Here is a 57,671-nt window from a genome sequence, read left to right as displayed (position 1 = left end):
TTCCTAAACCGCAGGCCGGAGGTTCGAATCCTCTTGGGTACACCAAAAAGTACTACTCATTTTCGAGTGGTACTTTTTTTATTTTGTATAAAAAGGATTCGAACCTGGGAAGGCACGCGCCGTCCAGAAAATGTGCTGAATGCACTACCGGGACACCTTTTTTATTCTGTTACTCCGAAAATCTGATGTGATTTGATTTATGATAAATCAGCAAACTCGTTATCAATGTATATTCCGATAATGTGAAATACGTGTTATGTTTAGTCATTAACATATACTTCTTTTATTGATGTATTATTCTACATTTATTCTTGTAGTTTCTTCACTAACTTGATTTTTTAAATTATCTACATCTATATAGATATATTTTTTTTCGTTTAAGTTATTTTCAAATATTAGATCATTCTCACTTTTATTTTTAAAATATACACCTCTGATAAACTCTATATCACATGAGGAAATATCATACATATTTGTGGAGTAAAAGACTAAACATCCTTTCATAGTTTTTCCTTCTCCAATAACTTCTAATAACATACTTTGAAAACCAATTCTTTTTGTATTATTATGTTTAAGGGTTAATAATACAAACCTATCTTGAATTATCCCTGTTACAGAAAATGTTTTTAGTTTCTCAACAAATAAATCTTTATCCCTATCTTTAAGAATTAATGTAGCAACACCAACAACTCTATTCGCTTTTTGCTGTAATTCTAGCTTAATATCTTGACAAAATCTGAAACTATTATTTAAATCGCAATGCTCTTTAGAAATCCATTCATCATTAATATCTATTCCAGTATAAATAATACTTTGAATCCAAGGAATAAATACATTTTTGAATAAACTTGTTATTAAATACAATATAACTGCTGTAATAATACCAGAAATAACTCCAATAATAATACTAGATTGAGTATCCATATCTCATGCCCCTATATTTTATTAATATAATAATTAATTTTTATTACTTGACTATTATCGAGATTTTTTTTAATGCACTCAATAACACAATTTTACCAAACATTGCTTACAAATACAAATTTATGTTGTTTTTCATTATACATAATAAAACAAACAATCTATTATTAAATTGTTGCCAGTAACTTTCACTTTGTTTTTATTTTGTTTAGTTAGTTGGCACATGCCTCTCAAACCTTAAGTTCATAAGAACATTTTACACCAACGTATACACCAACCCATTAAAGAAAGGTTACATTCAGTTAACACTACTTAAAACTCCCATGTCGCATAAGGCTTATAAATAAAGGCTTTCAAGGCTTTGTAAAACATTCAAAGAAGCACTTCAAGCAATTCCTAAAACGCAGTCCATCAGGACGAGGCGGTAGTATGCGCAGCAGACGGTTGAATCCTCTTGGGGACACCAAGAAAGCCTCTAATCAATGGTATTAGCGGCTTTCTTATTTTTATTTATTAGTTACATAATTAATCCATGGTGACTATTTAGGGACTGAAAATAAAAAATATTATGCATAGTAATTTAGAAATAACATAAGTTTTGAGAAAATAGTTCTATATGAAATTCATGTTTTGACTAAATAACATGATTCCTAGGGATCGTACAATTTTTCATACCTTCAAATTTTCCTAACGTAGTATACTAAGTCCAGACTTTAAAGTGTGTCTTCCATATTTATCTAGAATAAACCTATTAAATACTTACCCATAACCATCATCTGTTTTAAAAAGCATCTTTTCCTGAAATCCTTTCTTTAGTGTTAATTCTTTGGTTATTATAAAACGTATTCATGCAAAAACCTCCATTACCCGACTCTTGATGTAAGAAATATGGATTTTGTATAAAATGTGTAAATATTTCATTTCTCTTTATACATTCAAAAGTTTACTATTATACAACTTATTTCATATTAAACACAACAGCATATATTTGAAACATAATCAATGGACATTTGGTTTCAAGGTGTACTTTTCAATTAAAATAAATGTTGCTATGCAAATTTGCTCAATTAATAAATAATATATAAATTTCCATCCATTATCAATTACCAGAATGCCCATATTTGTATATGTGGTTAGAGTAATAATTGAAATTATAAAAGGTACTGTTCTCCAATACCATTTTCTAAGTTTACATACAAAGATTATAAGTATGAATGACATAATAAGATGATTTACAAAAGCAACTATAATACTTGAGATATAAAAATTAATAAAAAATTTATTTATCAAATCTAATTGATAATGTTGTTTGCCTAAAAGCAATAGTATTGGAGTGGGAGTATGTATAACTAACATAGCCACAAAGAAGAATGTTAATGTTCTTATTATCCCGATAGGTTTCTGGATTATTTTAGCAAACCAGTACTTTGCAGTAGATAAATAGACAATAACTACAATTGCTGTCATATAGTACTTCCACCAGTGATGCTCATATATTCCCAGTTGTATAAACACATATTCTATAAGGACGTATAAAGCTGTAAACAGGATAATCCAACCGTAGCCCAGAGAATAAGCAACTAACAAAATCGCAGTTGTAGGATAAAGGGTCGTATTGAGTATCAAATGTCCCAATAAGTTTTGAGCCCAAGGGTCTGCAAATACACCAATTTTATATACATAGGAATTAAAAAGACCCAATACTATAAATTCACCAATCCATGTTGCACCTGTAATAAAAAAATAAAATACTATAAGTGTAGAAACTTTATAAATGTTTCTTTTCTTATATATAACATAGCTGCTAACCACTACACTTATAACACCTAAAAGTATATACCATAGTAAATTAGTCATAATATTCCTCAATCTGTTTTAAAAGCATATATTGTTAATCCCAAATAAATTTAATTAATCATATTATTACTATTTTTAATACTAGGTATTCGTAAACGGCTTTGAAATAGTAGCCTAGATTGATTATAGAAGAAAATAAGTAGTCGATAAGTAACAACTTATGTCTCCTGAAGCTAATAGGCATTCTTCACCCCCTTGTAATAACGTATCCTTATGGTTTTCAGTCTTAATAATGTTTGAATCTTTCATACGAAGATTGGGAAAAATAAAGAAAAAATATTGGGAGTATCTCATGTTTTGGATAATGCTTGTTGCAGCAGCACTCTTTTCTTGTTGGAAATGGGGCGACTGGAGAAGATGGAGGGAGTACTATTCCACCATCTTGTACTTTATAATATGGGATTTAATGTATAATTTCGTTTTTTATAATTTTACCCTATGGAAGTATAAAGGGCTCGTTAATCATACCTTTAGTACAGTTTTAGTTGAGATTACTATTTTTACATCAACAACTCTAATATATATTCCTCACTTTCCAAAAAAAATATTGAAGATAATTTTATATATCTTTTCTTGGATATTCCTATACATATCTGCGGAGTATATCTCATATAAATTAGGCTATTTTGGCTATGAACACAGCTGGAACATTTTATGGTCTGCAAGTTTTTGTGTTTTACTATTCATCATGGTTAGATTTCATTATAAAAAGCCTTTATTGGCTTGGCCTATTTCATTTGTATTATTTGGTATTTATATGTACCTTTTCAAAATACCACTAAACTCCATCAAATAAAGTTGATAATGAATATACCTCAAATTAATAAAATACCCATTTGCCTCGTATTCTGATAATATCGTTTTTGTCTGTAAATATTTCTGGGCTTCGGGCACTTGCTTCTGTCAAAATATCTTCACGGTTTCTTTTATTTACCCGGTAGGTTATTTGTTTGGGAACTAAGAAAGAGGAGAGTTTTCACCCTTAAAAGTGAACTCTCCTTCAGTTACAGCATCTCTGTGATTCGCTTTCAAATCTCATATCATTATAGAAAGCTTGCTCAATTACATTGAAAATTAGCTCTATGCTACAATCCTTACAGGCTAAATTTTACTTACCGAATCTATAATCCCTGATTAGTTTGGATTATAACTACTTACTTGCTCTCCCTTATTTTCCTCTTTCTGCATTAGTATAAGCTACACAGCTATGATAATCTTACATTTGTCGCCTGCGGACCACGCTGCCCTTTTTCCAAGTCAAACTCAACTCTCTGGCCTTCCTCAAGTGACTTATAACCTTGTGCATTAATTGCTGAGAAATGCACAAACACATCGTCTCCGCCTTCTCTTTCAATAAATCCAAAACCTTTCTCCGAATTAAACCACTTAACTGTACCAATCATTTAGAAGCACACCTCCTAAAATATTCTTTAATATAAGCATGCAATAAGTTATGATGCTTCTTAATATATTATGTTAATATCTAATACATGTTATTCGCCCTATCTCAGGCCAATTTTACATATTTGCCCATTTTAATCCTCATTACATAACTATTACTATATTTCCCATTAATGCTTTTTAGGATTCAGTATCATAATCATGCTTTTACCCTCAAGCTTTGGTTGTTTCTCAACTATTCCAAAATCTGCTACTGCCTCACCAAACCTTGCAAGTACCTCTTTCCCTGCAACTGTATATTTCATTTCTCTACCTCGGAATCTTATGCTGACTTTGACTTTATCTCCATCCAATAAAAATTTACAAGCATTTTTAGCCTTGAAGTCAAAATCATGCTCTTCAATTGTGGCAGATAATCTTACTTCCTTAACTGAAGCAACCTTCTGATTTCTTTTAGTTTCTTTCTCTTTCTTTACCTGTTCAAACATACACTTACCATAATCCATAATCTTGCATACCGGTGGCGCTGCGCCAGGTACAATCTTAACAAGATCAAGATTTTTACTAATTGCCAGCTTTTGCGCATCATCTGATGGCATAATACCCAACATTGTTCCATCCGTATCAATAAGCCGAACCTCCCGGTCCCTTATCTCATCATTCATTGGCAATTCATTTTTCCTAATATAAAACACCTCCATTGATATTTTTAGTAAAAAATACGAATTTATTTGTAAATGTGACTAAAAATAAAGAGTGGATACACAAAGCAATCCACTCTCCGCCACAGTCAAGTTGATCCAAATATAGTAAAACTATAAGCAAATCCACTATTCAAAACGAGAAATATGTATTCCCTATTTTTGTAATTATACCACTAATTAATTGAGTTATGTTGCTATTTGGAAAATAACGCATAAAATAAAAAAATTAAACTGCTATACCCTCTAAATCTAATATTTTTCTAATTTATTATGGAAGACACAGAAGAGACCCGACTCTTCTTTTTTTATTTTGTTTACTTTGGTGCAACCAAATGGGAGTAGGTAATCTTATATGTAATTTTCAATCACTGATATGTTATAATTGTAATTCAGTAATGCTTAATCTTCACGGAGGTATGGTAGTAAATGGCTACACTTTTTTTAGTCGTAATTTATTTAGCATTTATCAGCTTAGGTCTACCTGATTCGTTGCTGGGGGTAGCATGGCCGATAATGCATCTGGAATATGATGCACCATTTGAGGCTGCCGGCCTTGTTTCAATGATCATAACAGGAGGTACGATAATATCCAGCTTTGCAAGCGGAGTTGTAATAAGACGGTTGGGTACCGGAAAAGTCACATTTATCAGCTGCCTAATGACAGCTGGCTCCTTGTTGGGTTTTTCCTTTGCTCCGTCCTTTATTTGGCTCCTTTTTCTTGCGGTACCACTTGGTTTGGGGGCAGGGTCTATCGATGCAGGACTAAACAACTATGTTGCTATACATTATAAGGCACACCACATGAGCTGGTTACATTGTTTCTGGGGAGTTGGAGCTACCCTCGGCCCAATTATTATGTCAAAGTTTATTGCAAAACAGGATTCCTGGAGAGATGGATATTTCTCAATAGCTGTCATTCAGTTTGTTCTGGTTGCATTGCTTTTCTTTACTCTTCCATTATGGGACCGGATAGCAGGAAAAACCGGCAGTAGTCATACAGGTATTGGAGAAGTTGAAAAGAAATCAAAGATTGCATCGTCTCAGGCAGCTCCAAAAAAGGTAAATCCTCTATCAATCAAAGGTGTTAAGCTTGCACTCATTTCTTTTCTATTTTATTGCGGAGCAGAAGCAACAATGGGTTTGTGGGGCAGCAGCTTCCTGATAAACGTTAAGGGATTGCCTGCAGCTGTTGCAGCACAATGGGTGTCCATGTATTATGCCGGAATTACAGTAGGCAGATTTATTACCGGATTTATCACTATGAAGGTTAGCAATCATATCCTTATACGTATGGGGCAAATCACTGCACTGGCGGGAGCTTTTCTCTTATTGCTGCCTCTACCGTCTGTCTTCTCACTTATTGGTTTCATTCTTGTAGGGCTAGGATGTGCACCTGTTTTTCCATGCATGCTGCACGAAACGCCCTCCCGTTTTGGAAATGAAAACTCTCAAACGATTATAGGATATCAGATGGCTCTTGCTTATACAGGCAGTACTTTTTTACCTCCTCTGCTTGGATTGATTGTTTCCTACACTTCAATAGGGATTCTTCCGTTTTTCGTATTAGCGTACATAATTGCTATGCTTGTCAGTTCAGAAAAAATAAATATTCTTATGAAAGTAAAAAATATATTACCGGAGCATGAAAAAAAGTCTGATAATACCTTTAATAAATAGTTGCTAGTCGGCAGAATCCTTATCCTTCCATAGCATACATAATATTAATCGGTATCCTTATATATTTCTGACTTAACTCGGTACGCCAATCAGTCAGGTTAATTTGTGCCATATACGGAGTGCCCTTCTGCTGCTGCACCCTGCCAGCACTACAAAAACAAACATTTTTTATGAAGAAGCATATGTTTTTTATTTAAAATCAATTGCTATTGTGTTATCATATAGTATATATTTCTACAAATAGTATTATAGTTCTACATTTTTCTACATCAAAAGATAGTCATTATATTGTGCTTATTACGTTGTATAGTTTATTTAGAATAGTTTAAGGAGAAGTGCTGATGAAGCTGAAGTCAAAACTTTTATTTCTTTTGATTGGTCTGATTATTATTCCCCTTATAGTGGGTATAGCGTTTACATATCTCAATATAAAAAGCAGTATTAGCGATATAGAGCTTGCTAAAGCAAAATCTAACGTATCCAGCGCACGTCAATATATTAATTTACTGGTTGAAAATCATGGAAGTACATATCTGGCCTGGACCCCGTGGGATGAATTTTATGATGCTGTTGGGCTTAGAGATACTGCTTGGATCGAGGAAAACGTGTTCACATCTGCAAACAAGGATACTGCAAACGAGTTTTTCGTAGTATTGGACAAAGATGCTAACATACTGACCCAAGCAGAAGCGCCCAGTGAATTCAAGGAAATAGATTATAAGAATTTTGGCTTGCTAAAGGATATGAAAAAAGGATACAACAGCGGTATAGTAAAAACCTCCGCCGGGCTATATATAGTAACAGTTGCAAAATTAGTCAAGAGTGATGATGAAGCCTTCGCAAACCATAATGGATATACGCTTTTTGCAAGAGAGATAAAAAACTTAAGGGAAGAAAACGGCAGATCCGTAAGCGGTTCCCTTGATTTCGGTAAAAATATTATGGGTACGGAAATTATTATAAAACTGGATGACGGTAAAGTTTTATCGACAAGCAAGATTGATAAAGCTAATCTGAGTAATACAATTTCAAAAGACTTAAAAAAGGATGAAATAAAAACGTATACCCAAATACTTAAAGACAGTATGAAGATTACTGCCGAACAGGCTTTTACAGATTATAGCGGAACTCCGGTAGGCGTGCTATATGTAGAAACAGTCAGCAAATCTGGAGTTGCCGCCTTAGGCCAGCTTTCCAGACATTCTGTCATTCTTGTTGTGATACTTATGATCTCTGTAGTTCTTGTCAGCTTTATAATAATAAACAACATAATAAAACCTTTAAAGCTGATAGTTTCGGAAGCTCAGAAAATTGCAGCCGGCGACTTGACAACAAGTAGTGAAGCTGCACTGGTATACAGCAAATTAACAAAATCAAAGGATGAAATCGGTGAGTTCGCCAGGGCTTTTGAAGTAATGAAGAGTAGTCTGAGATTAATGATATCAAGTGTACTCGACAGTGTATCAAAAGTTGCAAGAACTTCGGAAATGCTGTCCGTTGTTGCCCAACAAACCGGAGAGGCATCAGACCAAGTTGCAAAAGCCGTAGACGAGATGGCTGAAGGCGCAAATAAACAATCCGACTACTCAAATACTATTTTGCATATGATGGAAGACACGTTAGTACAGGTACAAAAAGGCAGTGAAGAAATTGAAAAAACGGTAACCAATGCGCTGCTTTCAACAAAGGTTGCTTACGATGGAAAAGAAGCAATAACTAAAGCAGTTGAACATGTGAAGCTTACTGCCGAAACCGTATCCTCCTCCTCCGAATCTATTCAAAAACTGGGAGTCCGTTCTGAAGAAATCGGGGGTATTGTCAAAGCCATAACCGACATTGCCAGTCATACAAATCTCCTTGCTCTAAATGCAGCTATTGAAGCGGCACGTGCAGGTGAGGAAGGTAAAGGCTTTTCGGTTGTTGCCGAACAAATACGTAAATTAGCTGAGGAATCAAGCCAGGAAGCCAAACAGATAAAATCCCTCGTACAGCAGATTCAGGCAGAAACCTCTGCTACAGTTGATAATATGGAGGGAAGCCTAAAGGCCGTAGAAGAGCAGGTAGAGATGATGCAAAAAGGCGGAGACTCCTTAATGGTGATTGTCGATAACGTAGAGCAGACAGAAAACGATTCAAAGAAAATCAAAGTCGTTTTTGATACTCTCAGAGAATATACGCAAAATGTGCTCCTTAATATTAAGGAAATATCAAATATTATATCTGAATCTGCAGCTGCTACCGAACAGGTTTCAGCATCTGTTGAAGAGCAGGCATCTACAGTCAATGAAATAGCAGACAGCTCGGTAAAACTGGCTCAACTGGCTTCCAACCTCCAGTCTGAAGTCAGCAGGTTCAAATTATAGTTGGAAATAATTACAGTGAATCCAAAATAAAATTTATTTGAATAATAAACGATATTATAGTATAATGTTATGTGCGCAAAAGGACTTATTACTAGTTACTTGCGCACATACTGTTTTGGAGGTTTCTTGTGGTATTGTGAAAGGGCATAAGCTTCAAAGTTCAGATGATATTCATACAGCATTTATGAAAGAGGCGTTGAAGGAAGCTCGAAAAGCCTATGAGAAGGACGAGACCCCGGTAGGTGCGGTAATAGTGTATGAGGGAAAAGTAATTTCAAGAGGTCACAATATTAAGGAACTTAAAAAAGATGCTACACTCCATGCGGAAATGGTTGCCCTGCGGAAAGCTTTCAGGAAACTTGATACGTGGCGTCTAAACAAATGCGACATGTATGTAACCCTGGAACCGTGTGCCATGTGCGCAGGAGCTTTAGTACAGGCAAGAATGGGTCGTCTCTTTATCGGAACATCGGACCCGAAGGCCGGAGCTGCAGGGTCGGTAATCAATATCCTGGATATTGATAAATTTAACCATAAGGTTCAGGTAATTTATGGTACACTTGAAGAAGAGTGTTCTTCAATCTTGAAGGATTTCTTCAGGAAGTTAAGAGCAAAAAAGGCTTGTAAAAGCTAATTTTATATGGAGAGATGGTTGAGCTGGTCTAAGGCGCATGACTCGAAATCATGAGACGGTTTACCCCGTCCGAGGGTTCGAATCCCTCTCTCTCCGCCAAAATGAAGGACTTTGGGTTTTAGCCCGAAGTCCTTTTTATGTGTTTTGATGAGATTTGCAAACATTTTGCAAACACTCGTAAATATTTAGTTTATTGATATATGAATTTCTTTTCCCAATGCTTGGGCTACCTTACTAAGAAAATCTAAACTCGGATTGTATTCCCCTGACTCAAGTCTTGAGTATCCTAGTCCTGCTGCCAGCTCGACAACTGCATGTGTTCCTTGGTACTGTATGAACCAGGTGAATGTCATTATGAACAGACACCAAAATTACAATGCTACTCGCTTCGTTATCCCATTACATTGGTAGTCCAGTTGCTTTGTCTAAATAAAATATACCTTTACTATTTTCCTCTAAATCCACGGCTACAGATTTCTTAACGTTCTTCCCGTTAAGTGTACTGACATTATTATCAACTTTCCAAGGGGCTTTAGTTTATTCTTCTTTATCAGTTTCAAATATGGACAAAGATAAAAGTCTGGAGTTTTCTATAGATATTTTATTAGGCATTATCCAAGTGCGTCCCCCTGTTGCTTTACCGTCTATATAGCCTATTTCAATCCATATTTCCCCATTGTTGACCACAAAGTAGCATTTATTCAATGAAAATCACTTCAAAAGAGTACCTTTTGTATGATTACTAGAGACTATTAGGTGAGCTTCATTTATATGTAGATTGTTGTAAATACCTGCTATATTCTATATAATTTCTATAAATGATGAAGTAGAATGAATACACTTGTAAGTAAAGGACTAATAGCATTTTTATCCGAACTTGATGCGGAGATTGCTATTAATCCTATGTATTAGCTAATTAGGAACAAGTCCTACGACAGATTGCATCCAAATAATATGTTCCCTATCAAAGCTCATTAAGCAATGCTATGAAGTCACTCAATCTGTAGTAAGGAGAATGATATTTACAAAAATATTAAGGTGGAAAGTATGTATAAATATATTCTAGCAGTATTGTCTTTTATATTATCTGTAGAGTCTGTTATCCTCTTAAACTTAATAGGTATTAAGGATTATATAGCTGAAACCTTACTATTAATAGCATTACCAGGATTTCTAGTTTCTGTAGCTATAATTTTTATACATAGTCTGGTAATAAAAAAATTATCAAAGAAGAGAACTGATTTTGATTTTGAAAGAATCATTATTTTTTCTACATGGGGATTATTATTTTCTAATGTCATAATTTTTTCACTGAATACCTTTTTAAACCTAAACATAACCCAGGACGAAATAAAAAAAACTTTTAAAAACAATATCAGTGACTTTAAGATAGTTGCTGAGTATTTTACTAATCAGCCAGGCGATATTGTCTGTTACGTTGAAAATGAGCAAATAAAAACTGTGCTATCTGATGAGAACCATGTTGAGAAAGTTCTTCTAATTGAGAATAAGTTGGTTAAAGGGAAGCTAGAAAGAATTTTCAACAAATTAAACTATCAAAAGATAAGTAAAATGGAAAACCAAGTTGATTTTTTATTGCACCCTGTAGATAAAGCATATGGATATGATGAGGGTGTTGCATACATAAAAAATGATAAAGGAGAGAACTTTCAAAATAGAAATCATGGATACTACCATATTATTGACTCTTGGTACTATTTTTTCTTTGGATATGAATAGCAAATTTACAAATAGAATATTTGTTTATAAGCCCCAACGGGTCACTCCCATAATATATACTTCATATTTAGCACCACCTGAATTAAAGCTTGGTACTATAATTATATCATAGCAGCTGTTGATGGTGCTGGTGTAAGTACTTTTTTTATGCCAATCAGACCAGGGACTCGAACCCGGAAGGGCACGAGCGTATTGTAAAATGACCTGAACGGCCGTTTAGTAGCAAGTGTAGGAGCCCGGCACCGGAGCATTCTACCTGAAGCCCTTTTTATATGTATCTGTTCTATTTACAAAAAAACATATTGCTTGATATCTTTTTTGTCATTATCTAATCACAGCCTGGGTTATAATTTTTTTGATAATTCTTCCCCCATTCACACATTGAACGTAGGATAGGCTTCATACTTTCACCTAGTTCGGTAAGTCCATATTCAACTTTGGGCGGAACCTCAGGATAAACTTTTCTATAAATCATACCGTCCTTTTCTAATTCTCTCAATTGAAGCGTTAGTGTCTTTTGCGTAATGTTGTGTAATTGTCGTTGTAATTTATTAAATCTGGCTGTTCCTTGTGTTAAGTGCCAAAGTATAGATATTTTCCATTTTCCGCTAAGTATATTGACAGCAATATCCATAGGACATCCTGTTGTTGAATTTACCGCTTTTGCCATCACCGAACTCTCCTAATCTTAATAATTCTTTTTTTATAGTATCATTTATTATACTCTATTTCAAATTTGTGCGTTCTTTAAGCTCAGCATAATTAGTGCTATCCTTTTCAATATAAAAAACATTAGATTACTGGATAGGATGTGTTAAAAATGATAATTGACAGCCATGCTCATGTGGTGCTCCCGATAGAAAATCAGTTATTTATGATGGAGAAAGCCGGAGTAGATAGAACCATACTGTTTTCAACTACTCCACATCCCGAAAAAGCTAATGATTTAGCCAGTTTTGAGGATGAAATAAGAGTGTTATTCAATATTTTGTCTGGCAAATGCACATTAGAGGAAAGAATAAGGAATATCTATAGTTCAACATATGAACTACGTAATACTATAAAAAAATATCCGGATAAGTTTCTTGGGTTTGGGCTAGTACCCCTACTATTGACATTTGAAGAAACCTGCGCCTGGATTGAAAAAAATATTATTTCCAATGGGTTTTTAGGTATTGGTGAGTTTTCGTTAGGGACCGGTACAGTAAAATTACTTGAAACAGTCTTTAAAGCATTAATGGAGCTAAGCAAAATTCCAGTTTGGATACACACCTTTCATCCGTTAACCTTGGCAGATATAAAAGATATTGCTGACCTCACAGCTAAATTCCCGGATATCCCGGTAATATTAGGGCATATGGGAGGAGTAAACTGGCTTGACACAATTAAGTTTGCCAAGGAACAAAAAAATATATATCTTGATTTATCTGCTTCCTTTACTACTATAGCCCCTAAATTGGCGATAAGAGAGCTTCCTGAACGAACTCTTTTCAGTTCGGATGCTCCTTACGGTAATCCATTGCTTACGAGACAAATGGTTGAAATGGTAAGTCCAAATGATGAGGTTGCTAGTATGGTGTTAGGCGGAAATATTATGAGGTTGCTCAATATAGGCAACTGAATTTTATGAAAATTCTTTGATGAAAAGTGCAAAATGAGATTTCAGAATCATTAAGTCAAGTCGGAATTGGCAGTAATCTCTAATATTTTGATTATAAGTGGTTCAGAGGAAACAATTACATTAGGAAACCGGTTCGGTGATTACAGTATTTTGTTGATGGGAGATTAATTATGACATGTCAATTACTCTTAGATAATTGGCTTCTTCAGGATGTTTCGCATGCTATGAGACATGGACTTTCCAGAGATTCCGGCAGTCATTCATATGAATCAATTCCAGCTGCCGCTATTCAAATTGAATGCTTACTGAATTTTTTGGCGGATATCGTGACAAGAGACATTCTAGTAGTAGATGAACAATTTGCTTATGCGTGGGAAAATACATATCTCCCTCTGTTAAGGTTAGAAGATAAAAATATATTATCTATACAAAAATTCAATACAAAAGATGATAGATTCCTTGATATAAGAAAATTTGTGGCTAACGATCTATGCTCTACAAAAAGTCTTGAACAAGCTCATAAAGAAAACGAGGAGTCCTGGGACAGGGAAAAAAGAACAGCGCACCATTTTCTTTCACAAATACTCTGGGGAACAGCAGGTAATATAGCAAGGAGCAGTATGATTAATGCTCCTTATTCTCCACACCCGTCCAGAAGGCATCTGCTTGAACAGACCACATTTATGCCTTCGCGGCCAGATGCAGTAGAAAGTACCATGGAGTTCATAAGGCAGACAAGAGTTAACTTATTCGAGGAAGTAAGACAAAGGCTCAAGATTAGAACAACACAGATAGTTTTACCCCCACTAGCAGTTGAAATAATTGAAAGTTCTTCAAGTACTGATGACCTATTCAAAGTTGCGCTGCAAGTAAGAAATGACTATAAGGGTTTTAGAAAATACATGAACAAGTATCAGGAAGCTTTAGATAGTGAGAACCCCCGTGAAATGCTGGTATTTAAAGAAGTTTTTGATTATATATGTGCAAAGGCAAGAACAAATAGCAAAGGTCAGGAAAAATACGGAGATTTGACCATTTCCATGGGTGTAGGCTTTATCAATTTTAAAAAATCAGTTCCGAAGTTTGATTGAATTAGCTCCAAACCCGGTATGAGAGCCATAATGCACAAAATGGTCTTCCAAAGTCAGGGAAATGCATCATTGAAAAAGTTGTTGAAAATGTTTGGTGAAGACAATCCTGCTATTATTGAGGGAATAGCACAATATTTCCATATCAAAACAGACAAATTATAATGCCCCTCTAGCAATACTAAGTCATAAGACAGGTAATCTGTCGAAAGGTTTTGAAACTAAAGGGACTTTGAGTTGATTCCCAAAGCCCCCATTCCATCGTCATCAATTCACAGGTACAAACTTAAACTTCTGATTGTCCCCTCCAGTACTGTGATACTGTATGATTTTGGCCTCATCATCCATGCTGCCGCCATATACATCCAGTACCTTGCCGCTGTGCTTGGCTTGTATCTGATAATATCCACCCCCGCTTGGCACAAGCTTGAACTTCTGATTGTCTCCCCCTGTGTTATGATACTGTATGATCTGAGCTTCGTCATCCATACTTCCGCCGTATACATCCAGCACCCTGCCGCTGTGTTTGGCTTGTATCTGATAATATCCATCCACGCTTGGCACAAGCTTAAACTTCTGATTGTCCCCTCCAGTACCATGATACTGTATGATTTTGGCCTCATCATCCATGCTGCCGTCGTATACATCCAGCACTTTACCGCTATACTTGGCAACGATATTGTAGTACTGTTCAGAACCAAACTCTAGATGCCACAATGCATTGCTTTCCTGACTATTTCCTGTAGTTGTCAGATAATCACCATACCCAAGCCATCTGTATGGGATCATATAAGGCATGTTCAGGTAGAACCGGTTTGTTATCTTTACAAGGTCCCCTGACTTTATCTCCTGTCCTACAGAGCCCCCCACCTTTTCAAGTCTCCATCTCTGCTTATTCATTGTATAGTCCTTCGAGTAATAGTAAAGTGCTTTTGTCGCCCATGCTCCAAGATAATTATATCCTCTTGCTTTTTCTTCGTTGGTCCTTATTTTTACAATATCTCCAGATTCCAGAGGCTTGCTGTTAGGCTTTACTATATTCAGTTCTATGCCGTTACTGCCCATTTTGGGGGAATACTGTCCCCAATTCTCCACAGGCCCTATATAAGAACCATTTACATTTCTTATTTTTACTTTTACTATATTTTCTGCCGGAATCTCATCTATGAAAATATGACTCCCTCTAAGATTGCTATTTATAAAGTTCATATGAAATAAAGCAGAGAAATTAAAACGGTAATAATCTGTATTCCTCCGGTCCCCAGCGCCTTTCATTGTATTCAGCCAATTATTTGCATCATATTCCTCCGGCACCTCAAGGGATATATTGTTTGTTTTGATCTTCCCGATGTTATTTTTCCACACAGCACGTTGATCATTAGTTTTAGTATTTATTATTCCATTTATTATTGCTTCATTTTGCTGCCCTATATTTTCATATACATTAATATCGAAGCTCCTTCTCTCCCTGATACAGCGCAGTGCCGCAACCATCTGCTTAAATGCCAGCATGAAAGAGGTGGGGTTATCTTTTATTATACTGCCGCCTGCCCACTGGGGAGAATACTCATACTTTATCCAGGGGTAATCCGGCAAATGCCCCATACGCCCGTGTCCGAGATATACATAGGAGTTATATGCAAGTGCATCCGGTGTTGCTTCCTCACCGCTGAAAATATCTGTTAAAGGCCAGATACGTCGCCATTTCACTTCTATCCTGCCATTAGAAATATCATATACCTTATCTCCTGCATTATTTATAAACCATGCAGGTATCCCGGCATAGTACATGTGTGCCCATGTGTCTGCCAACACATGCATCCTCAACCCTGCCAAATGCATTTCATAGTCTTTGCCTTTGTGATTATCTATAATATCATTGATCATTTTCTTGACCAATTGACTGTTAGGAAGACAGAGCAGCTTGAACTGCTCAGAGGATTCGCCGTCATATTCCCAATAATCAGAGTTGCCTTTGTGCTGCTTTGATCCTGTATAAGCTATTTTTGCGTTTGATTCATAGTTTCCGGGTAAAAAGTGAAAACAAGACCATACTCTTGCAGTCTCGTTTAAATTCTCCTCCGACCAGCTGAAATTGGATTCAAATAGTTCCTTATTAGTCTGAACTGTCGGCGTCGGCTTGAAATCAGGTATATAGTATTTGCCGTAGTCATCCTTTAACACTTCCATGCTTGAATCATCTACATACTGTGCTGCATAAGCAATAGACTGGGCAGTACGGAAATCATAACCAGCAAGCCTTGCAGCCGTATATGTACCATAATAGTGGAAATCAATGTTCATAATATCTTGCCCCTTTACATGCAATACTAATCTGCAGCAGTACCCTGACAGATCAGCATTCTATTCTACTATATTTATATTGTGCAGCAGCAGTATCCGTGCCTTTATCTTATGTATATTTTCAAAAATACGAAACAGGCAGGTATATATCTCTCTGCCTGCTATTTGAGTATAACTTTTTCATTTCAACTCCCCCATATTTATGTTATCATTATAGTACGTCAGATTATGTCGAGGGGTTTTATGCCGGATAATAAGATTACTATTGGAATAGGTAAAAAAAATAAAGATGACAAAACCCAACGGACTCATAAAGATGACTTTAATAACACTCCCATTGCACCAGTCGAATCTGACCAAAAACCCGAACAAAATTATTACGATGAGCAAGTATGGGGAAACGACTCCTTACTGGCCAAAAAGCTTGATGAACAATATCTCGCTGAAAAAAGGATGTTTGTCAGGGTTAGATATATCCAGCACATAGAATGTAAAAAAATAAGTAATAATGTATATGACGAGCCGATCACTCTTAACAAGCCTATGCTTATTACATTATCCGATATCTCAATGGCAGGCATGGGGGCTGTATGCAGCCACGAATTGGGCGTCGGATCTGTTCTTGAATTTGATATGCAGCTCGATCATCTGCAATATACTATTAAGTGTCAGGTAATTTATAGTATTTTCATGGAAGACAGCTACAGGATTGGATTAAAGATAGCAACTAAAGACAAGGATTTCATTAAGCATCTGAAAATAGTTGTAGCGCGTATATCCCTAAATGCAAAATACAATAATGACCCCGGCAAATGAATCTAAGGGCTTTGAGATATGCATGGGGATCCTCAGCAGTTTTATATTGTAAATGCCTGCAGCTTTGATAAAATATCTTTATAAGTTTAGATTTAAAGGAGTATTTCTAATGTCTAACAATAACAGTTTTGAAATAGATGCATTGAATTCTGAAAGAGATGTAGAAGCAAAACTTATACAACCCCTTTTTAAAGATATACTGGGTTATCCTAATAAAAACCTTTACTGGGATGTCGCTGTAGAGTTTAATAACGGCAGGGAAAGATTTGTAAAAAAAGCTGATCTAGCCGCGTATCATGGAAACAAACCCGTTATAGTGGTTGAAGCAAAGCGTCCGACAGAAACCCTTCAATCAGGCATAGACCAGGTTGATTCCTATGCCTTTGCCTTACAGACTCCCTTTAGCGTCATTACTAACGGCAAGGCTTTTATTCTAAGAGGCTATTATTCATCAAACAAAAGAATAAATATTATAGAAAGTACTGTAGAAGAGCTTCAAAGGGATAACTGGGACAAGCTTAAAAGACTTATCTCATATTCCGATATACTGACTTCCATTTCGGATAATCCAAATATTGTTATGCTTCCCGACCAGGAAAAAATCAGGGATTTCAGAAGATTTTTCAGAAGTATACACTCAATAATAAGAGACCGCGAAAAGCTTGATCCAGCCACTTGCTTTGATGAACTGAGCAAGCTTCTGTTTTTGAAAGCGGCCGAAGAAGAGCGGATGAGCAAGGGCGACAGTAATTCGGTCCTCACTATCGAAGTGCTAAATGAGCTGGAAAAGTTGGGTGTTGGAATAAAGTATATAAATGATAAGATAAATGAATCAATTAAGCAAGTTTTCCCCGATGTCTTTGAGGGTGAAATCAAGATAAATCTGTCTGTTGATACACTTAAAGAAGTGTTGAAAAACATGCAGAACTTTAAAATGAAGCAGGACGATGCCGACATAAAAGGCCGTGCTTTTGAAGAGTTCCTCCCTACCCAGTTAAGAGGAAAAGGACTTGGTCAGTACTTTACACCACGCCCTGTTGTAAACTTTATGGTAAACATGGCGGAAATATCAATATATGATGTAGTCGCTGATTTCAGCTGCGGTTCAGGTGGCTTTCTTATAAAGGCCTTTGAACACATTCAGAAGCTGATCGACGAATTGCCTGACGGTACACTGCAAAGGCTGGGTACTAAAAAGGGCCAGCTCCTGGATGACGTTAGAAAATATCAGATTCATGGAATAGATGCCGAACCCCGGGCAGCCAGAACTGCCAAAATGAATATGCTTATGTGGGGAGACGGCAATAATATATCCAGAGGCAACGCTCTGGATATAAAAGACAAGACCGGTAAGGAGTATTCAATAAAAGAATATGACAAGGATATACCAAACTCAGGGTGTACAATAATACTGGCAAATCCTCCGTTTGGAAGCAAGGAAAAGGAACCCGACATTTTGAAAAGGTATTTTCTCGGAAGCAAAATATCTAAAAGAGCTACACAAAAGACCGAGATACTATTTCTGGAGAAAGGTCTCAAGCTTCTCCGTCCCGGTGGAAAAATGCTTATTGTACTGCCTCTGGGTCTATTAAGTAATGATAGTTATCAGTATATAAGGGATTATATTCACAGTGAAGCAGAGATAAGGGCCATTGTTTCACTGCCAACTCATACTTTTGTTCAGTCAGGCGTAGATACGATAAAAACCTGTGTATTATACCTGCAGAAATTTACTGAAGAGAAAAAGGAACTATACGAAAATAAGACAAATGGATTGCCACAGGAAAAAATCAGAGAGATCTTAATGACTGATAAAGATTTTGATTATCCGGTTTTTATGGCTACAGCTGAATTTGTAGGGTTTGAACCAAGCGGCAGGTCTATCGTAACAGATGGAGAAAAGACAGATCTTGATCTGATACTGGAGGATTTTCAAAACCAATCAACAATATCCATACCTGAGCTGGATTTAATGGAGTTCGCAGAAAGCTATTATTCTGAAAAAACCTTTTATAGGATTGACCAGACAGTAAGAGGAACACAAAGAAATCTAAAGAATTCTTTTGTCGTAAATCTGAGTGATACACACTCACGATTGGATCCTGCATTTTATGTGTTTAAATATAAAGTCGAACCTATGATGCAAAGCTTTGAACCTCTAGGCAATAAAATTGAGGAAGGCCGCGAAAGATTCAGGCCTCAGAATGATGACGAAATGGATAGGGAATACCCTATTTTATCTGTTACAAATAATGAGGGTGTAATTTTCAATGAATACAGAAAAGGTGAAGAGTTTACGCAATCATATAAAAAGGTAAAGGAAGGCGATATAGTCTACAACCCATATAGAGTTAATGTCGGAAGCATAGGAGTAGTACCTGAGGAATTGGATGGAGGGTTTGTCAGTCCTGCATACGTTGTATTCCGCTCAAAAGCATATAAGCCGGAATTCATAGTTGAACTGCTTAAATCCCCTTTTTACAAGCTGTATATAGACGTTCTTTCAACAGGTTCTATCAGAGATTCACTTAGCTACGACCTTCTTGAAACCATAAAGGTTCCTGAAGTGCATGATGAAAAGCAGGAATCGATTTACAAACTGATAAATGAAACAAAACAACGGATACTGGACCTTCAGGGAGGTATCCTTGGAAAGAAAGATGAAATTGTTAAGGAACTGCATTCACTGATAAAATGAAATAAAAGTCACCTTGATATATGAAGGTGACTTTTTCGTTTGTAGCTTTAAAAAGAAGCATAGCTAAATAAACTTTTACTTTTACAGGTAAAAATTGCGGATATTGTTTCAACATAATCAGGAAATATGAAAACAGAGGTATATTAGGTCGAGATTTTATACCCTTAAAATATAGAAAACTGGGTACAAACTTTTAGAAATACTAATAGTTACTCCTCTAAATCCTCTTCATAAGCGAGACAAGTACAATCGTTGCCCTGACAGCTGCATTTTTTGCCGCTTATTGTGCAGACATACCCTTTTAAATCAACACTATCCCAGTAAAGCAGATTCTTACACAAATAAAAATCAATATTGCAATTCATTTTAAACCCTCCATTGGGTAAAATTTTTTGACACCAACATCATTGCCGGTGCTTGCTGATTTACTATTCAGTTATGTTAAGGATTTATTGGTTATTATCAATATTCTACCACCTAAATAGAAAGATTTCAATCCAGTGGAAATAATATTCTCCGGTAAAACACCCTTAATCCTACTATGTTATTATATTAGCCAATACTTTGCTCCATAACCTCTTCCTATGGAAATATCTTCAGTTTTAGGAAGGCATACATTATTGACAATACGCTATATCTAATGTAAAATAGTAAAGCGGTGTTGAACCGGCATAAATAAAAATGGAAAGATGGCTGAGCTGGTCTAAGGCGCACGACTGGAAATCGTGTGTGGGCTAATACCCCACCGAGGGTTCGAATCCCTCTCTTTCCGCCAAACATAAGGGTTACAGACTTTGGTCTATGACCCTTTTTGGATATTCTGAACTTTTTTACCCCTACCTTACCCCTACCGGCAAAATCATATTCAAAATCAACCCTGAATACTCTTCACCTGATAAAAAGATGACAAAGTTAATGAGTTATAGATTTGGAATGAAGTGGTATTGCCGACAAATATCAGGATTTAGTTCGTATTCGTTTGATATTGCAAACTCTAATGGCTATATATATAATCTTACCGATGAAAAGGAATTTAATGAAAAAATGAAAGGGTGGTAAAATGGCTATAATAACACCAAATTTTAATTTTGCAGGACGTTGTGAAGAAGCAATTGTACTGTATCAAAAGGCTTTTGATGCAAAGGTTGGTTGTTTATTACGATATTCTGATGCCAATAAGTCTGATTGGAATAAAAAATTAACACCAGAACAAGAAAACTACATATATCATGCAGAACTTTTTATTGGCACCCAAAGGATTATGATGTGCGACAATATGGATGTTAATTTGACAAAAAGTACGGCTCTTTCACTGACTGTCACATTCGATACAAAGGACGAAGTAAAACAGGCATATGAAGTTTTAAAAGAAGACAGCGAGACAATTTATCAGATGCAGAGCACGACATATAGTTCTTGCATGGTTGTATTTATAGACAAATTTGGTTTCCGATGGGGATTGATGACAGAACAAACAGACCGATAAATTCCAATTTGTCTGAAAGTTTTTCGCATTATTGTAAAAAAACTGTCCCAAATACATATTAGGTGGTGTTATATTTGATTTGCTCAAACTGCAATTCAAATTTATTATTAATCATCAGCTTGAAGATGATAGCATACCTCCAATGACAAATAAATCAAGAATTACTTATCCTACTTGACCTTGCCTCGATAAAATAGACAGCCTTCTTTCGTAGATATATAGGTTATGTCTGACACCCACTTTCCATTGGTCTTGCCAGCTTTGAGGTTTTGGTTGGAGCTAGTCATAAACCACGGGCTTGTAGCGTTAATTCCCTTTTTATTTGTATTTCGGACTCTTCAGAACAAATTCGTCATCTTTTAGCTGCAAGGGCATTACAGCAACAACTATATGCTTATGCTTCAATAATTCTCTTTCAATGAACACTCTTGTTTGATTGTGCAAAATTTTATGCCACCAACGTTTTACGGAAAATTGAGGTAATATGACAGTTATCATATCACCCCTTTTATATTCATATTCTGCTGATTCAACAAATTTCAGCAGCGGATCTACCACTTTTCTGAACGGTGAGTATTTTACTATAAGAGGTATGCTGGTCTTTAACCTCTTATATTTATCCTGTACTTCTCTCCCGCTTTCCTCATCAGTAGCTACACAAAAAGCAACTACATTGTCAGAAATAGTTTTCGCAAGCCGCAATGCCCTTATGCTGGATTTGTTCACACTTTCCATAAGAACAATAACACGGTTTATATACTTATCATTTTCAATTTCTATTTTGTCTAATTCTTCGAGAGAAATCCTTAGCTGTTTTTTTACTGCAATATAATGCCTTTTTACTTTAAGCATCATGATAATGAGGATGGGGATAACTATTACCACAATCCATGTTCCCTGGGCAAACTTTGTGATAGCAATAACTATTACTACAGCAAGCGTTACAGCTGCCCCAAAACCATTTATCATAGCTTTGACACCCCAATTGCTACCCTTTTGTTTAATCCATCTAAAAAACATTCCGGTCTGTGAAAGTGTAAAAGAGATAAACACACCAATAGCATATAAACCAATCAGTGATGTTACATTTGCCCTGAACGCTACTATCAGAATAATTGAGATTCCAGAAAGAAGAATTATTCCGTTTGAATAGCTCAACCTGTCGCCTCTCATGCTCAGCTGTCTTGGAACATAACCCTCTTTTGCCATAACGGAAATCAAATTTGGAAAACCAAAATAAGCTGTATTTGCTGCAAGAACCAGAATGGTAAATGATAATCCCATAATAATATAGTAGAATAAGTTACTCGTCCCAAAAATCATACCTGCAATCTGTACAAGCATCGCACCCTGCTCCGGGTGTATAGGATAGTAATTTGCAATAACCGATGTTCCTCCAAATACTATCAAAACAAGTAAGGAAAGTAACACCAGTACGGTTTTGGCATTTTTCGTAGACGGCTCTCTGAAATTTGGTACTGCATTGCTGACGGCTTCAACTCCTGTAAGAGCGGCACAGCCATTTGTAAAAGCTTTAAGCACCAGAAAAAGCGTAAGAGGTTGGAGCGTATCCTGTGCTACATGGATAGGTTCAGGCTTATAGCCGTTTAATACTTTTATAAGGCCGACAACCAACATTAATAAAATAGATAAAATAAAAAAATAGGTTGGGAGACTGAATATTTTTGCAGACTCTTTTATTCCCCTTAGATTTCCAATTGTCATCAGAAAAATAATAACCACGCAAAGGAGCACCCTATATGGCTCAAGTACCCGGAATACAGACACAATTTGATCTACACCGGACGCTATACTAACTGCAACAGTAAGAATATAGCCGATACTTAGCGCAGAACCTGCGGTAACACCGGCAATTACGCCGATATTTTCTTTAGCGACTATAAAGGCTCCGCCTCCATTTGGGTAAGTGTCTATTGTCTGGCGGTACGAAAGCATTAATATTGTCAAAAGTGCAATAATCGCTATTGAGATATATGTCAGCTGTGTAAATGCAAGCATACCGATCGCAGGAAACAGAACAATTAGGATTTCTTGACCTGCATATGCTACTGAAGAAATTGCATCACTTGAAAGTATAGGAAGCCCCCATAACACTCCAAATTTTTCACCCTTTAGTGCTTCATTTTTTAAAGGCCTGCCTATTAACAATCTTTTAAAGTTACCCATCAATAAATCCACCTTCTGCTGTTTTTCACCTGTTATTAAAATGCCACAGAAAACAAACACTTTTATTCTCAAGCATAGTTTATCTCCTGTAGCATAGTTTTCTAAAAAAGCCTATTTTGTCATTATAATACTTTCTGTAAAAATTTAAAACAAATATTTTTGACTGTTTTACTCAGATACTGGTAATATTTAGACTTTTGCCGAATTTAGTGATATTTTAAGCTATATATTTTCAATTATCTGCAGCAATCAAGGATTATTACTCCGGACTCCCTGCTTATGACATCGCTAAACTGAAATTGAAGAATGATACAGTAATTGCTGTATTAGACAAACCGGAAACTCAGGCATGCGAAAAGGACTTTGAGATCTTACCTCGAAGTCCTTTCCGTGTGCTCTATAAAATACATGTATTAATGGGTTATACAAAGCAAATAAGTAATATGTATCTGATTCGTTTACACATTTTGTTTGGATACATTTGATGTCTCACCAATATATTACACATTTTTTACATATTTAAACAAAATGTAATTTGACTCTGTTAAACTTTCGATATATATTTATAGTTGTTTATATATATTGATACTTATGACAAAAGGTGATAGTATGCGTAAAGCTCAGTTTTTTAAAGGGTTGTTCTCAACTCTTTTAAAGCCCTTTTTGTTGAGAAGGAAATCAAATGGGGAAAAGTTTCAGAAACATGATATAAACTTGATTGAACCAAAATACAACCGGCATGAGTCCAAATCAGGGAAAATCAGTGCCTGATACTAGATCGCAAAAATTTGTATAGAGCTATATCTCCGCAAGAAGAGTATTTCCATGCCCTGATTCACCCAAACTCAGCATATAAAACAGTAATTATTCGGACAGTCCTATTAATGGCTTATTCAAGATAAACCTTCCTTCCATAATCCACGTTCCCATTTTCCTTTGCAAGCTTCTTGATTTTAGTATTTAAGTAGACTATTAAAGGCCAATATAGAGTCCTGGGTATTTTTAGTGTTATGGTTTCCTGGGATTTGGGGGATATTCTTTCACCTCTGAGAATATTCTGTACTGCCATCTCAAAACCTGATGTGATCCTCTTACCCCTTTCTCCTAAGTCTTCCAGAAGAGTACCATTTATCATGGCACCTCCCCCATATGCAAGACCTCCAAGCCATTTCATTCCCATATCTTCTGCAAAAAAACGGCCGGCATCAAGGAGCGGTTCTATACGGGTTATGTCGGGAAATCCACATTGCCCGACTGCAAAGAAATTTTTTCCCTTTAAGTCATCTTTACATTCACTTACGAGCTTTTCAAGCATCCAAATGTTGAAGTACGGGAGCGTATCCGAATACAAAGGTGATACCAGGGCTATAACGTCGCTTTTCAAAAGAGAATCTTTTAAAGTGTCAAATTTCGCCTTGCCATCAAAATAATCTATCAGATGTATGATTTCCGCTATACTGCCTGCATCCTCAACCAGCTTTTTGATTGTTCTTGAAAAACTGTATGAAGTCCCCTTTTTTCTTGGACTTCCGTTTAATAGAAGAAGTTTTGCAGTGCTCATCCTCAACACACCTCCCTAAGGGTACAGGCTACTTTTTCTTTTACTTCAGCTATATCTTCAGACTGCTTAAGTACTATTGCCTTATGCTTATATTGAACATTTAGCGCATTGTTTTCCACCAATCTTTTATAACTTGATTCCTCATCCTTAGAATTCCCTGCGTATACACCTATGCCAAGCATAAACTTAGTTCCATAACGTGCAGGATGGAGAAGATGACCGTATTTTACCGTGTATGTGGGAAGGCATAAATGCATCAGCTTATCTGCAGCTTTCTTCAAGTTGGACGAATATCCTCCGAACCTGATAGGTGTGAGCATTATAAGTACACTACATTTTGCTATTTCCCTCAGTATGTCATGCATGTCGTCCTTTACTATACATTTACCGGGCGATTTAAAGCTACAGGCACCGCAAGACCTGCATTGTAAAATTTCCATATTCTCAAGTTTGAAGTGCAACGGCTCTATCCCTCTATCTCTGATTGTTTCAACAAGTGCCTCTGATATATAATTTTCGCTTTCCATAGCATCAAGTATTACTATTGACATTATAGCCCTCCTGATTTTACTTGCTCAATGCATTTTCAATTGCCTTCAAATAAGCCTTGCTGGTAACTGTAGCACCTGAGACTACATCTATATCCGTATTTTGCTTTTCTAAAACTCTTTCCATTATCAGCTTTGTCCATTCTGGCTTATTGAAAGTAACATCCTTCTCTATATCAATTTTAGTTATCTTATGATCTTTTACCGTTACATTCACCTTGTTGGTAAACCTTCCGGCTTTGTATTCTCCGATGTATGTGCCATCTTCAACGGCTGACATATCTACAACCCTCACATCAATCCTGCTTCCCGAATCAAGACCCCGTGTCAGGTAAAATACACCTCCTGCAATAATAAGGATAAAAGCAATAATAGCCGATAGAACAATTTTTATGAATATTTTCATTTTTAACACCCCTTCATTTTCTTTCTTCTCCTATTTTTTGCAAACTCTTATACAGCTTTCTCAGGTACTCATCCATTGCGTTTATGTCTTCACTACTGAAGTCCTTAAAAAGTTCAGTAAGAAAATGCCTGATTTCAATCTGTCGCTTTTCCCAGAATAGACAACTTTTTTCCGTTAACACCAAACAGGTTGCTCTTTGATCAACTTTATCCTTTTCTATCTTTAAAAAACCCTGTTTATGAAGCCTTAACGCAAGCTGCTTTACATTCTGATGAGAAGTCCCCATAATTTCCGCCACTTCACTGAGAGTCGGGGGAATATCTCCATACTGTGCAACTGCTAAAGTCAGGAGCCATTGTCTTATGGTCATCTCACCATCAAGAGCCCGGTCCCCTATTATCCGGAGCTTGTTTGTCATTAATAGCAATCTGGCCAAAGTGTCCTTTCCATTCTCTAAAGCTTCAGTATTTCTCATAGAATCTTCCTTTAACTTATGCTCACCTATGTAACATATTACGTATTTAAATAGATTTTTTATGCCTCGCTCATTAGTTTTGCAAATTTGTTGATACTGCTTTCATCGAGCATTGATACATCTTTTTTAGTATCTATTCCTGTAAGGCTTGCATCATCCTTGGCTATAGTCTTTGAAACCATTTTTGTTATGATTCTTTCTGCAAAATTCATATTGCTGAACCGCATCTCTCCTCCAAAGCATTCTTTTGCTGAAGCAATATCTAAAAGCTCCTTGGGAAACGCGCTATTTAACTGAGCATCAGCATTGTTTTTGAACATACAGCATATATACAGCCCAAGCTTTTTATCCCTCAGCTCATTTATATTCTGCGTACAGAATGTACTTATTTCCTTTTGTATCCTTCCCATATAAATTGAGCCTCCGATAACCACTCTGCCGTATTTAGTTAAGTCCAAAACACTTCCAGCTTTGATATCATGGATATCGACTTTCCCCTCCAGTTTTTTTGAAAGCAGAGCAGCACACTTTTCTGCTGTACCATGCTTTGTAGCGTAAATTATTAATGTATCCATACCATTTTCCTCCTTAAACTGATCTATAGTGCTAGATTGATAATTCTCCGGACAGAACATAAACTTGCAGTATCCAATCCTATGAACAGGACTTACTTAGTTACAAAGCATCAAGTTAATGATTTTTCTAAATGCTGAATTTTATCAAACAGCTTTTTAAAACTATTGCACATAACATTAATCTCATCTTCATTTAAATCCTTAAAAAGGTTTGATACAAACATATAATCCTGGTGCTTACGCTCTTCCCAGAATACTCTGCTTTTCTCTGTCATTACAAGCCTGAGTGCCCGTGCATCCTGCTCGTCCTTTTCAATTTTCAGGAATCCTTTTTCCTCTAGTTTTAAAGCTAACTGCTTCACATTTTGCCGGGAGCTTCCCATAAGTGCGGATACTTCGCTGAGAGTCGGGGGATTTTCCCCGAACTGTGAAATCATTATCGTCAAAAACCACTGCTTTGTAGAAATGTCGTCCTTCCCCAGATAGTGGTCTCCTATAACCTGAAGTTTATTTGCTATGAGAAACAAACTTCCAAATATGTATTTTTGTTTTTCTAAAATATCCATATCTATGCCCCTATAACTTCCTGCCTAATAATACGTAATATATTACTTATATAAGTAATATATTACGTATTATGTTTTATGTCAAGTGTTTCCTCAAATAAAATTGAGGAAATATACCAAAGCTCATATTGCCTTCACTATATGAGCTTTGTAAAGAATTATTGTTTTTTATCAGATTGTAAAGAAATTAATGCATTCCACCGCTTAGATTAAGGATGACCACCCCTGTAATTATTAAGGAGATGGCAGTTATTTTTGCAAGACTTACCTGATCTTTAAAAGCAATAAAACCAATAATAGAAATTGCTGCCGTGCCAAGGCCGGACCAAATCGCATAAGCAGTACCCACATTAAATTTCTTTAAAGCCATAGTCAACGAAGAGAGACTTAGTATGTAGAAGAGTCCCATTAAGACTGAAGGTAAAGGTTTTGTAAATCCATGTGAGTACTTCATAGATGTAGTTCCCAATACCTCAAACCCGATAGCCAGTACTAAAAATAACCAGTGCAACAAATCATCTCCTATTATATATTAATGATTGCAACTATCTAAACCAGAAATTTATCTATAATATTTTAGCATATATAGATGATAAATAAAATAATTCCGTTATTAATCCATTCTTTAATATATACATTTCAGCTAATGAAGTATGGCTGCAGCACTTGATAAAGCAGAGTAATCAGCGTTTTAGCTATAAAATGTTTTGTCAGCTTCTCTGATAGGCTGATAAATATCCAATTCACAATAATTATCACTCGATAAACTCGTATCAACATATTCAAATCCAAATTGGTCAGCTGACTTAAACCCAGAGTTTTTTATCCACCTGCGATATAAATGAACCAGTAATCTACCTACTTGCCTTCCTTTTATTTTATCCGGGTGAAAAAATCCCACAAACCGAAACACAACATACTTATGAGCGGGTATTGCGATACCTGTCATACCTTCAGGTATTACATTCAAGTCAGATACCTGTACTGAAGGCACATAATATACATAGCCGTCGTTATATCCCTTCCAGTTCGTATATCCTATGTATACCTCTGTATTTATTGCATTATTAACTCTTATTTTGTCATTATAAAAAAAATTATGTCCAAGGGTGCTGGCAATATTATCACCGGATCTACTTAAAATTTTATGCTTTACACCAACTATATTAAATTTTTGTTTGAAAACATAAAAGGGCTTGTATGTGACCGAGTTATTAATAGTTATTATATCATTGACATTAATTTTCTCCTTTATTCCCATAGAAATCTGGTCACACCTTACTCTTTGAGGCGTATATCCGAACTTCTTTCTGAAAGCTCTGATATATGATTGTTCATGATCAAATCCATATTCCATAGCTATATCGATAATTCGCATTCTAGTCCCAATAAGCTCATTAATACTGGAAGACAACTTGCGGGACTGCACATAATCCATTAATGACTCGCCCGTAAGAGATTTAAACATCCTATGCAAGTAATACTTTGAAACTCCTGAATATTCAGAGATATCGTCCAAGGATATCTTATTGTTTATACTACTCTCTATATAGTTTATACACCTCTCTAAAGCCTCTTTTGTATTTATCACACGCCATCACCTTCCAGTCCAAAAAGCAATATCTGTTCATTCTCATAAAATTATAGATGGTATTCTTACAAATGTAAATATTTTCAACCTGATTTGCATTGATAGGAGGTTTTATGCATGAAAAGACGTGTTGTTATTACAGGATTAGGAGCAGTAACATCACTCGGTATGGGCGCAGATATGTTTTGGGGATCGGTAAAAGCCGGAGAATGTGGAATAAAAACAATAGAGCGAATTGATGTATCCGACTTGCCAACAAAAGTTGGAGCAGAAATAAAAGACTTTACTCCCAATGATTTTATTGAAAAAAAAGAAATCAAGAGAATGGACAGATATACACAGTATGCCATGGCTGCAGCCCAAATGGCTGTTGAGTATTCAAAACTGAATATTGAGAAAGTAAACAGGGATCGCCTGGGAGTTATTATCGGTTCTGGTATAGGTGGTATTGAAACTATGGAAAATCAATACAGGGTTTTGATTGAAAAAGGACCTGACAGGATCAGTGCTCTCCTTGTTCCGATGATGATTGCCAATATGGCATCCGGTGTTGTTGCCATAAAGTATGGTGCCAGAGGGTATAACGAATGTATTGTAACTGCTTGTGCTTCATCCTCAAATTCAATTGGAGAATCTTTCAGAATAATTCAGAGAAATGATGCAGACATAATGATTACAGGCGGTGCAGAAGCTGCCATAACAAAATTAACTTTCGCAGGCTTTTGTGCAAATAAGACAATGTCAAAAAAAGAAGATCCACATGATGCCAGTAAGCCCTTTGACCTTGAAAGAGATGGTTTTGTCATGGGAGAGGGGGCAGGTATTCTTGTGCTTGAAGAGCTTGAATATGCTCTAAAAAGAGGTGCTGATATTATTGCTGAAATTGTAGGATATGGATGCACAAATGATGCTTACCACATAACCGCACCCGCTGAAGGTGGCGAAGGTGGTGCCAGATGTATGAAGCTTGCTATAGAAGATGCGGGAATCAGTCCTGTCGATATTGGATATATCAACGCCCACGGTACATCTACGGAACTAAATGATAAAAATGAAACAACAGCAATAAAAACCGTGTTTAAGGAACATGCATTTAAGCTGCCAGTTAGTTCTACAAAATCGATGACAGGCCATTTATTGGGTGCTGCCGGAGCGATAGAAGCTCTGATTACAGCTTTAGCACTGAAGGAGGGCTTTATTCCTCCTACGATAAATTACAAAACACCTGACCCGGAGTGTAACCTTAATTATGTACCTAACAATGGCATATCTGCAAATATCAATTATGCATTAACAAATTCATTCGGTTTCGGTGGTCATAACGCAACACTTGTTCTAAAAGCTTATGATAAGTAGGTCCATATTTGTTAATCCGGCAAGCTTTACATTTAGTATTCTGCTAAGCAAAAAAGACACCTTTTGGTGTCTTTTTACAAGCAATAATAAATAGGAAATGAGCGTATCCTAAATAGTTAAATATCCTTGATGAAAAGAATTCAGGCAGAAGCTTAACAAAATTTCCTGAAAAGCCTTCATACATTGCCTTAAAATAAGCTTGCACGGGGCAAAGAATAACATAGTCATAATTAGCAAATCTACATAGAATGATCCCTCTTTTTCCATTCAGACTCCTTTTAATAAAAGATTTCGATATGCTGATTCTATCATGTGCATTGTTACAGTAGCAATTACTAAATCGTCAATTACTTCAAAATGAGCTGCGGCTTTTTCAGTTTCTGACAAAGTTTGTACACTCTCTTGACAACCATAAAATAAGGATGCTACTATAGTACTATCGACAGGCAGTCGGTCTATTGCAAGGAGATGTAAACATGAGAATAGTAAAAGAAGCTGAAGAACGCAGAAACGAAATACTTGACGCAGCGGATGCACTTTTCGGTCAGAAGGGCTTTGACGGCACAAGTACAAACGATATTCTGGAGAAAGTCGGAATAGCGCGGGGAACGCTATACTATCACTTCAAGTCTAAGGAGGATATTATGGACGCACTAATTGAACGCTATAATGTCCGTCTTTTAGGCGCGGCGCAGGAAGCCGCCGCAGATAAGAGCATACCCGTAAAGGAGCGTATTATACGTACTGTAATGGCACTGAACATGAGAGGCGGAAGCAGCGATGAAATTCTGGAGCATATTCACAAGCCTCAGAACGCACTTATGCATCAGAAAATACAAAAGGTCATAATCAACGGCGTTACGCCGATACTGACAGGAATAATCCGTGAAGGCATAGAGCAGGGGCTGTTCAGCACACCATTCCCATATGAATGCATGGAAATAGTTGTGACATATGCGAATACAATTTTTGATGGTGACATGGTTGAGTTGACAGATGAAGAGCGCGCTTCACGCATACAAGCATTTATTTTCAACTTAGAAAGGATGCTAGGGGCAGAATGCGGTAGTTTTATGTATGTTATGCAGATGTTTGGTAGTAAAGACGGAGGCAGCAATGAATAATTCAGAAAAATCTTTCAGAAAATTTCTTCTTCTGTGGTCAGGAGAGATTATTTCGGCCATAGGAAGGGGACTTACTTCCTTCGGACTTGGGGTCTATGTATTTCAGCAGACGGGAAAAGCATCAGCATCGGTACGGGCAGTGGCAGAGGAACGGGATTTCTCATTATTATCTCTGGTACGATGTTATGTGCTACCTCAGTAATTCTATAAAGCCTGAAATCCGTTAAGAAGCTTGAAAACAGAGGTGATTTATGTATTATAGAATAATCCGCAATGACATTTCAAAAAGCAAACTTATAACACTGACAACAATGATATTTGTCTCTGCCGCGGCTATGCTTGTTTCGCTTGCCGCTATACTCGTCGTAAATCTTTCAGGTGCGATAGATACACTTATGACGAGGGCGGAAACCCCTCATTTCATGCAGATGCATTCAGGTGAGATCAATACTGCGCGACTTACAGCTTTTGCAGAGCAGAATCATAATGTCGATGAATTTCAGGTCCTTGAATTTCTCAATGTTGACGGCGCACAGATTGTAATAGACGGAAACTCGCTTGAAGACAATATTCAGGACAACGGCTTCTGCACACAGAGCGAAAAATTTGATTATCTTCTTGACCTTAACGGAAACGTCATAAATGTGTCCGCTGGTGAGATTTATGTTCCGATATACTATATGAAAGACGGCATCGCAAAAATCGGTGACAAGGCTGTGATATACGGAAAAAAATTTACCGTTGCTGGGTTTCTCCGCGATTCACAGATGAATTCCTTACTCGCTTCATCAAAGAGGTTTCTTGTAAGCAAAAGTGATTATGCCGAACTAAAGGATTTCGGAATCATGGAATATCTGATTGAGTTCAGATTAAAGGATTTGTCGGCACTGGGCGCATTTGAAGCAGCTTACACCTCCGCGGGACTTGAAGCAAACGGCCCAGCACTTACCTATCCGCTTTTCAAAGCGATTAACGCAATTTCCGATGGGCTGATGATAGCAGTTTTAATTCTCGTAAGCGTGCTTGTAGTCGCAATCGCATTTATGTGCATTCGCTTTACACTGCTTGCCAAAGTCGAAGACGACTACCGCGAAATAGGCGTTATGAAAGCAATTGGGCTACGCGTTTCCTACATAAAGAAAATATATCTTGCGAAATACGCGGCGGTTGCTGCATCAGGGTGTATTCTCGGATTTGTGCTTTCCTTTGTGTTCAGAGGTGCGCTTCTTGAGAACATACGGCTCTACATGGGGGAAAGTGGAAGCCCTTCTTCTGCCTTGCTTTTCGGAATAATCGGCGTACTGCTTGTTTTCCTTGCAATTATTGCCTATATAAGCAGAGTGCTGGAACGCTTCCGGAAAATATACGCTTCCGAAGCGATACGCTTTGGAACATCTCAGGAAAAGTCTGCAGTCGCAAAGCATTTTTGCCTGAGCAGAAACAGGCTTCTCAATATAAATATTTTTCTCGGCGTCAAAGATGTTCTCGCAAGAAAAAGACTTTACACCACAATGTTTGTAGTGCTTGTAATCTCGGTGTTTATCATTATCGTTCCGCAGAACATGTACAATACTATTTCCTCAAAAAGCTTTATCAACTATATGGGTATAGGAAGCACAGATATTCGCATTGACATTCAGCAGACCGGAAACATCTCTGAAAAAGCAGCAGAAATTGTGTTGGCGATGAAGAGTGACAGGTCCATATCCAAATATTCCGTCCTTAGGACCAAAACATTCAAAGCAAAAACGGAAGACGGCTCAGAGGAACATATAAAAATTGAGCTGGGCGACCATTCGATATTTCCTGTAAAATATTCTAAAGGAAGAGCGCCTAATACGGAAGGCGAGATTGCACTTTCAGCGATAAACGCCGATAATCTGGGCAAAAAGGTCGGCGATGGCATTACGCTTGTGTATGAGGGAAAGGATATAAATCTCACTGTATGCGGAATTTATTCCGACATTACCAACGGCGGTAAAACAGCAAAGGCAGTTTTCACCGACAATTCGGCGGACATTATGTGGTGCATTATCTACATGGAGCTTTCGGATAAATCTCTTGTAGACAGAAAAGTTTCAGAATATGCGGACAAGTTTGGTTTTGCAAAAATTTCTGACATTGATGGATATATTGCACAGACTTTCGGCCCGACGATAACCTCTGTTGGAAAGGCCTCACATGCTGCAATTTCCATCGCGTTTATTATAACGGTACTGGTTACAATGTTGTTTATGAAAATGCTTGTGGCAAAGGACAGATACTCAATTGCCGTAATGAAAGCATCCGGTTATACAAGCTCGGATATTAAGGTTCAGTACGTTTCGCGTCCGTTATTCGTACTGGTCGCTGGTATTGTTCTCGGCACACTTCTGGCAAACACTCTTGGAGAGGTACTAGCAGGCAAGGTTATCTCCTCATTTGGAGCGTTGTCATTTAAGTTTGCTGTCAACCCGCTTTCTGCGTACCTGCTTAGTCCGCTGCTGATGATATGTTCGGTATTAATCGCAACAATTATAGGCACCTCGGGCGTAGGACAAATAAAAATATCCGAAAATATAAAGGAGTAACTTATGAATAAGATCATTATCGGTGAAAACATAGTAAAGTCTTTCGGAGATGGCAATGAAAAGCACAATGTTCTCGATAAAGTGTCCGTTGAAATAGACGAGGGTGAGTTTGTTTCAGTTATGGGGCCTTCGGGTTCGGGAAAATCGACACTGATGTTTGCACTGAGCGGAATGGATGGCATTGACGGCGGAAAGATTACTTTTAACGGCAGAAGTTTATCGTCACTCAGGGAAAATGAACTTGCCGACATACGCAGAACAAAAATGGGGTTTGTTTTTCAGCACCCAACATTACTAAAAAATCTAAATATCCTCGATAACATCATTCTTCCATCAATGCGCGGCAACAGAAAAGACGTCGCGAAAATTACTGAAAAAGCAAGAATTCTTATGAAAAGGGTGGGCATTGCTGAGCTGGAAAAGCGTAATATTACACAGGTTTCGGGGGGACAGCTTCAGCGTGCGGGAATATGCCGCGCACTTATGAGCAATCCAAAAATTGTTTTTGGTGACGAACCGACTGGCGCGCTTAACTCAAAATCCGCTCAGGAGATTATGGACATATTTTCTGAAATCAACGCAGATGGTACTGCAGTTGTGCTTGTAACTCACGACACTAAAGTTGCGGCACAGACGGAGCGTATTATGTTTATGCGTGACGGAAAAATCGTGAGCGAACTGAAGCTTCCGAAGTTTGACGGAACGGATATCGATGGCAGAGTGGAAGAGGTAACGATGAAAATGCGGGAAATAGGAGTATAACTTTCAAAGTGCCTACTTGAATGAATCAGCCCAGAAGCATTGTTGCAGCTTGCTTATGGGCTGTTTTCGCATTTACTTGTGATACGGTTCTCCGTTGTTTACCAAATACATTACTAATTTTATTCATTAATTATACATAGATTAATTAATTAGTTAATTCTTTGATATCGACATTTGGATTTCTATACCTTTTCCTGTTAACAGTCTTATTACCCCACTGAATAGCTTCTTTCGGGCAAAATTGAATACATGCCGTGCATCTTTCACAGTTATGCCTCCATATAGGTTCTGTTTTGAACTCAATATTTTTAACAGAACAAATTTTTTCACACAATCTGCATCCATTACAATTTTCATTAACCCAAAATTTCGTATCTCTTATATTGATGGTATCCATTATTTTATCCGTAATGGCAGTAAAAGCCTTATCAACGATTGTATCAATTATTAATCTGCTTATTTCACATTTACTATTTCTTTTTTCTCTGACCATATCTGAGATTTTCTTAATCTTTTCCTTTTCCCTTTTAAATATCCAGTTTTCCGCTTTCACAGGTTTGGTATTATACTCAAAAACATGATTTTTAGGCATATGAACTAAAAATCCTGCATTAAGCGATATTCCATTAATCCCCAATATTCTCTCCAACTTTTTTAAAACTGTTGCAGGTGCTCCACCATAAGTTGCCACAGCAAAAACATATACACCCTTGCTGAGCTCCAATTTCTTTATTGTTTTTTCTACAACCAGCGGTAGACGGGCATAATATACTGGAAATACTATTCCAAGAACCCCCGTTTTAACTACAATCTTTTCTTCATTCTCTAATACTGTTATTTTAAGTAAGTCAAAACCCCCAATGCTATTACCTATATCTTTTGCTACTTGCAGACTATTACCTGTTCCCGAAAAGTATAGTATTGTGTTATTTTCTATTACCATAAGAACCTCCCTTTTCATACCTCAAATCTCTATTGTTAAAGCAGAGGCAAAATATTGGTTGCTAATGGTATAATAAACCATGTACTATACTACACAGTCAAGTATTGTCTTCAAAACGTCCTTCAAAAAAACTTTCCAAATCCCCGAAACATTCTTTTTTTTGTGATATTATGCTATAGTTTACTTTTTGAAGTAGTTTCTTGGTTTTTTCCAACTCAGATACTTTGTTTTCGATTTCATTTATCTTGTTATTCACAATTGATATTATGTGTCTAGCATCTCCACCTATTATTTCGTTGTATATCGTTGTTATTAGAGTCTTTATTTCCTTTAAAGTGAACCCAAATTTTTTAGTAATTTGAATAAACCAGATTATATTAATATCTTCTTCTGAATAAACTCTATATCCGTTACTTGCTTTTTGAGGTTGGGAAAGTAAGCCAATCTTTTCATAATATCTTATAGTTTCTTTGTTTATATTTAACTTTTTTATTACTTCTCCTATACTATAAACTTTTTCCATTTAATGCTCTTCCTTTATCTTAATACCAAATTGAATAGTTATATTGACTTGTTTGAATCTGCCATACAAAGCTCTGTTATGGTAAAGTTATGATGAAGAGTATACTTTCACTCATTTATGATAAGTCTCACCATAACAGCGACAAGTGCGAATGGTTTTATTTTTATTGCATTACAGCTTTGGCCATCTACTATAGGAAATTAGTGACTTTACTGCAATTATCATTTTATATCAAGTACTTCGATGGAATTAAAGGGTTCTGCTAATAAATCTGTACCCCCAATTACATAGAGTTTTCCATTTAAAGCCACAGCCTTATGAAATCCTCTGCATTCATCCATACTTTTAAGGGTTTCCCATTGCTTGGAAACCATATCGTATTGTTCTACGAGACTTGTTTGTCCACTAATTTGATAACCTCCGGTTATGTAGATTTTTCTGTTTATAACTGAAATGGCAATATCACTTCTTGGTATTTCCATATCAGCAAGATGGGTCCATATATCCTTTTCAGGGTTATACTCCTCTATATCAGATATTTCTTTATTACCCTCTGGATTGCTTCCGCCTACTGTATAAATAAGGTTGCCTGTCGATACTATCCCATAGCAGCGCTTTGATGACTTCATTTTAGCTTTTTCCGTCCAAATGTCCGATTCAGGATTATACTCAAGCACTTTAAATGCATTACCATCATTCCCGCCAATGACATAAATTTTACCGTTAGCTGCGGCAACTCCACAATTATTTGTAATTGATACGTTATGTTTCCTTTCAATCCATTTATCCGTTTTTGGGTCATATATTTGAACTGTCTTACCAATGATATAAATTAGATCCCCAATTGGAGCTGCACCATAACAGCTGGCAGAAAGCATATTTGCTTTTAGAGTCCATTTATCAGAACCCGGATCATATACTTCTACTGTATTTGTTTCCTCCTGACGATTAATACTACCTCCAAATATATATATTTTATTATCATATACTGCTACACCAGGGTTTACTCTGCCTGTTGACATTGGTGCAACCAAAGACCATGATTTATCCTCATCTTTATTCAATACATCAGAACTTCCATTAGTTTCACTTTCTACATCGTTAGAAGATATTTCTTTTTTCCCAAAACTACATGAGGTCAGATAACATAATAGTGTAAAAATGACAAGAACAAATATTAGTCTTTTTTTCATAAGAAAGCCTCCCATAAATTAATTTAGCACAAGATTTAGCAATAAAAAAATAATGCCCATATTAGTTTTATTTATGAAGACTAATGAACATTTCATGAGCCTATGTATAATGCTTTTTTAAATATTGAACCCATCTTTTCATGAATTCATTTTCATCAAATCCAAAAACCTTTTCGAAATCATAAGGGGCTTTGATCAAATCATTTATGCTTTCATACCCGCATTCCTTAATTATGAATTCTACTATAGTATAAGAAAATTCATAATAATACAATGTGTCACCGCTCAGATCGGTAATATTCGGAATCCTATTATTTCTAACTACCTCACCTATATAATTTTTTAGCCACTCGCTGTCAATCTCTCTTGCCACATATGATTCTATGCCTTCATGTACCCATATTACATTATTGATGGGATTTATATCTTGAATAAAAATATGTGTCAGGTCATGTACTCCTACATTTTGAATATCAACCCTATCCTTGTAAGATGGGGACAGGATATTCATTGTGTGTCCATCACAACTGCTTACAACCTTATAAGATATTTCCGGCATTCCGGTTGCTTCCCTGAAACTGCCCTGATCAGGCCATACTTTTATTAAAAGTTTAAAATCAAGTTTATGTCCGAGGCATTCCGATATTGTTATGTAGTTGCTTTCCAATGATTTAACCAGTTTGTCAATATTATTTTCATCACTTTTGTTATAATAAAATTTGAAATGCTCTGAAGTTTTTAGCAGACTCAGTACTGCGTCGTTAGTATCATGTTCCTTAGTTAGAGTATTTCCCGATGCTAAGTGCCTCTTATCACCACCGGGACTCATATCTCCAACTGCTTCTATCTTAATTGCACCAGTTAGTAAAATAACACTTAATAAAGCAAACAGAGCAGTTGCTATAAATGAAAGATTGTATTTCTTAACCTCAAATGATACAATTGCCACAATCCTTTTTCTCATATGAGCTTTACTTCCTAATATCCCTGTGATAAAGTGATTACTGACATATCCATTAAAAATTTTAACGGCTTTTAGGATAGTTTGTGCATATTTGTCCTGTTCAATATAGTCTGACCGCCAAAGAACATACGCATCACAAGATATTTCTCGGTCCAACCGCATCCTTGCAAAGGCAAACCAAATAATAGGATTAAACCAGTGCAACACTGTGAGAACTCCTGCTATCCAGTTAATAACCAAATCCTTTTGTTTTATATGTCCCAATTCGTGAAGGATAACATGGCGTAATTCTTCTACATCCATTTTTCCTTCCAATTCATCAGGTATAAGCAGTACAGGCCTGAATAAGCCGAACAATGCAGGGCCCTTTAGTCCTTTAACAACTAAAGCCTTTATTTCATAACCGATTTTTAGTGCCATTCTGCTTTCATATAGCAAATTTGCTATATCGCTGCTGACAGAAATTTCATTGGATGCAATGAATTTCCTGAATTTTACATTGGATAAAAGCAAGTACACAGCAAGAACTACTATCCCTACAATCCAAACAAGTGCAACATAATCAAATGGACTGTTTAGTCTATTGAAAAATCCGTCTACAAACTGAAGATTTTCATCTTCCGTCAAGGTACCGACTGGCACTACACCTTTTGAAATCGCTGTTTCTCCTGTAAAAAAAGCCATATTTGAAGGTGAGTTTAGCACAATATATTCTCCAGCAAATCCACGGTTTAAGCCAATTTTATTTTGAAATAATGTAAATAAATTAAATACACTTACTACAGTTTTAGGCGTATACGGCAATAAAAGCTTTAGTGCAGGAAGAATCCAAATCACATAATGCCATCTGGCACCCATTCTGTTCCTCAGCAGTAGCTTGATTAACAATACAATACATATTAGAAAGCTAGCTTCTATAGATAAACGCAAGAAACATTTGAAAATATCTGAAACCAACATTAAATATTACCTTCTTTGAGTTTTCTTTTTTTGAAGTAGTTGCTCAAGTTCCTTTATGTCCTTCTCAGTAAGATTATTTTCTTCAATAAAGTTCGTCAACATGATATTAAGTGCACCATTATACACCTTTTGAAGGAAGGATTTACCTTCAGCCCTGATACTTTGCTCTTCCGTGACTAAAGGAAAGTAGAAATACGTCTTAGCATCTTCCTTATAGCTTATAATCCCTTTTGCTACCAGCCTGCTGAGAAGGGTTCTCACCGTATTCGGCTTCCACGCCGTGCTTTCTTTTAAAGCCTCGTAGACTTGCATCGCCGTATAATAGGGATGTTCCCATAATATCTTCATTACATTCCATTCCGTATCGGAAATCCTGGGTATTTGTTTCAACACAATCACACCTTTTTCTAATAATTCCGGGCATTTTATCTAAAACAAATGTCAACTACACTTGTAGTTAATGTTTATACTACACTTGTAGTTGATGTTTGTCAATATGCTTATATAATTTTTTGATATTGTAAGATTTCATTAAGATTTTGAATATCCTTCTTTAATTTCTTCAAGGTATTATAGAGATAAGATAAAGTGAGAAACCGCGTTTCTGATTCTGTATTAATGAAAGGATGTTTTAAATGTGGCTTAAAAAAATAAGAAAGAAAAAACTTCAATGTTTTCTTATAGGAACCTTATTATTCTTAACCTCTTTAATATTTGCAAGCAGTCTCTCTATGATAACCTCAATTAATGGCTATGTTGATAAATATTATTCTAATGAGGATTTTTACGATTTATTCATATTCAACTCAGCTAGTGTTGCTACCAATAGTATTTTGCAGTGGGGTGAAAGCAATTCACAGGTTAATGATGTTAAAGTCATGGATGCTTTTTCATCAGGAAACAATCTGTATAGGAATGACAAGGACTTGAAGCTTGCATGGTATAACGTTCTTCCACTGGAAGATTTGACAAAGCTTCCCTTTGGAATAAACAAGGTTACTTCCTTAAATAATGATATCCACCCTAATGAGGGAGAAATTTGGCTTACGCAGCTTATGGCAGATAATTTTGACATAAGTATTGGAGATATACTGACCTTTAAGACACAGGACAAAGACGTAAAATTGAAGGTAACTTCTATAATAAATGACTCTTTACAGCCATCTTCCCTGAATAGTATGATTAATTTGTATATTAACAAAAATAATGCTCAGGATTTTTCTTCCTTTATGAAAGCACCATTAGTACTAATTGATACTAAACAAGGTGCAGATGTTTCCAAATTACAAACAGATCTCACAGAAACGGTAAAAGTCGGAGGATACGCTCTCAGTAAAGATGTGTTAGCTCAGTCAGCGACTAGCGTCTCTACAACAATAGGTGGAATTTGCACCTTAGCTTCCTTGCTTGTATTTATTGTCTCAATCCTTCTGATACGTTTCATACTATGGAACAATATTCTAAAGGAGTATAAATCCATCGGTATATATAAAGCCCTCGGTTTTTCAAAGGGCGAAATACTTAAATTCTACATAACCGGATATTCGTTAACTGCTGTCATAGGAAGCGTTCTTGGAGCATTAAGCTGTATTCCTATCTTAAACTACACAACATCAAAGGTTACAAAATACATCGGAAATTTTGATGGAGTAAGTGTTAATTTCACAGCTATTTTGGCTACAGTATTTCTATTTTCACTAGTAGTAATAATTAACTTATATTTTGTAATAAGAAGAACTAATAAGATTTCTCCTGTAACGGCTCTCAGGACAGGTATAACTTCTTCAAAGAAAAAACTTACAAAATCCATCATAAAGAATAATACCTCTCCCATAGCATTAGCAGTAAATGATATCTTTAAGTATAAAAAGTCTTCATTATATATTACCTTGGCCTTAACCTTACCTTTAGCTCTGGTATTACTTTTTGGCAATTTTAATGTAACTACGGTAAAAATGAAGGAGAATTCCAACGTTTGGTTTGGGCTCCCTAAAAGTGGCATTACAATAAGTGCATCAATAACTTCGCCTAATGGAGCTATAAATAAGGCTTTGAGTGAGGTTAAGATGGATAGAAGAGTAAAAAATTATGTTTATGGCTCTATATCCTATACAGGCGTAACACTTAATACCAAAAAATATCCTTTAAAAGGTACTATGAACAGCGTGTTTGTCATGAACTCCTATAATAGTGATTTAGGCTTTACTATCATCGATGGGCATAATCCCGAAAACTATAATGAAGTAGCAGTTTCTATAAACATACTGGAAGATACAGGCCTGTCGGTTGGAGACTATATAGAGTTGTCTATAAACAACAAAAATAATAACTATTTAATTTCAGGCTCTTATAATTCAATGATGAATGAAGGGTATGGCATAAGAATGCTAGACTCTGCAATAAAAAAAGAGTTCCCTGAATTTGTAGGAAGCGAACTGTTCGTAAACTTAAAAGACTCTTCTCAGATAGAAGCCTTTGAGAAAGATATTAACGACAAATTTGACAATTTAGATGCAGACGAAATGCATCCATTGCTTAAATACACAGTTGATTCCATACCGGGTACCTTACTTCCTGTAACATACTTATTGATTATAGTATTTATAGCCTTCAGCTCAATAACTATTTTAAACATTATCATAGTGAATATGAGAGACAATAGAAGAAATTTTGGAATAATGAAGGCTTTAGGTTTTACGTCAGTGGAAATAAGTCTCAGGTATCTGCTCAGGATTTTAATATTAACACTGGTTAGCGGTGCAGTAGCTGTTTTCTTTAACTTAACTGCAGCGAGACCTATGATTGCTGCTGCAGTTTCTAAACTGGATGTGTTGGTAATATCTCCGACTACAATGGCAGCTCTGCTAACAGCCATGATTCTTTTGGTAATATCAATCACACTTGTGTGCTGTAAAAATATAAAAAATACCAAACCTACTGAATTAATAGAAGAATAGGAGTGATTTTATGAAAACATCAGTTATAAAAACAAATAATCTTTGCAAGTCCTTTATCACAGGAAAAACTGCTCTAAATGTTATTAAAAATTTGAATTTGGATATATATGAGGGTGATTTTACAGTAATAATGGGAAGCTCGGGTTCAGGAAAAACCACATTACTATATACCTTGAGCGGAATGGATACAGCAACCAGCGGCTGCGTAAACCTACTTGGCAATGACATAACTTCAATGAAAGAAAGCGAACTTTCTTCCATAAGGAAAAAGGATATTTCCTTTGTTTTTCAAAGTATAAATCTATTGCCTGACATAACTATTTTTGAAAATATAGCTTACTGCGGCTATGGTGTAAATAAAAACAAAAAGGAAGTAAACGCCAAATCCATGAAGCTTCTTGAAACCTTTGGCTTATCAGAGGCTAAGGACAAATACCCCTCTGAGGTATCAGGAGGTATGCAGCAAAGGGTGGCGATAGCAAGAGCTGTAATAACATCACCTAAAATATTATTCGGTGATGAACCTACAGGTGCTCTCAATTCCTCAGCAGGAGAAGAAGTTCTGGATATTTTATCGAATTTAAACAATAGTGGTCAGACAGTAGTTATGGTTACACATGATTTAAGAGCTGCCGCACGTGCTTCCAGGTTAATTTACTTAAAAGACGGCAGAATTGATGGTGAACTGGCCTTGGATAAATTCTCAAAGGCTGATTATAAAAATAGGGAGACCATAATATTTGAATTCCTGAAGGAGAAGGGGTGGTAATACCCTTTCTTTTTCTTGTGTGATATAATATATGTGAAATCACTATCTAAATCCCAGACTTAAGGGGTTTGAGCAAAGTTTCAAGTATATGTGAGGGTATAAAGTTGGCAAATGAAAAAATCCTTATTGTTGAAGATGATAAAGATATCAGAAATTTATTAAAGGATTACCTGACAAGTGACGGGTTCATAGTAAACTGCTGCGATAACGGGGGAAATGCCATCTCTGTTTTCAAATCCTTTAACCCCGACATTATTGTTTTGGACATAATGCTTCCAGAGGTTGACGGTATTGAAATCTGCAGGATCATCAGGAATTCTTCCCTTGTACCCATAATAATGCTCTCTGCTAAAAGCGGAGATATAGATAAAGTGCTATCCTTAGGTGTCGGTGCTGATGATTATATGACCAAGCCTTTTTCACCAATGGAGATAATCGCTAGAATTAAGGCTCATTTGAGGAGGTATAAAACCTTTTCATCCCCATCAAACAATACTACTACAGATAAAAGGGGGTTTGGCCAGTTAACTATTGACAGCAAAAGCTATAAAGTTACATACAGGGATAAAGAAATCCGTTTTACCTCCAGAGAATTTGAAATAATAGATTTCTTGTCCCAATATCCATCCCAGGTTTTCTCCAAGGAGCAGCTCTATGATAATGTTTGGGGTTTAAGCGGATTTGGGGATTTAAATACTATTGCAGTCTATATAAAAAGGATTCGTGAAAAGTTTTCTGAGCACAATATTAGCTTTATTAAAACAGTTTGGGGCGTTGGTTACAAATGGGAAGAGGATTCATATGAATAGAAAAAAAGTAGCCTTCAAGTTAAGTTTTTTCACTCTGATTGTAATTTTGTCCGCTGTGTTTGTTGTTATGTATTCCTATGCTCTTACATACAGTGAAACCACCTTTTATCCTAAAGTAAATAAAGGCAGACTTTTAACAAGCTCAGTAATGACAAATATTGAAGAAGCTTTGGTGAAAAATAATCCAACTGCCCGGGTAAAGTCCCCTTATCCCTTTGCCGTTATAGATTTGCACGGTAAGGTTTTATTCTCGTCTATTGAGAAATATAGAAAAGGTATGACCGTCAACCTGAATGATTTCATAGAATATGATAATAGAGCTTCCCTGGAATACCCTGGGTATATCAAATATTCTGCCCCACTCATTCTTACTAATAAGCAAGTTGGATCAGCTATCTTTTTAATCCCCGAGGAGGCCTTTTTACCCATATCGCCAGGTATGACAACTGCATTACGCCTAGCCCCTATCGTGGCTGCACTTCTCGTAATCTCTGCTTTAACAATTTCAGCATATTTATCTTTAAGGAAAGACATCTTTGCGCCCCTGGCTACACTTCATGAAAGCGCCAGCAGAATCTTAAAGGGGGATTATTCCTATAAAATTCACTATGATTATGATAATGAAATGGGCAACTTTTGCCATGACTTCGAGTCTATGAGAGACGAGTTGAAGTTTTCAAAAGAAAAAGAGCTGGCTGTCAAGGCAAATGAAAAAGAGCTTTTAGCTTGCTTATCCCATGATATTAAAACACCTTTAACAGCTATTCATGGGTATGTGTCGGGTATTAAAGATGGAATTGTTAAAGATAAGGAGGGCATTGATAGCTATTGCACAATTATTCTAAACAGGGTAAGGATGTTAACTAAGCTCCTTGAGGATATACTAGAGCATTCAAAGGCTGAGCTTAACAAAATGGAAATCTCTCTGTCTGAGTTCTTCTGTGAAGATTTCTTTAGAGATATTCTGGACGACTTATCCGTGGAAGTAGAAAATAAAGGGCTTCAGTTCATCTACCCTAAAACAATACCTAACCTGCTGCTAAGTGGTGATAAAAAGAGACTTGCCCAGGTAATCTATAACTTGGTATCAAATAGTATTAAGTACTCAAAGGAGCATGGTACAATCTCTATTTACTTTGAAAATGATAATAGCTATATTTACGTATATATAAAGGACAATGGTATTGGTATATCTTCAGCCGATATTCCTAAAATATTTAATAAATTCTACAGGGGAGAAAAGAGCAGAAACCAAAACATTCCTGGTTCTGGCCTGGGTCTCTCTATTTCTAAATATGTTATTGAAGCTCATGGTGGCTTTATAAATTGTGTAGAATCGTCCTCGGAAGGCACAGTTTTTTGTTTTGCTTTGCCCATATAAACATCTTCGTATTTACTTGTGATACGGTTCACCGTTGTTTTCCGAATACATGACTATCAAAAAATAAGACCTTTTAATAGGTCTTATAGTCTCTTGTATATTTCTCCACGAGGAGCAATCTCAATCACACTGATAATTAAGTTTTCGTCATCTTTACTAAATACAATCCTATAACTACCAACCCGTAATCTGTAATCTCCTGTATTACCCTGTAGTCTTTTCACATCCCCAAATGGCAATTGATTTATTGCATTAAGAATCCTTATCTGCGTGTTTCTATCTAATTTCTTCAAGTATTTGAGGCAATCTTTCTCATATTTAATTTTGTATATCATCTTTATCAATCCCCAATTCTTTTAGAAGGTCGTCTTGGTCAATAAATTCTCCTTTTGCCTTTACCTCCTTAAGATGGGTTTGTTCTTCTTCTGTGATGTATTCAGGCTTGGACTCATTGATTTCATTCCACTTTTTTTGGCTCTCTCTAAACTTTAAAAATTCTGCCATTTCTATTACTGTTTTTATACTTTCAGGCTTTAACTCATCTCTTAATACTTGTTCGATTTTCTGTGCAAGGGTCATATTTTATCCCTCCTTGTTTACAGTTCCTTACATAAGTATTATATCATAAATAGGTCATGTGTTATACTAAAGTTATGAGTGAAAGCCTGTCTTTCACTCATTTATGATACGTCTCACCGTTTATTATTTTAAATGCCCTATACAGCTGCTCTACAAGTATCAACCTGGCGAGTTGATGCGGAAAGGTCAATTCAGACATGGAAAACCGGAATCTTGAAACGTCAATCAGGCTTTTATCTATACCTAAAGAGCCTACTATAATAAAAGTTAAGTGGGAAGATCCGGATATAAAAAAAGAGTTGAGTTTTGAAGCAAAGCACTCTGACCCCATTTTCTCGCCTTTGACATCCAATACGATTACACAACTGCCTTCTTTAACTTTTTTTAGTATCCTGTCAGCTTCTTTTTTCTTGATTTGCTGCTCTTGTGCCAAACTCAGGTTGTCAGGAGCCTGTTCGTCCTCAACCTCCAATATCTCCATATCGCAAAATCTGGATATTCTTTTCAGATATTCGCTTATACCTTCTTTAAGATACTTCTCCTTTAACTTACCTACTGCTATTAATGTTACTTTCATTTATGACCTCCGTTAAGATTAAAGGCGAACACAAAAGTTCGCCCTAACAAATATACATCATATTAAAACGTGTTGAAAACACTTATTATCATATCTCTACCACAATACTGGTCCTATCTCTCAAAGCAACTTCCAGAGTCACATCAGTACCTACACAGATCTTTTTTTCTGTAAGGGCATTATATACCGTTTGATAAGCCAATTCGGGAAAATTATTCTCCTTACTCAAATGGCCAAGCAAAAACCTTTTTGTCCCGTTTTCTGCCAAATGTGCAACTACTTTGCCTGCCATTTCGTTTGATAAATGACCCCTGTCACCTAAAATCCTCTTCTTCAAATGCCACGGATAGGGTCCTACCTTCAGCATCTCAACATCATGATTTGATTCCAGCAGTATGAGATCGCTCATATAAAAGTTATTCAGCAGACTTTTTGTTATGTGCCCTATATCAGTTGCTGTAGTGATCTTCTTACCATCGACAAAGAAATTAAATCCTACCGGTTCAGATGCATCATGCGGAATAGAAAATGTTTTTATAGAAACAGCGCCCAGTTCAAACTCTTCTTCTGTACTAAAATACTTCCTGTTATTTATATCTACAGGGCCAATCTCCCTCTCCATCGTTTCCCAGGTTTTATTATTTGCATATATGGGAATGTTGAATTTCCTTGAAATGATACCTGCACCCCTGGTATGATCCGAGTGCTCGTGTGATACTAAAATAGCGCTTAATTCCGAAGGCTTTTCGCCAATAGAACAAAGCGCTTCTATAACCTTTTTGGCACTTACTCCAGCATCTATGAGCAGCTTTGTTTTTCCTGCAGAAATGTACAGGCAATTTCCACTGCTTCCACTATATAAACTACAGAAACGAACCATAAAATGTTTTCCCACCCCAACCCCTCCTAGGAGGGGTAATATAGTGTGGCCGTAGAACGGCCGGCAAGGCGGCTCGCAGCCCCTTGCATTCCTATTATACAAGCATTTCTAATTATTATATGTTATAATCTTCAATTGTAAATCATCGACTGTCAGCTCTGCTTATATCCGCACCCAGACTTCTGAGTTTTTCTTCGAAATCTTCATACCCTCTGTCAATATACTTTATATCATAAATCTCTGTTATACCTTCTGCAGCCAAGCCTGCTATAACCATAGCCGCACCAGCTCTAAGGTCGGTAGCTTTTATAGGCGCTCCTGACAACCCCACTCCACCCTCTATTACAGCAATTCTTCCTTCTACCTTAATTCTTGCCCCCATACGCTTAAGCTCATCCACGTATTGGAAGCGTGAGTCCCATATTCCTTCTGTTATTGTACTGGTTCCGTCTGCCAAGCAAAGCAGCACTGCTGTGGGCGGATGCAAATCCGTAGGGAATCCCGGATATGCAAGGGTCTTAATATTTGCTTTGCAGATATCTCCTTTGCTGCTTACCCTTATCCAGTCTTCACCTTCAACAACATTTATATTCATTTCAATAAGTTTTGCGCTTAGCGACTCCATGTGCTTGGGTATTACATTTCTGATTGTTACATCACCCTTTGTAGCAGCAGCGGCAATCATAAATGTACCTGCCTCAATCTGGTCGGGAATAATTGTATGTGCTACCGTTCCCCCTAGTGAGCTTACACCTTTAATTTTAATAATATCTGTACCGGCACCTTTTATATTGGCACCCATTGCATTTAAAAAGTTTGCGACATCAACTACATGTGGTTCCTTTGCCGCATTTTCAATAGTAGTTGTGCCCTCTGCTCTCACAGCAGCAAGCATAAGGTTAATAGTAGCCCCTACACTGACTACATCAAGGTAAATCTGACTCCCTACAAGCCTATCGGCATAAAGTTTTACCACACCATGTTCAATCTCAACCTTGGCTCCCATAGCTTCAAAGCCCTTTATATGCTGATCGATGGGTCTGAACCCAAAATCACAGCCCCCCGGAAATGCAACCTCCGCCTTATTAAATCTGCCTAATAATGCTCCCAGCAGGTATGAGGATGCTCTCATCTGCCTTACCATTTCATATGTGGCTTTATATGAATCTAATTGTTTTGAGTTAACAATAATCGTATTTTTATCAACGTATTCCATTTCAGCACCCAGTTGCCGGATTACATCTCTTAAAATTCTTACATCGCTTATGTCGGGCACATTCTCTATTCTACAAGGTCCATCTATAAGTAAAGCAGCAGGTATTACCGCTACAGCAGCGTTTTTTGCGCCGCTTATGTAAATCTCACCCTGAAGAGGTTTCTGACCGTTAATTACAAATTTCCCCAATGATAAAACACCATCTTTCTTATCATTTGCAATATCCAGAAGTAATTATATCACTTTATATGATACTGTGCTAGTAAAATGATTTGTTTGCACTATAAAAAATGAAACCAATTCATATAATTTTTATATATTATGACAAATAGAAGCAAGAAAATGCAGACAAGTGTCTGCATGTGTATCATTCTTGGCCATCAACTGCTCTAAAGTATCTTTCCTTTCCATCCCCCGTGCGTACTCTCCAGATAGGGGATGTGGTTGAACTCGTTCCCTCCTCAAGATATCTGCAATCATACCCCAAATCTATTCCGTTAACAATGATATTTGATTCTCCGATATAATTCCTTAAAAGGATTTGATAGGCAGGTACAATATTCTTAATCTTAATCTTCTGACCCTTATTTATTTTAGCAACTGCTGCTTTCAGCCGAATAATTTCTCCATTATAAAAGCTCATCTCAAACCTGTTACTAAAAATAATATAATTTTCAACTTTTTCTATAAATATCAAGTTTACAGAGCCATCAGGCTGCGTTACGTACGAATCAAGGTAAAAGTCAGACACCGGCAGCTTTAGATCTGCTAAAAGCTTTGAACAGATTTTTACTATTTTTTCTTTCTCAAAAATCTGTGTATTTTGGACAAGTTTGGCATCAGTATATAAAAAAGAACTGTTATCAGTAAAAAGTATTCTTTTACTTCCTCTTTGCATCTCCTGCCCGTTTATAATTGCTCCCGATATCATATTGCTCCCAAATAGGACAGAAGCTATCATATTCTTGTCAAGCACAGAGTTTTCATAGTTAATACTGTAAGAATCCCTGGTTTCGGGAATTTTACACATTACTTTGATTCCTTTATCCTCAAGTATCTTTACAGCATTTATAATGTTTTTTCTATGCACGCTGTTTCCCTGATATAAAGATATAAGGTATACAGATAAAAACGCATTCAATATCAGAAAAACAACAATCAAAACACTTTTAGCCTTTGACCAGTCCATATTCAGAAACCCCTTATATGTTAAGAACTTCTATAAATATATTCTTTAATTCCAATATCTCTGTAATATCCGATATATAAATTAAGTATTACTGTTTTAAGTGCATAGGAACGATAAATTTTTTATCGGAAGTCTCCAAGACCCAGACAGGTCTTATCTGCTGCGATGCCTGGTTTGCTTTTACACTGTATGAAATCCTGATGTCTTTAATTTCAGTTGTTTTATCATTCTTAAACTCTTTATAGTTTTTATACAGTTCATCAAGCATTTCACTAAAATAAACATTATATACAGACTCGGTATTTTCCTGTTCAAAACTTTTCAAATATGCTGTACAACTCAAAACATCCTTACTGTTTGCCTCTACCGTTATGGCCGGTTTGACCATATCTTGACCTGCCTCTTGATATATAAATGTAATGGGAATTCCATCTACCATATAATCAAAATCAAAAAGATAGGCTCCTTTAGATGCTCTTATTCCCGAAAGATAAACGCTGCTCTCCTCAGAAACTAGCGCTTTTATACCATTAAGCAATCTATATGTATTAACTAGAGCTTCCTTTATTTCCCCTTTATCAGACTCCTGAATTTCTGTAAGGTATTTATACTCAAGATATCCGTTTTTGTAAAGCTTGTATATCTTATTCTGTGTTTTGAACTCTATCGAGTTGTTACTACTGTCGATAGTACGGTCATATCCATCCTTCCCGGCACCAAGAACCGCGCTTGCTATCTGATCTACCTGTTCCTGTGTATAGGTTTTTGGGACATTCAAACGTTCAGGAATATTACTGTAAGCATCTTTGATATTACTATATTGCCCTTTTGTTATTACTAATACATCGTCACTGAAGTTGTTTCTGTGTTTGCTCTTAGGATCAAATTCCTTAAAAAAATTATATTTTCTAAGATTTTTGTCGTTATTGCCACTATACCTGTTAATAATGTCTTCATAGCCAATTAAATTCTTTTCATCAATGCTGAGATTGTATGCGTAAACCTTTACATTATCCGAAATATATAACATTCCGGAATTCTGCCATGGTGCCACCATTATTTTAAAAACCTCTTTAGGTGAGTCATTGGAAATACTATCAACATCAAGCAGCCATGAATATAGATTTTGCCCAACAACAGTCTTAAATTCAAAAATTACTACCCTCTCCTGTATCGCTAGCCTACCCCATTCAGATATACTCATCAAAGAAGGTTTTTGACTTATACTGAGAGAATTTTTCAAATATTGCTTTGTTTCCCCCCACAGCTTAATATAGTCCGTGTCCTTATTATTTCCAATTATCCAGCGCGAAGGTTCATCCTTGTCCGAGTCTCCACTACCCTCAGAAAGAACAATTCTGAAAGGCAAAAAAAGACTTTTTGCTGCATGCTCATCACTGATATCTTCCGGAACTGTATTTCTGCCGAAAAAATTAATAGGAAACCCATAGTCTTGATAGCTCCATAGGATTCCTACTTGTAATATACTTGTCATTATTAAAACAATAAGAAAATAAAACTTTAGCCTTTCCCAACTTAGCTTATTCATTTAAAACCCCGGATTAGTTTTGTTTTACTCGAACAATGATTTAAGCGGATCAAATATCTTATCTTTTATAGATTCCAACAAATTCCTTTTGTCTCTTTTTATTTCAAATATGCTTCTCTGTTCATTCCTGCTGTCAGTATTCTTTTTGTCATCAGAAATCTTGTATGCCACCAGCATTATCTTGTTATTACCTTCTTTTAAATCTATCTCTTTAGCAAAAAATCCTGACTCGCCTATATCCCAATAACTTTTCCCATCTATTACTATCTTTTCGTATTTCTTCTTATCCTCATTTAGTCTGTGCAGTTCCACTCTTATATTTTCCAGCTCTGTTACACCGCATATGGAATAAGATTTGTTATATGTTATCTCGTTTTTGCCATCCTCGGGTTTTGTAATAGTTACATACTTTTCTTTAGTTGCTTTGGTATCGGCATCATATCCACTCTCATCGGGAGCGGCAAATACAGATATACTGCAAACAGAAAATAGTATTAAGAACACCAGCATGAAACAAATCTTTTTAACCATTTTAAGAGCACCTCATACACAATTTAACATATTAACCAAAATAAATTCATTCCATTTTACTTCATACATTTATTATACATTATTTTATATTACAAATCCATTACAACCCATTTAAGAATAAGTTACATGTATATCCATATGTTTCCGGGATTTTATACAATCTAATTATTTCCCTAATTTCCCGAAACAAATACCTTTACTGATTACTCTCTCTAACTTCAATAGCATTTACAGGCAATTTTATGCATACTTCCGTCCCTTTTTCGAATTCACTGGTAATATTTATACTTCCATTATGTGCTTCTACGATTTCTTTTGCTATAGCCAATCCAAGACCCGTACCACCCATTTCCCTTGACCTGGCCTTATCAACCCTGTAGAATCTTTCGAATATCCTTGGTAAATCCTTTTCCGGAATACCTATCCCGTTATCGATGAATTTTATGCAAACATCATTATACAATCTGCTTGTATATATAGTAATTTTCCCTCTATCAGGGGTGTACTTAATAGCGTTACTGATTATATTAATTATTACCTGTTCAATCCTGTCACGATCAGCTACTATATCGGGTATTTCACCTATTGTATAACTCTCTAGGAGCTGATTTTTATTCTTTGCTTCAATTTGCATTTTCTCAACAGACTTTTTTATAAGAGATTCGATTGAAAATAACCGCATATTCCAGTGCATCTGTTGATTGTCAAGTCTCGTGAGATGCAGCAGATCCTTAACAAGCCTTGTCATTCTGTCGGCCTCAGAGTTTACTACACTCAGAAATTTCTCCGTCGTCTCCCTGTCTTCCAAAGCCCCATCCAGTAAGGTTTCCGTATAACTCTTAATTGATGTTAATGGCGTTCTTAATTCATGCGATACATTTGCAACGAATTCTTTTCTCATATTTTCCAGTTTCTGCTGCTCTGTAACATCCTGAAGAACTATAATAATTCCTTCTGCAATTTCTTCTTCATCAGTAAATACTGCAAAATAGGCTCTTATAAACTTATCCCCTATAGTAATACCTACTTCCTTGTTGCCGGAAAAATTAAGGTACGATATTTCTTCAAGGAATAGCCCAAGGTTATACCTTTTTGAAAATTCATTAAAGCTTTCCTCTATGTTGATTACACCAAGCATTTTTTTTGCAGTAGGATTTATATGAACCACTTCACCCTTAATATTAAAAGCTATAATTCCATCTGTCATATACTTCAAAATAGTCTCTATCTTGCTTTTCTCGCTAGAAATTTCTGTTAAAGTATTTTTCAATTCTCCTGCCATATAATTAAAGGTTTTTGTCAGTTTGCCAATCTCATCATCGGCTTTTGCCTCCAATACCTGGTCAAAGTTACCCTTCGCCACATCCTGAGCCTTATGCATCAGGTTAACTATAGGGACTGTAATAGTCTTTGAGAGCATATATCCGATAATAAGAGAAATAATGATTGAAAAGAATATGCTTGTCAATATTATGTTATTGAGGTTCCTCAACATTTTGCTCCAACCTTCACTATAATATCTGAAATACAAGGCATATTCCGTATCTTTTATTTTTATGGCACAATCAAAAAAAGCTTTCCCTTTTGTATGCAAGAGGTCTTTTTTATAGCCTACCCCGGCTTTTCCCATAGCTGATATAAAATTTTCAGAATTTAGAATTTCACCTACATTGATTTTATTTGCATCATTATTAATCTCTAAATTTTTATCTATTGTTTTTCCTTCATTCAAATTTTTATAGTTAACTATGGAAAAAGTTTTAATTTCCCCTGCAATATTGAATACATATAAAGCATTTCTATCATGAAGAATATATAAATTCTTCCATATATCCTCTATAGTTGGGTTTCCCGGAATCTTCCATTCTGCATATCCCATTTTGATTTTATCAATAAAATCATCGTAGTATGAATTCTCTACCTGAACCTTTAACATTATTCCTATAGGAGCAATAAGAACTATAGTCATCGCTATAAAAATAAAAACCAATTTCCACTGAAGGCTCCTTAATAAGCCGACAAGTATTCTTCTGAAAGTCATGTTAACCCCACTTATGCTATGCTTTTCATCTAGCTTACCTTATTGAAATAATATCCAACGCCCCTCTTTGTCATAATATATTCAGGATTGCTGGGTTCCTTCTCCAGCTTTTCCCTCAAGCGCCTTACAGTGACATCTACAGTACGGACATCCCCATAGTATTCATAGCCCCATACTTTTTCCAGCAAGCTTTCTCTGGAAAATATTTGATCCTGCTGAGAAGCTAAAAACTTAACAAGCTCGAACTCTCTTAGTGTCAATTCTATAACCATGTTATTACGTTTAACTTCATAACGGTCTATATCTATTTCCAGGTCCCCGCATTTAAGCATATTACCAGCCTTTTTAGCGGTATCATTTCCAGCTGCGCCGTCTTCAACAGTCATACGTCGCAAGTTCGCTTTAACCCTTGCCATCAGTTCTCTGGGACTGAAAGGTTTTGTAATATAATCGTCAGCACCTAATTCAAGTCCTAAGACCTTATCAACTTCTTCTTCTTTTGCTGTAAGCATCAGTATAGGAGTTGAGATAGTCTGACGAAGTTTCCGGCATACAGTAAACCCATCCATTTTAGGAAGCATTACATCCAATAATATCAAATCCGGTTTTTGACTCAGAACCATTTCTATTGCCTGTTCACCGTCATAGGCTTCGATAGTATCAAATCCTTCCTTTTTGAGGTTAAACTTTAATATATCTACAATGTTTTTCTCGTCATCTACAATAAGAATTTTCTTCGCCACAAAACAACCCCCGCATTCTAATCTCAATTGCTTTTATTATAACATTTATTTTAAATTTTTGAACAGCAATTTTAAAACAATTATTCCATATAGCATGCTATTGTACTAATAATAGTAAATGTGTATTTTCTTACTCTGGGAGATACTGAAGAAATAATGCTTTATCTATATTAAGCAATTATTTAAAAGTATATGCTAATATTAGTTGATTTATTTCCATAATATGTTATAATTATATCATAAATATATTCCAGCTTGTCCAGAAAGATTGCATTTTAAATTTGTTTTTCAAATTATACACATATTCTATTTCCCCTTTCTTATGTTTTGTTTTTACTACTTCTAAACCTATAGAAAATTTAGTATTACAAGAGTACTAAAATATTAAAGAAATATGAGTTGTTAACGGCCTATTCAAGTTTTAGTTTTCAGCTATAAATGAATATTTAGGGGGTATTTACTATGTCAAAAGAGTTGATGTACGTCCTAATCGCAAATATGCATATTAAGCTAAACAAGATTATTGAATGCAATAATTTCAATTTACTTAATAATGATGTCCAACATTATAGCAGAAGATTGGACAGGGTTCTTTCACGCTACAACAAAACTCTTGAGTATGCAAAAAAATATGACTGCAAATACCATTCCTATATAAGGGAAAATGCCAACTGCCTAGCTAAATAGGAAAAAATTCAGGGTGTAGTAAGACTTCTTACTACACCCTGAACATATATCTTCATTAGTTTCATCTCCTGCTACTTGCTGCCCATAGTAACGTCTTTAAAGCTTTGTGCATCTGAGGTAGCTCCTGTAAAATCCTTGATATTTACGCATGACAGCTTGTAAGCTGTATTAAAATCCAACGAATCAAACTTTAGTATAAAAGTTGTTTCATTAATAACACAAATCCCTATTGGCACTTTTACCACGGTATCCCTACCGTCATTGTATTGCAGAATATAGTTCGATGTGAGTATTGTCTGCTTTTCAATTAATACTTCCTTATTAAAGCTAACTCTAATGGAGTCTGACGAAATAATAACAGCTTCCTTTATTGCAGGCTTTGTTACTGTTCCATTAGTGCATGTCAGCACACCTTGAAGTCTGCCAGATAGAGAATTGCCTATATTATCTTTTAGTGTACTCATCACACTAACTATATATACCTTATCCTTCTGCATGGGATTTGTTGACACAAGGTAAAGCTTAACTGAATTTGGGTCTGCTACTGGATCATATATAGCCTTGACAGGAACTGCGCTATAGTTAGTGTGATTTATTCCTGTAATTAAGTAATTGGATATATTTTCAGCGGATTCCTTATCCAGTGCCTTGTTAAAGGTTATCTTCAGTGTATTACCATCTATTCCGGTAATTCCGTTTATAAGCATATTCACTTTACCCGGGTAGCTTGCGGTGAATGGATATTTCTTTCCGTCAATAATATACTGTCTTGTAACATCTGTCATATAATCAATAGTGAGAGAATAGCTTGCCCCTTGGGTAAATACCCCATTTATACTTACAAATACAATCCGGTCCTTCTTGCCGGTTTCTGTAGCCAAAGCAGCCTGTTTTACAGTAAGCTGTACACCGTTTGAGTCTGTTATGTAGTAGTTAAGTAGCTGCTTTGCAAGAGTAGGGCTAATCTCCATATTGAATTCCAGCCGCATGGTCTGGTTATCTACAAGACTAATATTTGAAAGTGTAAGCTCACTCGGACTATTGTTGCCAGAGGAACTGTTTATAATACTATCAGTGCCTTTAAACTTAACACTATCCCCACTCCCATCATTTATTTTAACTCCATATGCACTTGTAAGATTGCCGTTTATTTTTAGTACATATATACTGTCTTTGACAAACGATGTCCTGTTTAAATATAATGAAACGGCATTTTCAGTCTCAGGAATTGTTCGAACAGCTATAGTCTGTGATGACCCTTTAACAAACAGCTTCTCCCCCTCCCATATCTCATAGCTGGAGGCTACCTGGCTGTTAATATTCACCGGATGGGTGAAGTAAATATTAATGCAATCCTTGCTTATAGGCATGACTTTGCTTATTCTAAAAAAGTCTGATTTTATCTCAGAGCCCTGTACACCCTCAAAAGTGCTTGTTAAAGTACCGGCTTCATTTCCTTCTATATCTTTAATATTAATCATTTCTATAGTATATGATTCTAAAGCCTCCTGAGCGCCGGTATTTAGTACAAATGATCCGTCACTCCCCTGAGACTTTATTGTGAAGGTAAGTACTTTATCTGGTTTACCGGTCTTATATATTTTTATATTATTTATTGTCAGATTTTGAATAGGCTCATTGATTTTTACAAATATATTAGTCTGATCCAATACCATAACTTTTTCTATGGCAGTTAATACACTATCTGATAAAAGCCCTGTGGAAATAGCTGTTTCCTTTGAAATAACCTTCTCAGACACGAGATTTTGAATCAGCCTTATTTTGGTGCCCTTCTTGTTTTTACTTAGTGCGTTATAAAGTATATTAACAACATCAGATTTCTTAAAGTTGGTATTATCTGCAGTTTTGGTTTTATAGGAAGAATCCGTATACAAACCTATATCATATGCCTTTGAATATATGTTGGATATAGTATAGTCAGTTTTATATATGTATCCCATAGTACCTAATATTATATTTAAGAAAGCTTTCTCAGTTATATTTTTATCAGGATTAAACTTACCTGCCGAAGAATCTTTTATCAATCCCGCTCCTTCACAATACCCGATATATGGAGCATATGCCTGTTTACTGTCTACATCGGTATATTTTGTCTGCTTTAGTGTGTCGGCGTTTTCTTTTACATATG

The 57,671-nt window shown here is 36.1% G+C and carries 51 protein-coding genes, 2 tRNA genes and 3 pseudogenes (1 of these 56 only partly in view); 21 read left to right on the top strand and 35 right to left on the bottom strand.

All coding sequences use genetic code 11. The features are described from left to right. Positions 1-294 precede the first annotated feature (294 nt). The 5 genes and pseudogenes from N3I35_12485 to infC form a co-directional block, all read right to left on the bottom strand. Positions 295-924, bottom strand: a complete 630-nt coding sequence (locus N3I35_12485) for a hypothetical protein (protein ID MCX8130902.1) — start codon at positions 922-924, stop codon at positions 295-297. Positions 925-1,920: 996 nt separating this feature from the next. Next, positions 1,921-2,778, bottom strand: a complete 858-nt coding sequence (locus tag N3I35_12480; GenBank protein MCX8130901.1) for a hypothetical protein — start codon at positions 2,776-2,778, stop codon at positions 1,921-1,923. A gap of 1,000 nt (positions 2,779-3,778) precedes the next feature. After that, a pseudogene (locus tag N3I35_12475) lies at positions 3,779-3,871 on the bottom strand (zinc-ribbon domain containing protein). A gap of 112 nt (positions 3,872-3,983) precedes the next feature. Next, positions 3,984-4,181, bottom strand: coding sequence for a cold-shock protein (locus N3I35_12470; GenBank protein ID MCX8130900.1), 198 nt, complete (start codon positions 4,179-4,181; stop codon positions 3,984-3,986). Between the two features lie 168 nt (positions 4,182-4,349). Continuing rightward, on the bottom strand, positions 4,350-4,880 hold the full coding sequence (gene infC / locus N3I35_12465) for a translation initiation factor IF-3 (GenBank protein ID MCX8130899.1): 531 nt from the start codon (positions 4,878-4,880) through the stop codon (positions 4,350-4,352). 429 nt (positions 4,881-5,309) lie between these two features. Between infC and N3I35_12460 the strand changes: the two genes are divergently transcribed. From N3I35_12460 to N3I35_12445, 4 genes are all read left to right on the top strand, one after another. Further along, the gene (locus N3I35_12460) at positions 5,310-6,560 is read left to right on the top strand and encodes an MFS transporter (GenBank protein ID MCX8130898.1); all 1,251 of its coding nucleotides are present in this window, start codon (positions 5,310-5,312) and stop codon (positions 6,558-6,560) included. A gap of 341 nt (positions 6,561-6,901) precedes the next feature. Next, a complete protein-coding gene (locus tag N3I35_12455) occupies positions 6,902-8,923 on the top strand; it encodes a methyl-accepting chemotaxis protein (GenBank protein ID MCX8130897.1) in 2,022 nt (673 codons plus the stop codon). Between the two features lie 184 nt (positions 8,924-9,107). Next, positions 9,108-9,557 carry a tRNA adenosine(34) deaminase TadA gene (gene tadA, locus N3I35_12450; GenBank protein MCX8130896.1) on the top strand — a complete coding sequence of 150 codons (450 nt, stop codon included), beginning with the start codon at positions 9,108-9,110 and terminating at the stop codon, positions 9,555-9,557. Positions 9,558-9,565: 8 nt separating this feature from the next. Then, positions 9,566-9,656 (top strand) — tRNA-Ser (locus tag N3I35_12445). An 86-nt stretch (positions 9,657-9,742) separates the two neighbouring features. Here the strand turns inward: N3I35_12445 and N3I35_12440 are convergent. Together N3I35_12440 and N3I35_12435 are read right to left on the bottom strand one after the other, a co-directional pair. After that, positions 9,743-9,838: pseudogene (locus tag N3I35_12440) on the bottom strand (helix-turn-helix transcriptional regulator). Between the two features lie 256 nt (positions 9,839-10,094). Then, positions 10,095-10,262, bottom strand: a complete 168-nt coding sequence (locus N3I35_12435; protein ID MCX8130895.1) for a hypothetical protein — start codon at positions 10,260-10,262, stop codon at positions 10,095-10,097. Between the two features lie 342 nt (positions 10,263-10,604). Here N3I35_12435 and N3I35_12430 point away from each other — a divergent pair, with 342 nt between their 5' ends. After that, entirely contained in the window at positions 10,605-11,297 is a 693-nt protein-coding gene (locus N3I35_12430) for a hypothetical protein (protein MCX8130894.1), read from the top strand. Between the two features lie 328 nt (positions 11,298-11,625). Here the strand turns inward: N3I35_12430 and N3I35_12425 are convergent, their stop codons facing one another. Next, positions 11,626-11,967, bottom strand: coding sequence for a helix-turn-helix transcriptional regulator (locus tag N3I35_12425; GenBank protein ID MCX8130893.1), 342 nt, complete (start codon positions 11,965-11,967; stop codon positions 11,626-11,628). 150 nt (positions 11,968-12,117) lie between these two features. Here N3I35_12425 and N3I35_12420 point away from each other — a divergent pair, with 150 nt between their 5' ends. Together N3I35_12420 and N3I35_12415 are read left to right on the top strand one after the other, a co-directional pair. Beyond that, complete coding sequence (locus N3I35_12420) at positions 12,118-12,918, top strand: amidohydrolase family protein (GenBank protein ID MCX8130892.1); 801 nt, start codon at positions 12,118-12,120, stop codon at positions 12,916-12,918. 170 nt (positions 12,919-13,088) lie between these two features. Further along, positions 13,089-14,009, top strand: a complete 921-nt coding sequence (locus tag N3I35_12415) for a hypothetical protein (GenBank protein MCX8130891.1) — start codon at positions 13,089-13,091, stop codon at positions 14,007-14,009. Positions 14,010-14,273: 264 nt separating this feature from the next. Here N3I35_12415 and N3I35_12410 read toward each other — a convergent pair whose 3' ends face one another. Next, positions 14,274-16,310, bottom strand: coding sequence for an RICIN domain-containing protein (locus tag N3I35_12410; protein ID MCX8130890.1), 2,037 nt, complete (start codon positions 16,308-16,310; stop codon positions 14,274-14,276). Between the two features lie 243 nt (positions 16,311-16,553). Here N3I35_12410 and N3I35_12405 point away from each other — a divergent pair, with 243 nt between their 5' ends. Both N3I35_12405 and N3I35_12400 read left to right on the top strand, forming a co-directional pair. Further along, positions 16,554-17,126 carry a PilZ domain-containing protein gene (locus N3I35_12405; GenBank protein ID MCX8130889.1) on the top strand — a complete coding sequence of 191 codons (573 nt, stop codon included), beginning with the start codon at positions 16,554-16,556 and terminating at the stop codon, positions 17,124-17,126. Between the two features lie 109 nt (positions 17,127-17,235). Continuing rightward, positions 17,236-19,824, top strand: a complete 2,589-nt coding sequence (locus tag N3I35_12400; GenBank protein ID MCX8130888.1) for an N-6 DNA methylase — start codon at positions 17,236-17,238, stop codon at positions 19,822-19,824. 209 nt (positions 19,825-20,033) lie between these two features. Here N3I35_12400 and N3I35_12395 read toward each other — a convergent pair whose 3' ends face one another. Continuing rightward, a complete protein-coding gene (locus N3I35_12395) occupies positions 20,034-20,189 on the bottom strand; it encodes a hypothetical protein (protein ID MCX8130887.1) in 156 nt (51 codons plus the stop codon). A 318-nt stretch (positions 20,190-20,507) separates the two neighbouring features. Between N3I35_12395 and N3I35_12390 the strand changes: the two genes are divergently transcribed. Both N3I35_12390 and N3I35_12385 read left to right on the top strand, forming a co-directional pair. Further along, positions 20,508-20,599 (top strand) — tRNA-Ser (locus N3I35_12390). Between the two features lie 285 nt (positions 20,600-20,884). Continuing rightward, positions 20,885-21,310, top strand: coding sequence for a VOC family protein (locus tag N3I35_12385; protein ID MCX8130886.1), 426 nt, complete (start codon positions 20,885-20,887; stop codon positions 21,308-21,310). A gap of 318 nt (positions 21,311-21,628) precedes the next feature. Here the strand turns inward: N3I35_12385 and N3I35_12380 are convergent, their stop codons facing one another. The 9 genes from N3I35_12380 to N3I35_12340 form a co-directional block, all read right to left on the bottom strand. After that, positions 21,629-23,497, bottom strand: coding sequence for an APC family permease (locus N3I35_12380; GenBank protein MCX8130885.1), 1,869 nt, complete (start codon positions 23,495-23,497; stop codon positions 21,629-21,631). A gap of 889 nt (positions 23,498-24,386) precedes the next feature. Further along, on the bottom strand, positions 24,387-25,058 hold the full coding sequence (locus N3I35_12375) for a hypothetical protein (GenBank protein MCX8130884.1): 672 nt from the start codon (positions 25,056-25,058) through the stop codon (positions 24,387-24,389). Between the two features lie 2 nt (positions 25,059-25,060). After that, complete coding sequence (locus N3I35_12370; protein ID MCX8130883.1) at positions 25,061-25,609, bottom strand: NAD(P)H-dependent oxidoreductase; 549 nt, start codon at positions 25,607-25,609, stop codon at positions 25,061-25,063. 16 nt (positions 25,610-25,625) lie between these two features. After that, entirely contained in the window at positions 25,626-26,012 is a 387-nt protein-coding gene (locus N3I35_12365) for an FMN-binding protein (protein ID MCX8130882.1), read from the bottom strand. A 13-nt stretch (positions 26,013-26,025) separates the two neighbouring features. Next, positions 26,026-26,487: a MarR family transcriptional regulator gene (locus N3I35_12360; GenBank protein ID MCX8130881.1), complete on the bottom strand. Its 462-nt coding sequence runs from the start codon at positions 26,485-26,487 to the stop codon at positions 26,026-26,028. 59 nt (positions 26,488-26,546) lie between these two features. Continuing rightward, positions 26,547-27,062: a flavodoxin domain-containing protein gene (locus tag N3I35_12355; protein MCX8130880.1), complete on the bottom strand. Its 516-nt coding sequence runs from the start codon at positions 27,060-27,062 to the stop codon at positions 26,547-26,549. 110 nt (positions 27,063-27,172) lie between these two features. Then, positions 27,173-27,628, bottom strand: coding sequence for a MarR family transcriptional regulator (locus N3I35_12350; GenBank protein MCX8130879.1), 456 nt, complete (start codon positions 27,626-27,628; stop codon positions 27,173-27,175). Positions 27,629-27,815: 187 nt separating this feature from the next. Further along, positions 27,816-28,139 (bottom strand): multidrug efflux SMR transporter, encoded by a 324-nt coding sequence (locus N3I35_12345; GenBank protein MCX8130878.1) that lies wholly within the window; start codon positions 28,137-28,139, stop codon positions 27,816-27,818. Positions 28,140-28,319: 180 nt separating this feature from the next. Further along, positions 28,320-29,219, bottom strand: a complete 900-nt coding sequence (locus tag N3I35_12340) for an AraC family transcriptional regulator (GenBank protein MCX8130877.1) — start codon at positions 29,217-29,219, stop codon at positions 28,320-28,322. Positions 29,220-29,336: 117 nt separating this feature from the next. Between N3I35_12340 and fabF the strand changes: the two genes are divergently transcribed. The 5 genes and pseudogenes from fabF (at position 29,337) to N3I35_12315 (ending at position 35,031) form a co-directional block, all read left to right on the top strand. Next, positions 29,337-30,575, top strand: coding sequence for a beta-ketoacyl-ACP synthase II (gene fabF / locus N3I35_12335; protein MCX8130876.1), 1,239 nt, complete (start codon positions 29,337-29,339; stop codon positions 30,573-30,575). Between the two features lie 476 nt (positions 30,576-31,051). Next, positions 31,052-31,699 (top strand): TetR/AcrR family transcriptional regulator, encoded by a 648-nt coding sequence (locus N3I35_12330; GenBank protein ID MCX8130875.1) that lies wholly within the window; start codon positions 31,052-31,054, stop codon positions 31,697-31,699. After that, positions 31,692-31,826 (top strand): annotated as a pseudogene (locus N3I35_12325) (MFS transporter). Before N3I35_12330 ends, N3I35_12325 begins: the two are co-directional and overlap by 8 nt. Before the next feature lie 124 nt (positions 31,827-31,950). Continuing rightward, positions 31,951-34,269 carry an ABC transporter permease gene (locus tag N3I35_12320; protein ID MCX8130874.1) on the top strand — a complete coding sequence of 773 codons (2,319 nt, stop codon included), beginning with the start codon at positions 31,951-31,953 and terminating at the stop codon, positions 34,267-34,269. Between the two features lie 3 nt (positions 34,270-34,272). Then, positions 34,273-35,031, top strand: a complete 759-nt coding sequence (locus N3I35_12315; GenBank protein ID MCX8130873.1) for an ABC transporter ATP-binding protein — start codon at positions 34,273-34,275, stop codon at positions 35,029-35,031. A 145-nt stretch (positions 35,032-35,176) separates the two neighbouring features. Here N3I35_12315 and N3I35_12310 read toward each other — a convergent pair whose 3' ends face one another. The 5 genes from N3I35_12310 to N3I35_12290 all read right to left on the bottom strand — a co-directional run bounded on the left by N3I35_12310 (position 35,177) and on the right by N3I35_12290 (position 40,004). Continuing rightward, positions 35,177-35,974, bottom strand: coding sequence for an EFR1 family ferrodoxin (locus tag N3I35_12310; protein ID MCX8130872.1), 798 nt, complete (start codon positions 35,972-35,974; stop codon positions 35,177-35,179). 97 nt (positions 35,975-36,071) lie between these two features. Continuing rightward, a complete protein-coding gene (locus N3I35_12305; protein ID MCX8130871.1) occupies positions 36,072-36,497 on the bottom strand; it encodes a MerR family transcriptional regulator in 426 nt (141 codons plus the stop codon). Positions 36,498-36,718: 221 nt separating this feature from the next. Then, complete coding sequence (locus N3I35_12300) at positions 36,719-37,690, bottom strand: hypothetical protein (GenBank protein MCX8130870.1); 972 nt, start codon at positions 37,688-37,690, stop codon at positions 36,719-36,721. Between the two features lie 100 nt (positions 37,691-37,790). Further along, positions 37,791-39,614, bottom strand: a complete 1,824-nt coding sequence (locus N3I35_12295) for a M48 family metalloprotease (GenBank protein ID MCX8130869.1) — start codon at positions 39,612-39,614, stop codon at positions 37,791-37,793. A 6-nt stretch (positions 39,615-39,620) separates the two neighbouring features. Then, on the bottom strand, positions 39,621-40,004 hold the full coding sequence (locus N3I35_12290; GenBank protein MCX8130868.1) for a BlaI/MecI/CopY family transcriptional regulator: 384 nt from the start codon (positions 40,002-40,004) through the stop codon (positions 39,621-39,623). A 245-nt stretch (positions 40,005-40,249) separates the two neighbouring features. Here N3I35_12290 and N3I35_12285 point away from each other — a divergent pair, with 245 nt between their 5' ends. The 4 genes from N3I35_12285 to N3I35_12270 all read left to right on the top strand — a co-directional run bounded on the left by N3I35_12285 (position 40,250) and on the right by N3I35_12270 (position 45,530). Beyond that, a complete protein-coding gene (locus tag N3I35_12285; GenBank protein MCX8130867.1) occupies positions 40,250-42,571 on the top strand; it encodes an FtsX-like permease family protein in 2,322 nt (773 codons plus the stop codon). A 10-nt stretch (positions 42,572-42,581) separates the two neighbouring features. Then, complete coding sequence (locus N3I35_12280; protein MCX8130866.1) at positions 42,582-43,340, top strand: ABC transporter ATP-binding protein; 759 nt, start codon at positions 42,582-42,584, stop codon at positions 43,338-43,340. Between the two features lie 104 nt (positions 43,341-43,444). Next, on the top strand, positions 43,445-44,149 hold the full coding sequence (locus N3I35_12275) for a response regulator transcription factor (GenBank protein ID MCX8130865.1): 705 nt from the start codon (positions 43,445-43,447) through the stop codon (positions 44,147-44,149). Further along, the gene (locus N3I35_12270) at positions 44,142-45,530 is read left to right on the top strand and encodes a HAMP domain-containing histidine kinase (protein ID MCX8130864.1); all 1,389 of its coding nucleotides are present in this window, start codon (positions 44,142-44,144) and stop codon (positions 45,528-45,530) included. The genes N3I35_12275 and N3I35_12270 overlap by 8 nt, the downstream gene beginning before the upstream one ends. A gap of 83 nt (positions 45,531-45,613) precedes the next feature. On the opposite strand, the gene N3I35_12265 is transcribed toward N3I35_12270, so the two are convergent. From N3I35_12265 to yycF, 10 genes are all read right to left on the bottom strand, one after another. After that, the gene (locus tag N3I35_12265) at positions 45,614-45,865 is read right to left on the bottom strand and encodes a type II toxin-antitoxin system RelE/ParE family toxin (protein MCX8130863.1); all 252 of its coding nucleotides are present in this window, start codon (positions 45,863-45,865) and stop codon (positions 45,614-45,616) included. Further along, positions 45,849-46,109: a hypothetical protein gene (locus tag N3I35_12260; GenBank protein ID MCX8130862.1), complete on the bottom strand. Its 261-nt coding sequence runs from the start codon at positions 46,107-46,109 to the stop codon at positions 45,849-45,851. Before N3I35_12260 ends, N3I35_12265 begins: the two co-directional genes overlap by 17 nt. A 97-nt stretch (positions 46,110-46,206) precedes the next feature. Further along, positions 46,207-46,686 (bottom strand): 23S rRNA (pseudouridine(1915)-N(3))-methyltransferase RlmH, encoded by a 480-nt coding sequence (rlmH, locus tag N3I35_12255; GenBank protein MCX8130861.1) that lies wholly within the window; start codon positions 46,684-46,686, stop codon positions 46,207-46,209. A gap of 88 nt (positions 46,687-46,774) precedes the next feature. Next, positions 46,775-47,566, bottom strand: coding sequence for an MBL fold metallo-hydrolase (locus N3I35_12250; protein ID MCX8130860.1), 792 nt, complete (start codon positions 47,564-47,566; stop codon positions 46,775-46,777). A 142-nt stretch (positions 47,567-47,708) separates the two neighbouring features. After that, on the bottom strand, positions 47,709-48,971 hold the full coding sequence (locus N3I35_12245) for a UDP-N-acetylglucosamine 1-carboxyvinyltransferase (protein ID MCX8130859.1): 1,263 nt from the start codon (positions 48,969-48,971) through the stop codon (positions 47,709-47,711). A 178-nt stretch (positions 48,972-49,149) separates the two neighbouring features. Next, positions 49,150-49,971: a two-component system regulatory protein YycI gene (locus N3I35_12240; GenBank protein MCX8130858.1), complete on the bottom strand. Its 822-nt coding sequence runs from the start codon at positions 49,969-49,971 to the stop codon at positions 49,150-49,152. A gap of 88 nt (positions 49,972-50,059) precedes the next feature. After that, on the bottom strand, positions 50,060-51,520 hold the full coding sequence (locus N3I35_12235; protein MCX8130857.1) for a hypothetical protein: 1,461 nt from the start codon (positions 51,518-51,520) through the stop codon (positions 50,060-50,062). Between the two features lie 24 nt (positions 51,521-51,544). Next, positions 51,545-52,051 (bottom strand): hypothetical protein, encoded by a 507-nt coding sequence (locus N3I35_12230; protein MCX8130856.1) that lies wholly within the window; start codon positions 52,049-52,051, stop codon positions 51,545-51,547. Positions 52,052-52,247: 196 nt separating this feature from the next. Further along, positions 52,248-54,092, bottom strand: coding sequence for a cell wall metabolism sensor histidine kinase WalK (locus tag N3I35_12225; GenBank protein MCX8130855.1), 1,845 nt, complete (start codon positions 54,090-54,092; stop codon positions 52,248-52,250). A 29-nt stretch (positions 54,093-54,121) separates the two neighbouring features. Further along, positions 54,122-54,835, bottom strand: a complete 714-nt coding sequence (yycF, locus tag N3I35_12220; protein ID MCX8130854.1) for a response regulator YycF — start codon at positions 54,833-54,835, stop codon at positions 54,122-54,124. A gap of 462 nt (positions 54,836-55,297) precedes the next feature. On the opposite strand from yycF, the gene N3I35_12215 reads away from it, so the two are divergent. Beyond that, positions 55,298-55,522 (top strand): TetR family transcriptional regulator, encoded by a 225-nt coding sequence (locus N3I35_12215; GenBank protein ID MCX8130853.1) that lies wholly within the window; start codon positions 55,298-55,300, stop codon positions 55,520-55,522. Between the two features lie 71 nt (positions 55,523-55,593). Here N3I35_12215 and N3I35_12210 read toward each other — a convergent pair whose 3' ends face one another. Then, a protein-coding gene (locus N3I35_12210; GenBank protein MCX8130852.1) for an S-layer homology domain-containing protein crosses the window boundary here: on the bottom strand, positions 55,594-57,671 show its 3' portion. Its footprint extends 205 nt past the window's final position; the window shows 2,078 of its 2,283 coding nt (coding positions 206-2,283); its start codon lies off the right edge, out of view; its stop codon occupies positions 55,594-55,596.

Source organism: Clostridia bacterium, from assembly GCA_026414765.1.
In the GTDB taxonomy this organism is placed as follows: domain Bacteria; phylum Bacillota; class Clostridia; order Acetivibrionales; family DSM-27016; genus SKW86.
This window is presented reverse-complemented; position numbering and strand designations above follow the sequence as displayed.

Excerpts from the sequence above, each read along its gene's own strand:
- N3I35_12315 (MCX8130873.1), top strand. The coding sequence starts at position 34,273 with ATGAATAAGATCATTATCGGTGAAAACATAGTAAAGTCTTTCGGAGAT.
- N3I35_12375 (MCX8130884.1), bottom strand. The coding sequence starts at position 25,058 with ATGAGCACTGCAAAACTTCTTCTATTAAACGGAAGTCCAAGAAAAAAG.
- N3I35_12305 (MCX8130871.1), bottom strand. The coding sequence starts at position 36,497 with ATGGAAAAAGTTTATAGTATAGGAGAAGTAATAAAAAAGTTAAATATA.
- N3I35_12405 (MCX8130889.1), top strand. The coding sequence starts at position 16,554 with ATGCCGGATAATAAGATTACTATTGGAATAGGTAAAAAAAATAAAGAT.
- rlmH (MCX8130861.1), bottom strand. The coding sequence starts at position 46,686 with ATGAAAGTAACATTAATAGCAGTAGGTAAGTTAAAGGAGAAGTATCTT.
- N3I35_12235 (MCX8130857.1), bottom strand. The coding sequence starts at position 51,520 with ATGAATAAGCTAAGTTGGGAAAGGCTAAAGTTTTATTTTCTTATTGTT.
- N3I35_12350 (MCX8130879.1), bottom strand. The coding sequence starts at position 27,628 with ATGGATATTTTAGAAAAACAAAAATACATATTTGGAAGTTTGTTTCTC.
- N3I35_12425 (MCX8130893.1), bottom strand. The coding sequence starts at position 11,967 with ATGGCAAAAGCGGTAAATTCAACAACAGGATGTCCTATGGATATTGCT.
- fabF (MCX8130876.1), top strand. The coding sequence starts at position 29,337 with ATGAAAAGACGTGTTGTTATTACAGGATTAGGAGCAGTAACATCACTC.
- N3I35_12485 (MCX8130902.1), bottom strand. The coding sequence starts at position 924 with ATGGATACTCAATCTAGTATTATTATTGGAGTTATTTCTGGTATTATT.
- N3I35_12470 (MCX8130900.1), bottom strand. The coding sequence starts at position 4,181 with ATGATTGGTACAGTTAAGTGGTTTAATTCGGAGAAAGGTTTTGGATTT.
- N3I35_12455 (MCX8130897.1), top strand. The coding sequence starts at position 6,902 with ATGAAGCTGAAGTCAAAACTTTTATTTCTTTTGATTGGTCTGATTATT.
- N3I35_12215 (MCX8130853.1), top strand. The coding sequence starts at position 55,298 with ATGTCAAAAGAGTTGATGTACGTCCTAATCGCAAATATGCATATTAAG.
- N3I35_12410 (MCX8130890.1), bottom strand. The coding sequence starts at position 16,310 with ATGAACATTGATTTCCACTATTATGGTACATATACGGCTGCAAGGCTT.
- N3I35_12230 (MCX8130856.1), bottom strand. The coding sequence starts at position 52,051 with ATGGTTAAAAAGATTTGTTTCATGCTGGTGTTCTTAATACTATTTTCT.
- N3I35_12270 (MCX8130864.1), top strand. The coding sequence starts at position 44,142 with ATGAATAGAAAAAAAGTAGCCTTCAAGTTAAGTTTTTTCACTCTGATT.
- N3I35_12295 (MCX8130869.1), bottom strand. The coding sequence starts at position 39,614 with ATGTTGGTTTCAGATATTTTCAAATGTTTCTTGCGTTTATCTATAGAA.
- N3I35_12460 (MCX8130898.1), top strand. The coding sequence starts at position 5,310 with ATGGCTACACTTTTTTTAGTCGTAATTTATTTAGCATTTATCAGCTTA.
- N3I35_12370 (MCX8130883.1), bottom strand. The coding sequence starts at position 25,609 with ATGTCAATAGTAATACTTGATGCTATGGAAAGCGAAAATTATATATCA.
- N3I35_12415 (MCX8130891.1), top strand. The coding sequence starts at position 13,089 with ATGACATGTCAATTACTCTTAGATAATTGGCTTCTTCAGGATGTTTCG.
- N3I35_12260 (MCX8130862.1), bottom strand. The coding sequence starts at position 46,109 with ATGACCCTTGCACAGAAAATCGAACAAGTATTAAGAGATGAGTTAAAG.
- N3I35_12365 (MCX8130882.1), bottom strand. The coding sequence starts at position 26,012 with ATGAAAATATTCATAAAAATTGTTCTATCGGCTATTATTGCTTTTATC.
- tadA (MCX8130896.1), top strand. The coding sequence starts at position 9,108 with ATGAAAGAGGCGTTGAAGGAAGCTCGAAAAGCCTATGAGAAGGACGAG.
- N3I35_12420 (MCX8130892.1), top strand. The coding sequence starts at position 12,118 with ATGATAATTGACAGCCATGCTCATGTGGTGCTCCCGATAGAAAATCAG.
- N3I35_12385 (MCX8130886.1), top strand. The coding sequence starts at position 20,885 with ATGGCTATAATAACACCAAATTTTAATTTTGCAGGACGTTGTGAAGAA.
- N3I35_12360 (MCX8130881.1), bottom strand. The coding sequence starts at position 26,487 with ATGAGAAATACTGAAGCTTTAGAGAATGGAAAGGACACTTTGGCCAGA.
- N3I35_12225 (MCX8130855.1), bottom strand. The coding sequence starts at position 54,092 with ATGACTTTCAGAAGAATACTTGTCGGCTTATTAAGGAGCCTTCAGTGG.
- N3I35_12280 (MCX8130866.1), top strand. The coding sequence starts at position 42,582 with ATGAAAACATCAGTTATAAAAACAAATAATCTTTGCAAGTCCTTTATC.
- N3I35_12430 (MCX8130894.1), top strand. The coding sequence starts at position 10,605 with ATGTATAAATATATTCTAGCAGTATTGTCTTTTATATTATCTGTAGAG.
- N3I35_12285 (MCX8130867.1), top strand. The coding sequence starts at position 40,250 with ATGTGGCTTAAAAAAATAAGAAAGAAAAAACTTCAATGTTTTCTTATA.
- N3I35_12265 (MCX8130863.1), bottom strand. The coding sequence starts at position 45,865 with ATGATATACAAAATTAAATATGAGAAAGATTGCCTCAAATACTTGAAG.
- N3I35_12380 (MCX8130885.1), bottom strand. The coding sequence starts at position 23,497 with ATGGGTAACTTTAAAAGATTGTTAATAGGCAGGCCTTTAAAAAATGAA.
- N3I35_12300 (MCX8130870.1), bottom strand. The coding sequence starts at position 37,690 with ATGAAAAAAAGACTAATATTTGTTCTTGTCATTTTTACACTATTATGT.
- N3I35_12355 (MCX8130880.1), bottom strand. The coding sequence starts at position 27,062 with ATGGATACATTAATAATTTACGCTACAAAGCATGGTACAGCAGAAAAG.
- N3I35_12250 (MCX8130860.1), bottom strand. The coding sequence starts at position 47,566 with ATGGTTCGTTTCTGTAGTTTATATAGTGGAAGCAGTGGAAATTGCCTG.
- infC (MCX8130899.1), bottom strand. The coding sequence starts at position 4,880 with ATGGAGGTGTTTTATATTAGGAAAAATGAATTGCCAATGAATGATGAG.
- N3I35_12320 (MCX8130874.1), top strand. The coding sequence starts at position 31,951 with ATGTATTATAGAATAATCCGCAATGACATTTCAAAAAGCAAACTTATA.
- N3I35_12400 (MCX8130888.1), top strand. The coding sequence starts at position 17,236 with ATGTCTAACAATAACAGTTTTGAAATAGATGCATTGAATTCTGAAAGA.
- N3I35_12310 (MCX8130872.1), bottom strand. The coding sequence starts at position 35,974 with ATGGTAATAGAAAATAACACAATACTATACTTTTCGGGAACAGGTAAT.
- N3I35_12480 (MCX8130901.1), bottom strand. The coding sequence starts at position 2,778 with ATGACTAATTTACTATGGTATATACTTTTAGGTGTTATAAGTGTAGTG.
- N3I35_12330 (MCX8130875.1), top strand. The coding sequence starts at position 31,052 with ATGAGAATAGTAAAAGAAGCTGAAGAACGCAGAAACGAAATACTTGAC.
- N3I35_12395 (MCX8130887.1), bottom strand. The coding sequence starts at position 20,189 with ATGAATTGCAATATTGATTTTTATTTGTGTAAGAATCTGCTTTACTGG.
- N3I35_12240 (MCX8130858.1), bottom strand. The coding sequence starts at position 49,971 with ATGGACTGGTCAAAGGCTAAAAGTGTTTTGATTGTTGTTTTTCTGATA.